Below are 57671 nucleotides of genomic sequence, written 5' to 3' on the forward strand. Positions count from 1 at the left end.
AACATGTTTGCGAAGAAAAATAGCCTTTTTTTTGTTGAAATCAGGAATGATCAGTTTTTTTGTGGCTGACTAATTAATCAGTCAAATAAATCAGCGAAATGACCATTACTATATATCAAGTATGGAAAGACGAAGTACTAGATTAAGAACATTAAGTCATCAGATAAGTGGATCTGTTGTGACTGTGGATAATAACGGGTATGAGCAGGCTCGCGAAATCTGGAATAAGGCTGTTCCCGCTAAACCAGGCCTGATTGTGGAGTGCCGTACTGAAGAAGATGTCCTCCGTTCAATTGAGTTTGCCGATCGACATGATTTGGCTTTTTCACTGCGCAGTGGTGGACATAATATTGCTGGCCGAGGCCTGCTTCACAATGGCATGACACTTAATCTCAGGCACCTGAACAAAATGGAAGTTGACCATAATTTTTGCAGGTTGCATGTGGGTCCTGGTGCAATACTGGGCGATATCGATCGTCTAACTTCGGCTCATGACCTTGCTGTTCCATTGGGTGTTGAACCCACGACCGGTGCTGTTGGATTGACGCTGGGGGGAGGGATGGGGAGACTGTCCTGTCAATATGGCCTGAGTTGCGACAGTCTTGTCTCTGCCCGTATGGTTCTGGCAAATGGTCAGGTGATTGATGTATCAGAAAATCATTATCCTGAGATTTTCTGGGCGATCAGGGGTGGTGGTGGCAACTTTGGTGTCGTTACTGAAATGACCTTTACCCTTCATCCGATACCCAGAACGTTTATTCATGGCGGTATCGTTTATGGTAAAGAGAAGGTTATCCCCGCATTACAGATTTATCGGGAGATATTAAAGCAGGGCGATCGAAAATTGGGGCTGGATGCCGCGTTGATCGTCGATCACCAGGGACAGAAGTCTATTTTATTCAACGTCTGCTTCAATGGAACCCGGGCTGAAGCAGAAGACAGTCTAAGGGTTCTGGATTCGCTGGGGAAACCGTTGAGCCGCCGACTGATTGATAAAACTTATCCCGAGGTTCAGTCCAGTGAGCATATGCCATTTGGCTTTTATAATTATTATCAAAGTAGTATGACGAATGCCTTGCAGGATGAGCTGATTGAGATATTGGCAGAGGCGTTGAATGTTGTTCCGGTTCCTGACAGTGAGAAAAGTGAGTTTTTTATCGCTTTTCAACAAATGGGCACTGCAATCAGCGATCAACTTCCAGAGGCCACTGCATTTGCTCACCGTGATGCGCTTTGTAATATTATCCCGATCAGTCATACCCGCTCTATGACCTGGCACCAGAAGACAAAGCAGTGCATTGACCTCATTCAGGAACAAATAGCGCCTTATTGCTCAGGCTTTTATACCAATGACTGCAATGATACCAACTGTCAAAATGGAGAAGCATTTTTTCACACCAATTTGCCCCGTCTTAAATTGATTAAACAGCAGTATGACCCTGACAATTTGTTTAATCGAAGTGTCGATATCAGTGGATGTCACCAGGGCCTTGCTGCTGGAAGATAATCATTCTCAGTTGCAGGGGTTTCACGCCCTCCAGTCTGCTCGATAAGTTCCTATTCCCTTCAGTAATTGCCTCAAACCTGATAAAAAATTGATCTGGATCAATCGGTTATCTATTGATCAGATCTTATCATCTATGCCGTTTCACCAGTTCATTATTTATTCAGAGATGCATTTTGTAAGGCTCTTTTGTAAGGCTCTTTTGTAAGGCTATTTTGTAAGGAGTGCATCTCAACGCTACCTGGTTAAGGAACTGGTCCCGGTTTTATTGATAACGGTAAAATAAATGAAGAAACTCCTCGATAGTGCGCTGTCGTCTGTCATCAAGCGAAGAACATTTATGAAGTGGGGGACTGCTGGCGGTGCAGCTGCTGTGGTTGCAGCGAATAGTTTGCCGGTTCAGGCCTCAGCAGTATTAAAGCAGGTTGCAGGTGCTACAGGACAGGATGAGATTAAATCCGTCTGGTCTTCCTGTACAGTGAACTGCGGTTCCCGGTGTGTCCTGCGTCATCAGGTGAAAGATGGCGTTATTATTCATACCGAAACAGACAATACGGGTGAAGACGTCTACGGTGACCATCAGGTTCGTGCTTGCCTGCGTGGTCGTTCTTTCCGTAAGCGGGTATACAATCCTGATCGTTTGAAATACCCAATGAAACGGGTAGGGAAACGAGGTGAAGGCCGGTTTGAGCGAATCAGCTGGGAAGAAGCATTTGATACCATCGGGGATAACCTGAAGCGCATTAAAAAGGACTACGGTAATGAGGCTATCTATCTCAATTACTGTACCGGTACATTGGGAGGAACCGTTTCAAAGTCCTGGCCTCCTTCGGCTACCCCTATTGCTCGATTAATGAATTGCTGGGGCGGTTATCTGAATCATTATGGTGATTACAGTACTGCACAAATAACGGTTAGTCTGCCCTATCTGTTTGGTGGTAGTTGGGTTGGTAATAACTGTACGTCAGATCTTGTTAATACACGACTGGTGGTCAATTTCGGTAACAATCCTGCAGAAACCCGCATGAGTGGTGGCGGTGTTATTTATCATCTGACAGAAGCTCGTGAGCGCAGTAATGCCCGCATGATCACCTTTGATCCGCGCATGACAGACACTACGCTGGGTGCCAATGATGAATGGATTCCACTGCGTCCGGGAACTGACGCTGCTCTCGTTGCGGGCATGGCCTGGGTCATGATCACTGAGAACCTTGTGGATAACGATTTCCTGAGTCGTTACACCACTGGGTATGATGAAAACTCTTTACCCGGCAGTGCTCCTGAAGGTTCATCCTGGACGTCTTATATTCTCGGAAAAGGCGCTGACGGGGTGGCTAAAACGCCTGAGTGGGCGGCAAAAATCACGGCAGTCCCTGCAGTAACTATCATTCGCCTGGCTCGTGAAATTGCCATGACCAAGCCGTGTAATATCATGCAGGGATGGGGACTTCAGCGTACGGCCAATGGTGAGCAGGCCAGCCGGGCTATCTGTATGCTGGCGGTAATGACCGGTAATGTCGGGATTCCCGGTGGTGGTACCGGTGCCCGGGAAGGCAGTTATTCTATGCCATTCGCATCTTTCCCAACATTAACAAATCCAGTAAAAACCTCTATCCCCATGTTTCTCTGGACCGATGCCATTCATCGTCATAGCGAAATGACGGATAAAACCGATGGTATCCGGGGTGCTGAACAGTTAAGCCAACCCATTAAATTCATCTGGAACTATGCGGGTAACTGCATAATTAACCAGCATGCGGATACCAATCGTACCCATGAGATTCTGCAGGATGACAGTCAGTGCGAAATGATTGTTGTCATCGATAACCATATGACGGCCAGTGCCCGATATGCGGATATTCTACTGCCTGACCTGACCGCAGCAGAGCAACCTGATTTTGCACCCAACGGTTCCTGCGGAAATATGGGGTACACAATTTTTTGTGATACCGCAGTAGAACCATTGTACGAGTGTCGTTCGGTTTACGATATGTGCACCGGTATTGCCAAGCGTCTGGGCGTTGAGCAACAGTTCACTGAAGGCCGTGATCAGGAAGCCTGGTTGCGTCATATCTATGCCAAATCCCAAGAGCTTAACCCGGGGTTGAGTGATCTGGATTTTGATACTTTCCGTCAGTTGGGTATTGTCAAACAGAAGAATCCCGGTGAGCCGCATGTTGAGTTCCGGGCCTTCCGCGAAAATCCTGAAGCTAACCCGTTAGCAACGCCTTCCGGGAAAATTGAGATTTATTCCCAACGACTGGCTGATATCGCTGCAACCTGGGTTCTGGGTGAAGGCGACACTGTTCGTCCATTGCCAGAATATGCCTCTTCCTGGGAAGGGCATGAGGCATCTCATACCAAACAGTATCCACTGCAAATGTTTGGCTTTCACTATAAAGCCAGAACGCATTCTACCTACGGTAATGTTGACGTACTTCGTGACAGTAATCGGCAGGAAGTCTGGATTAACCCGATGGATGCTGCTCAGAGAGCGATCAAAGACGGCGATATGTTGAAGGTTTGGAATGACCGTGGTGAGATTCGGATTGCCGCCAAGGTGACTGAACGGATTGTTCCGGGTGTGGTCGCTATGGGCCAGGGTAGCTGGTATGCCCCGGATAAAAAGGGGATAGATCGTGGTGCCTGTATGAATACGTTGACGACTCAACGCCCATCACCGCTGGCTAAAGGCAATCCTCAGCACAGTAATCTGGTCGAAATCGCTAAGGTCTGAAGGAATAAAGTTTGATGATTCAACTTGGATTTTATGTAGACACGGCCAAGTGTACGGGCTGCAAAACCTGTCAACTGTCGTGCAAAGATGAAAATGACCTGAAAGTGGGCATAAACTGGCGCCGGGTCTATGAATACGGCGGCGGTAACTGGATTCAGAATGAAGACGGTACTTACGCTCAGGATGTGTTTGCTTATTACACCTCCATCAGTTGTAACCATTGTGCCAAACCAGCCTGTACCAAAGCCTGTCCAACGGGTGCGATGCACAAGCGGGAAAAAGACGGTCTGGTGATGGTGAATGCGGATGTATGCGTTGGCTGCCGCTATTGTGAAATGGCCTGCCCATACGGTGCACCTCAGTTTGATGCTGAAAAGAAGGTGATGACCAAGTGTGATGGTTGTTACGACCGCGTTGATCAGGGCAAGAAGCCAATCTGTATCGAATCCTGCCCGCTGCGGGCGCTGGACTTTGGTCCGATCGAAGAGCTGCGTGCTAAATACGGCACTGAGGCGGATATCGCGCCACTGCCGGATTCTTCACTGACTGAACCATCGCTGGTGATGAAGGCAAGCCGTCATGCCAGGCCTTCCGGTGACAAGACCGGGCGCATTATGAACACACGGGAGGTGTAACCATGCAACAGTTGTCACTGGTTATCTTTACGGTTCTGGCACAGGGAACCGTGGGTCTGTTTCTGGTACTGGCTACGTTACTGATGTTCAATCAGGATGCCAAACGCAAACAGCTGCTGACCCGGATGATGGGCGTGGTGCTGGTCATGCTGGGTATCGCCGGTGGTGCGGCCCTGGCTCACCTGGGGCAGCCGCTGCGGGCCTTTAACGTGATCTTTGGTCTTGAGCATCTCTCAGCCCTGAGTGTTGAAATCATGACCACCAGTCTGTTTGGTGGGGCGGTGTTCACCTATGGTGCAATGGCTCACTTCGGGATTCTGGAGAAGCTGCAGAAGCTGGTGCTGACGGGTGCCATGGGGCTGGGCATCCTGTTGCTGCTGGCTATTGCTAATGTTTACACGCTGACTACCGTACCGGCATGGAACAGCGGCTGGACTATCTTCCAGTTTGTGATGACGGCGTTTGTGATAGGTCTTCCTGCTGCTGCGCTGCTGCTGAGAAGTCAGTCTGCCAAATTGGGTACATTCCAGAAGAACACCGATCGTGCGCTGGCAACCCTGGGTTTTGTCACCCTGGGTCTGGTGCTGGTTGGTTATTCGTTGTACCTGTTCTGGCTGGGTCAGGTAGAACTGCCGGTTAACCCGCTGGGCTTGATGGACTACCACGGTAGTCTGATTCTGGCCCGCCTTGGCCTGCTATTTGCTGGCTTGGGTGTCTGGGTCATTGCGGCAACCCGAGGCAGTAACTCTGGGGTAGGTCTGGCAGCAGTGAGCACCGTTCTGGTACTGACTGCTGAACTGTGTGGCCGTATTTTCTTTTACGACCTGCATATGTTTGCCAGCGGAATGTAAGAGAGGTTAGGGTTTTTCCCTTTTTGCAGCTGCGAGAGGGGAAGGTTTATCGAAGCCAAACTTTCTTGAATTTTCAAGGAACTCTGAAAGGTTAGCTTGCGGGCCCACACTTCTAGTACGCAGGTATTTAGCATTGTCGATTTGCTTAACGAGAATAGACGTTGCTTTCTTGAGTATATCTCGCGTACTTTCTGATAAAGCCTCTTTTGATTGTTTCTCTATATATCCTTTAACACTGTTCTTAAGCTTCAAAAAATCTTGCTCACGTCGTTTACCTGCGTAACACTTTTGACTTTTTCTGGCTTGATTCGCGCTCTTCTGGTCAAGATGAAGCTTATTTTTTTTAGGTGGTGGGGTAAGTTTTGCAATTATTTGATGATGTTCATCGTTGCTGATAAGGCTGGCCGCGGCCTCCATAATTTGGTAGGAAGGAAGACGCGCTATTGTTGTTATATTAAGGCTGGTAGCTACTGAGTTTGCCAGTTTAATTATTTCAGGTGTTTTTTTATTAATATCTTTGGGATCTAAATCTGAGTTTGTGTGCTTTCCTTCTGTGTTACTCTTTGGATCAGTCTTGGTTTTACTATCTTGAAAGTTCTTTTTAGCACTTTTGCGTGCTGGCTCACTATTGGTGCCTGAATTTTCCTCTTCACTATCTTCATTGGATTTTCGATCCCTTTTGCGTGATTGCTCACTGATAGTGTCTGTATTTGCCTCGGTTGTATTTGACGTAACTACAAAATCTGCGGTAGTTGAGTCTGAGGCTTTACTTAATGATTCCAGCGCTAACTCTGTCTGAGTTGCTTTTGTAATTTTTGGAGTGGAACGCATTTGGTTAACTTCCTGTAAATTCGCAGTTAGTTTTTCCTGTAGCTGATTTAACATTTCCAGAGTAGTATTGAACTTGGCTTCAAGAGCTTCAGTATTAGATTCGAAGCTTGTTATTGATTTCTGAATTTTTTCGTTACCTTTTTCTGTTGTCCGCTCAAAATTATCTGAAGCGGATTGGTATGATGCTTTTATGTCTTGATAAATGGCATTTTTTACACCATTAAGTGCACTCGCTAGATTCTCTAAACCTTCAGTTTCTTTTCTTACCGCGCAACTCATTTCCGTTATTTTTTTTTGACAAGACGAAGTGGTTTCTTCCAGTTTTTTTGTGGTCTCTGATAAGCATTTGTTTACGGATTCTTGGATAGTGGTTTCTATTCTCAATTCATTTTGAGTAGTTGTAGTGATTGGTTGGGATATGTCTTTGGTTGGTGGCTGACTCAGAAGTACGTGGTCGGGTTGCGTCTGAAGCACAGCTTGATTTTGGTGTGAATTTAAGAATGCTGCGTTAATTGAAGGAAGGGGGGTGGTGGACTTATTGCCCGGTGCCGCGTCAAATAAATAATGAATGTCTACTTGAGGATCGGTGTGGGAATGAAGTCGAAAATCTGTGTCATATGTGTCTTGCGCTAAAAATGATGGCTGCTGGGCAGGGGCAGGTTGCCATAATACAGGGAGTTGCATAGAGGCGTTTTGAATATCCCAATAGTTGATCTGGTTTGAAGAGGGCTGCGTTGTTCTACTATCCTGATGGTTGTTTCTCCTCAATCCCTGTGTGTAATAATTTTGCATATTTGCATAAGTCTTCTTGCCGCCAGATTGATCAAAAGTAGTGCTTATCTCAGTATTCTGGTGAGGATAGCAGCCCATTCTTGGATTGAGATGCGAATTAATATGCTCGTTCATACTGTACCAAACCTCTAGAAACAAGTTATGTAATAATCTTAGAAGACCGTTTCATTAATGATAAGTTCAATATTTCACCCTTTGGCTGTTCAGACTACGGACTATCAGAAAGTCCGTGGGGACGAAGTTTTCGGAGGGGCTCTTTAGGGGATGGGAATGTCAAAGGTTTGTTTCAGTTTATGGAACTTTTAGGAACTGTCTCGAAATAACTTACACATTGCTGAGCCTCTAAACTCCGTTCGTCCTGAGCTTGTCGAAGGACCCATAGGGCCTAAAGGCGTGAACTCCGGACCCAAGTATTGTGCCAAGCATCCTTCGACTCCGCTCAGGATGAACGGAGTCCGAGTTCAAAATGTCTGAATTATTTAAGGACAATTCCTAAGTTGGTAACCCGCTACGGTAATTCAGGTATAAATACCGGTTTAATGATTATCTAAACAAGGTATTTTTAACGGAAATTCTCAAGTCTACAGGCCTCTGATTTCGCAGTGTCCGATTTACAGAAAATAGAAAATGAACAGCTGGTATCTCCCTCCAGACGGGCTTTTTTCAGGCGTTTCAGTCCTGAGCATGAGCCTGTGGTACCGGGTAGTCGTTATCCACGCCCACCCTGGGCGGTGGAGAACAAGCTATTTCTGGCACTATGCACCCAATGTGATCAATGTATCGATCAATGCCCTATGCGGGTACTGGGTCGCTCCGACGAAAAAGATGAAATACTTGCTGGTCGACCGGTATTAGATCTCTCTTATGGAAGCTGTGACTTCTGTGGCCAGTGTGTGGATAACTGCCCTTCAGGAGCCCTGGATCGAGAGGAGGGTAAAAAACGACAGGTGGTTCCTAAGTTGTCAGGCAGTTGTCAGGCAGAGCTTGGGTTGTATTGTAATCTCTGTGAAGAAGCCTGTCCTGAACAGGCTATCCAGTTCGGAGCCGATAAAAAACCGGTTATTGACCTTGATCTCTGTACCGGTTGTGGCGAGTGCGCCATGGATTGCTATAGCCGGGTTTTGATGATGACTGGGGTTTGATTCAGTCAGGGCACTGGAGCCATGCTACTTTTTTCAGATCGTAGTAATAACAGGCCTGGCCACCGCTGGGGCTGATATTAGCGTCTGTTTGTCGGTAAATGGGAAAGCGGCGATAGAGCTGTCCAGCCATTACCTGAAACTGGTCGTGCCCCATATAGCCCAGTCGTTGCTGTTCTGACAATCCAGCCAGTTTAAAGGGCTGATATTCGTCGTTTACCCGCTGCAAACCCTGCAGGTCAGGGTAGCTGCCACTACCGACAGAACGTGTCAGCAGAATCACTACCGGATAACCTGATGGCTCTGGCAATAGCCAGAGTCGTTCCAGAGATCCATCACGTTCCAGTTCCAGATTCTGTTGTTTACTCTTGTTATGGAGAGGGTAATGGAGAGCGCTGTGCAGGGTGATTTGCAGGGTACCAATGGATTCTGGTTCATGCCCGGGGACGGTGACGCAGACTTCCACCTGACGGTCACGGGCTGACAGGCCCGGGCAGTCAGGTACTGTATCCTGCTGATTTTTCAGTGTGCCACAGGCAATAAGGGTGCCTGAAACGAACAGTGTCAGCAGTGGTTTCAGGCTTTTTTTCAAAAAAAGAGTCAAGAGAGTCAGGAGAGCAGGGTTTTCTTTCTGGGGATACCCAGTCTTTGACGTCTTTCCCATAGTGTTTTCCTGCTGATACCCAGTTTCTGGGCCAGCTCGGTTTCTGTCATCTGGTTCTGGTGTTCGAGGACAAAGCGCTGGAAATAGTCTTCCAGGGTCAGGCCATCGTGAAGTTCTTCAGCATCCGGTCGGAACAGTGTCTGTTTAACCCTAACCTCTATATCCATATTTTCCAGTGTAATGATATTGTCTTCTGAAAGAATGACCGCCCGTTCGAGGGCATGTTCCATTTCCCGTACGTTGCCCGGCCACTGATACTGAGCAATCGCGGCCATGGTTTCTGGCGCCAGGGAGAAAAGTTCCAATCCCATTTTTTTACAGGTTTTGGCCAGCAGTTTTTCTGCCAGCATCAAAATATCATTGCCTCTTTCCCTGAGCGGAGGGATACGTAACTCAATCACTTTCAGTCGGTAATAAAGGTCCTCACGAAATTCATTCTGCGAAGCAAGCTGTTTGAGGTTTCTGTGGGTGGCGGCAATCAGGCGAACATCAACTGACAGGGACTGTACGGAGCCAACACGACGAATTTCACCTTCTTGCAGGACACGAAGAAGCCGGGCCTGTGCTTCCAGGGGCAGCTCACCAATTTCATCCAGAAACAGGGTTCCGCCATTGGCCGCCTCAATCAGGCCGGTACGGGCTGAAGTGGCTCCGGTAAATGAGCCTTTTTCGTGACCAAACAGCTCAGACTCTATCAGTGATTCCGGAATCGCTGCGCAGTTGACACAAATCATCGGGCCATTGATGCGTCGACTGTTCTCGTGCAGGGCTTGGGCCACCAGTTCCTTACCGGTTCCGGATTCTCCCTGAATCAATACAGTGGCATCCGTAGGCGCTACTTTTGTGATTTGTCGGAACAGTAGTTGCATACCATCACACTGCCCTAAAATACCATTGAATCCCTTGCCAGGCCGTTTCTCTTTATCGGTACTGGCAGCAACTTCCGATTCAGCGGTAACCTTTGATGACGATTGTTTTTTTATCGCTTCAGCAACTCTCTGCAGCATTTCTGCATGGTCGAATGGTTTGGCAATATAATCCACAGCCCCTTGCTTCATGGAGGACACCGCCGAATTCAGGCTGGCGTAGCTGGTCATGATCAGTACGGGAATACCGTTCGCCAGATTAATCATTTCAGTACCCGGCTTGCCGGGAAGCCTCAGGTCACTGATGATCAGTGAATATTTATTCTGTGACGCAGCCTGTTGTTGAAGTTGTACTTCTGCCTCATGAACGGAGCCTGCCTCGGTAACCACATACCCTTGTCGTTCCAGTAAACGCCGCAATGATGCCCTGATAATCTCTTCATCTTCGACGATTAGTATCTGACCCTGACTCATGTCATATCCCTCTGAAATTCCAAAGGCTGCTCCGCTATGCTGGAATCCGTAACCTTCGAGTCCGTGACGGATTCCGACTCATGGCGTGGCAGCGAGATGATGAAACAGGATCCTCGTCCTGTCACCGGGTCCAGCGGACTAACCACCTGAATACTGCCAAAGTGTTCTTCGATAATATTCCAGGTCAGTGCCAGACCCAGGCCTGTGCCTTTACCGGCCTCTTTTGTGGTGAAAAATGGCTCAAACAGTTTTTCCTGTATTGTTTTGGGAATGCCGTGTCCCTGATCTTCTACACAGATGGTCACTGTGTGCTGGTTGGCGGTGGTACTGACTGAAACAATGCTTTCAGAATCACTGGCAACCTCTGAGGCATCGGCTGCATTTTTCAGCAGATTGATAAACACCTGTTGTAATTTTTGACGATTACCGCTGATACAAAGGCCGTCAGAAGATAAATTACGGAATAGGATGTTGCTGTTCTTATGGTTCAATTGCAACAGGCTAATGGCTTCCTGAATCGTACTGTAAATTTCTACCGGCTCTGTGGACAGTGACCCGTTATCATCCCGCCGTTGCTGTCCGCCATTTTGTCCACTATGGGCATAGGATACGAGGGTTTGCACAATACGACTCACCCTTTTGGTCTGCTCCAGTATCTGACGGGAACTGTGCTGGATATCCGGGTCCGATGAAAGGGCGCTCATTTCCTGGGCAAGGCAGTCAATACCGGTAATCGGGTTGCCAATTTCATGGGCCACTCCTGCTGCCAGCTGACCAATAGACGCCAGTCGTTCACTATGGAACAGCTGCTCTTCCAGCATTTGGGTTTCAGTCTGGTCTTCAAGTAGCATCACCTGGTTACCACCAGTACCGGAAACTGGTGCCTGTATTGATGCTTTGTGGAGGCTGAAATAGTGGATGGCACCCGCCATTTCGATACGGTGTTTGGTCAGGTGGTTTTCTGGAAGATGAATAAAATCACTCAGGATCTGGTTCCAGGGCGCAGGGATGGTTTTCAGGGGCATACCCAGGACATCTTCGGCAGCAATACCGGTCAATTCCGTCATTGCCTGATTCCACAGCATAACCTCACTAAGGCTGTTTAATGGATCAGTTGCGGCGCTCTCAATAGAAGAATCAATTGAACAGACAGCCATTGGCAGGCTGTTCAGGGTATCTCTGTGATACCGTCTGAGGCTATCAAGCTCACCAGCAAGCCCCGTTAGTTTTGAATGATAGGCTTCCAATCGTGATTCCATAAAATGGATGTCTTTAGGTACATAATCATTTTCAACATCCAGCGGTAGAAAAGAATCAACAATTTCGTGGGCAACGGTCGGTCCCATGAGCCCGGACAGGTTTTTTTCAATGCGATCCCTGAGCCGTCTCAGTGAATGCGGCCGGTTATCGTCCGGTCGCATGTTCAAATCGGTCAGTGCTTTATTGATCTCTGTTTGAGCGGCAACCGGACCAAGTGGCGCACTGAGCATTTCCTGAAATTCATAAGAGGAGCGGGCTTTGGGGATTTTGTACGGCTGTTGACTTACTTCCCGAACAAGACAGGCGGCAGCAGCATTGCTCTCTTCGTCAGACATTCTGGTAAAGCTGGAGATCAGATAAAACACCAGAACATTCACGAGCAAAGATGAGGTCGCAGCAATGTACCAGCCATCGTTGGTAATGGTGCCAAAGTTGACGCTACGAATAGGGAAAATCTCAAGCCCCATGGTCAAAGGCAGCATCAGGGTAAAGAACCAGACAGTGGTTCCTGACAGAATACCCAGAATTAGCCCTTTATGATTTGCCTTACCAATATACAGGGTAGCCAGGGTTCCCGGCAGCAGTTGCAGAGCGCCTACATAGGCGACAATGCTGAGGCTGTACATATCCACTTCATTATGGAGTAGCCGGTAAAAACCATAAGAGGCGAGAATGAGTGAGGTAATGAGCAGCCGTTTAACATTGGTCAGCCAGCGGTAAATATTCTTCTGGACCTGTACGGGTTCTTTGCTCTGGTGCAGGGGCAGAATAACGTGGTTAAGCAGCATAGAAGAGAGTGACAGTGAGGTTACGATAAACAGGCCGCTGGCGGCCGACAGGCCGCCGATATAGGCGATAATGGTCAACCATCGACTGTCTAATGCCTGACCGATGGCCAGGGGAAAGTATTCCGGTGGGTATTGGTTGTCGATTTTTAAGCCAGCCCAGAGAATTAATGGCGTTGAGATGCTCAGCAGTAAAAGAAAGAATGGCAGTCCCCAGCTGGCGGTCAACAGGGCTTTCATATTGCGGTTTTCAGCGAACGTCATATGGAACATATGGGGCATCACCACGGCAGAAGCAAAGAACATCAGCAGGGTGGTACGCCAGGGGCCATCGTCCAGGTGGGAGTTCATGCCGATGATCACTTCGGAATTATCTTCCAGCCAGCTATTCAGGCCCGGTAATCCGTCAAAGATCTGGAAGATGACCACGATACCCAGCAGAGCCATGATGAGCAGTTTGAGCAAAGACTCAAAGGCGATGGCGACTACCAGCCCGTCATGCTGATGGCGACTGGCCAGGTGACGGGTGCCAAACATAATGGAGAGCAGTGTGACCATGATGCAAAAACCAAAAGCCAGTGTTTCCGGAGACGACTCCTCACTTAATAGATGGACACTGTCGGCCACTGCCTGAATTTGCAAAGCCAGCAGGGGAAAGCTGATAAACAGCAAGAGCAGTGTACTGAGCGTCCCGGCAACGGGACTGCGAAAGCGAAATGCCAGGACATCGGCCAGAGAACTGAGCTGGTAGGTTGAGGTGATTTTTAAAATCGGTATCAATAATACCGGTGCTAATAAAAAAGCGCCGCTGAGGCCAAAGTAGAATCCAAGAAATACATAGCCATCGTCGTTGGCTACGCCAATGCTGCCGTAGTAGGCCCAGCTACTGGCATAAATACCAAGCGACAGAACGTAGGTAACAGGGTGATGAACGATCTTTTTCGGAATAATTCCGCGATCCGTAGCCCAGGCACAGAGAAACAGTACGCTGAGATAGACGACACTGACCAGAATAAGCTCTTCCAGTTCAAAGTTCATCAGCGTTACCCCGAATCTGGAGGACAAAGCCCGCAACGATCAGAATGAACCAGAGAATCCAGGGTTGGTACCACTGCTCACCAAACGTAATCCACCACCCCATGATGGCGGGAGAAAAAAGGTAAATACCTATCACCAGAAGCAGAACGAGACGGTAGATATACATATTACGTCGGTACAGTTTCGCGGTTGGGCAGTCATGGTAATGGTTATATGGATAAACCGCAAAAATGTTGTGGTTTTTTCTTTATCGTTAAAGAGTTAGCGTCTGTCGGAAGGTCAGATTGATTCTGGGTTCTACTGGTCTTGCTGTTTTTGTCAGGCAGTGTTGCCAGTATTTTTGGGTGCTCCCCGCCATTACCAGTAAAGACCCTGAAATCAGGTCACAAGTGTAAGGTGTCAGGTCTTTTCTGTATTTATGACGAAGTCGAAATCGTCGTGTTGCCCCCAGACTGAATGATGCGATAACCGGGTTCTCTCCCAGTTCAGGTTCATCGTCACTGTGCCAGCCATTACTGTCCTGACCGTCTCGATAGAGGTTGATCAGAACGGAGTTAAAACGATGGCCACATATAGCTTCAATCTGTTGTTTAATAGAAATTATCGTCGGGTTCCACGGATGTGGGGATAGTGTCAGTCCGGAATATTGGTAGTTTGCATCAGAGTCTCCCATCCATACCTGAAGCCTGGGAATAGCAAGGGTTTTACCATAAAGTGTTATATGGTCCTGCTGCCAGGGTAATGTAGAGCGTAGTTCTGAGTAGAGCTGATGGCAGGTGGCTTCGGGTGCTATCTCAGGCCAGAAAAGCAGGCGGGCATCAGGAAGGTTGTGTGTCTGTGGAGGCGTCGAAATGGCAATAAACGTATTCAATGTTGTGGGCTCCTGACTACTTATTTGAGCACCTGTGACAGTCTTGGGGAACGGTTTTTAAATAACGGCTACATGGCAACGAACGCTACCCGAAAAAGCCGGACCCGCTTGCGCTTATGCGGGTAGCGGGCAACGGTCTTAACAAGTTATAACCCGGGCGAATCGTACGTTACCCAGTAGATCATTTCTCCCGGACAGTCGCTGCCCAGAACATCTTCCATAATGTTATTGAGTTTTAGTTTGCCTATTTTTTCCAGCCACTGGTCGTCATCTATTTTTTCTTCCAGCAACCAGCTGGGTACAGACTGACTGTCAGAGTTATACCAGGCCACAGGAAAACGCATATCTCTGGGCAGGCGATTGCGCTTCACGCTCAGTGATGCATCACATCGTACTACCATACTATCAGCTACCTGCTGACGTTTACGCAGGTATTTGGTGGACTCTTTGGCGTATTTTTCCTCGTATGGGCTCATCAACTCTTCATAGCGGCTTTCCAGGCAATGGTCGTAGGCACGGCTGATGTCGCCGTTTTCATAACCCATAATGCCACAGGCTTCGGTAACCCGATTTTTAATATCCCGGCTGAGTTCTTCATACCAGGAGGCATTAGGTCCAAGCACTCTTTGCGCTTCAAGGGTCGCAACAAAGATCAGGTTTTCATCCGGTGTAAAACAGGATGAAATGTTTTCTGTATGGACTGGTGCTTTAGTGCTTATAGAAGGCTCCTGACGGATAATTTGTTCCCGGGTTCGTCTGGCTGCATTGCAGAAATCAGAACTTTCTGCAGCAGGGCTGTCAGAAACTATGCCCGGAGAGGCAAAAGCCAACGTATTGGCCATCAGGTTGAAAGAGAAAAAGGAAAGAGCAGCTACAAGAGCTGCTTTGAGGACTATCGACATATTCGCTCCTTGAACACATCTTTTTCGGACCCATCTCCAGATACCACGAGGTACTGGATGCATTTTATTCACACTTTATTCAATCATGTATAACATGTTCAGCGGGTCAGGGGTAGGCTCTTGATTCAAACCGCAACGAGCGCAACATTCGTTGTTATGATCCAAGGCTCAAGCTGCCTTTATGCAAGTCCCAAACACAATGCATTACTTTGAAAGCAGAGAAATGATTGCATTATTGCGACCTAAAGACCCGCACACAGCGAGTATGGCAAGGCTTGCTGTGTTCGTTGTGTTTTTTTTCAACTGTCCTGTAATATCTCCTGCTTGCCTCGAATGTTCGTAAAAGACCAGTTCTGAATACCCCAGTTCAGGATCTCCTCAACTGAACTCATCATAAGGTCAGACTTCGGTTGAAGGCCCAGTGCAGCGAATGCCCTGATGAGTATTGGGCGAGGGTTGTCCAGGGGGATGGCAGGCGCATGATTCTGTTTACTGAGTTTGTTGCCGCTACTTTGGGTAATGACTGGAATATGGGCATGGTCCGGATGTGGATAGTCCAGCTGACTCTGCAGATAAAGCTGTCGGGGAGTTGAGTCCAGAAGGTCTACACCTCTGACGATATGAGTGATCCCCTGAAAGTGATCGTCAACGCAGACGGCCAGCTGATAGGCATACAGGCCATCCTTCCGTTTGAGAATAAAGTCGCCAAGAGCGCTTAAATCAAACGACTGCTCACCTTGAATACGATCCCGGAACTGAATGATTTTATCGTTACACAGAAGTCTCAGTCCATGGGGTTGGTTGGGGATGTCGTGGCGCTTTCGACAATAACCCGGATAGACGCCATTCAGTCCGGCAAGTCGTTTGCGGGTGCAGGTACAGGGGTAAAGTTTCTTTTCACGCAGCAGTTTATTCAGTGTTTCATCGTAGGCTTCGCTGCGGTTACTTTGAAAAAGTACACTGCCATCCCATTGCAGGCCATAGGCTTCCAGTGTATTAAGGATGAGGTCTGCAGCACCTGGCTGCTCTCTTGGGGGGTCAATATCCTCCATACGTACCAGCCATTTTCCTTGATGGACACGGGCATCCAGATAGCTTGCCAGAGCGGCAACCAGTGAGCCAAAGTGCAGGGGGCCGGATGGGGAGGGAGCAAAACGTCCGATGTAGGGTTTGTTGTAGATAGGGGTGCTCAGTGTGTCGCCCATGGGGAATGATATGAACGTTGTCCGCTATCCGTTGTTCGACGCCCGCTCCCCGAAAAGGCCGGGTAGGCTTACGCTTTTACGGACAACGGGAAGCGGACAACGGGCTGGATCATTTACCCAGCTGTCTTTCCTTGATCTCAGCCAGTGTTTTGCAGTCAATGCAAAGTGTGGCTGTTGGCCTGGCTTCCAGACGACGAATGCCGATTTCTACACCACAACTATCGCAGAAACCATAATCATCTTCTTCGATTCGGGTCAGAGTACTGTCGATTTTCCTGATTAGTTTACGCTCGCGGTCACGGGTTCTCAGTTCAAGACTGAACTCTTCTTCCTGACTGGCGCGATCAGCAGGGTCCGGGAAGTTCGCGGCATCATCCTGCATATGGTTCACTGTACGATCCACTTCTTCCATCAATTCCCGCTTCCAGTTCAGCAGGATCTTGGTGAAGTGAGCAACCTGTGGCTCATTCATATACTCTTCCCCTGCCTTTTCCAGGTAGGGAGTAAATGATTTGAGCAGATTGCCTGTATCCGCGTTTTTCTGTGCTGACATGATTACAGCCTCACCACCTTCTATTCATGAGCCAGGGGAACAACAATCCTGGATCTCTCCATTTAGAGATGTTCGCTTCAGCTTGTTGAAAGCCGCCTCTGCGATCCCTCTGTTTCTGCCGGTTAGCCGGCTCCCTGAAAGCCAAGGTCAACACCATGGGTGCCTAGCGAGAACAAAAGCTCCTGACACTTGTCTCTTGCCTTCCTTAAAGAAGCGGAGAAACTACCAAAACCCATGGCAAGACGCCATAAAAAAATATCATCCGCTTTCTGACATTGACTAAAACCGGTGCTCAGGTCAACTGATATTATGCTCTCTATCGGCTATCCACCCGATTCTGAGGGCTTATCAGCCCTGCTGATGCAGAAATTATCAACGGTTATCTTAAAATTCTAGTTTAGAATATAAACAAGTAAATTAATGAATTTAAGTAATTAGGCTAAGTAATGAAATACGATAGTCGCCTCTCAGAGGCTCGTTTTCTAAGAAGATACAAACGATTTATGGCGGATGTTGAGCTGGCAGATGGCTCACAAATTACCCTGCACTGCCCTAACACCGGCTCCATGAAAAACTGCCTCTACCCCGGTTACCGGGTATGGTATTCAGATTCCGGAAATCCCAAAAGAAAATATCCCTGTACCTGGGAGCAGGCCGAGATTCCGGTGGTGTTTAACGGCGAAGAGCGTATAACCCGGGCGGGACTGAATACCGGGCGAGCCAATGCTCTGGTGGAGGAACTGCTGATGTCAGGTAAGGTGCCTGAGCTTTCCGGTTATCAGAATATCCGGCGTGAAGTGCGTTATGGCGAAGAGAACAGTCGTATCGATCTGTTGCTTCAACAGGAAGGACTGTCAGACTGTTATGTGGAAGTAAAAAGCGTCACGCTGGCGATGGGGGATGGACTTGGCCTGTTTCCGGATGCGGTAACCAGCCGGGGCACAAAACACCTGCGTGAGCTGGCGCAGATGGTTGCTGGTGGTAGCAGAGCGGTATTGTTTTTCTGTGTTCAACATACCGGCATTGATCAGGTATCTGTCGCAAAAGAGATTGATCCGGTTTACGCAGAAGAGCTGCAAAAAGCTCTTGAAGCAGGGGTCGAGGTAATGGCATGGGGCGCGGAAATGTCGCCAGAGACTATTAAGCTTGTTAAGCCATTGCCAGTGATCCTGTAAGAAGACTGGCAGCCTGGTGCATGATTTCAATGGATATGACAGTTAGGTTGGGTCGGGTCGAGCGGAGCGAGCCCCAACAAATCTCGCCCCCCATAAACAACAGTTAAATATTTACAGTCTGAATTGCCGGGCCCGTTTTTTTGCGGGTTGTTTGTTTGCTGTTGAGGGTTTGTGTTGGGGCTCGCATTCACTCGACCCAACCTTGTCACCGGTCAATTTCAGTGAAACCATGCGTGACGTCCTCTGCTTCCAGTCGGGCAGGCAGAAGATTATCAGCCCGAATTAATTTGGAGCGAATACAGGTATATGACTATATCTGGCAGTGTTAGACGAATTTATAATAACAGCTTCCAATGACTTTTTTCCGTAGATTCATAGATGCTGCTCTATATACTTGACCTGTTTGGTACTGCGGTTTTTGCGATTAGTGGTGTTTGGATCGCTTGCCGTAAAGACATGGATTTGTTTGGCGCAATGGTGCTTGCTTTTGTCACCGCTGTTGGGGGTGGCACCATCAGGGATGTTTTGCTCTCATCGACCCCCGTGTTCTGGATAACCGATACGCTCTATTTGCAGGTGATCCTTGCGACCACCCTGTTTGCCATTATGGTTCGTCAGTGGCACGAGCGGAGTAAATGGATACTTCAGGTTTCTGATGCCCTGGGGCTGGCTGTTTTTGTGGTGATCGGTGTGACCAAATCACTGTCGTCTGGTTTCGATCCGATGGTCGCTATTATGATGGGCGTATTAACCGGCTGTGGTGGTGGCGCTATCCGGGATATACTGGCCGGTGAAGTGCCTATGGTGTTGAGAAAAGAAATCTATGCGTCTGCTGCGATGCTGGGTGGAGTGGTATTTGTACTTCTGGACCCGGTTATCAATAACAGCGATGTGACTACGGTTATTGCCATGATTACTGTATTGGTTTTAAGGCTGCTGGCACTTTATAAAGATTTGTCTTTGCCGCGCTTTGGTTTGCCGAGATAAACCGGTATCAATTTCTGATCGGCTCAATGTATGAGCTGGTCAGGCAACTGTAATGCTTGCGGGAATCCCTGTTTATCAAAAGAGCCATCAAAATGACTGTGCCGAGTCATAAGAGGCGCTAATCAAAATAGCTTGCATTGTTCTGGTTGAAGAGGGCTCTGATAGATCACATTTCAGGTTGAAAAGAAGGAGTTGTCCCGGTTTTAAAGGGTCTTGACTTGTTCTGTGCTCTTCAACGTCTTGGTAATTGAAGGCCACTTTATAGAGGTAGGAGCTCTTTTTTCTAACCCTCATCTCAATGAAACCAACTCCTTTTTTTGGACAGTATTCGGCGATTTTTCCAAAAAAACGGTGCTCTTCCTTTTGTTTGAATTGCCATTCTATGAGTTTGTCATCACTCGGTTTGCCGCCATTTTCCTTCTTAAACTTTTCCAGACTGGCAAGTCGTCTTTCTCTGCGGTTTTGCTTCTCCCTGATGATGGCTTCATCCTCCGGTAGTGGCTCAATGCTGGTTAAAGGGGGGTGACCTGAAACAAGATTGGTATGCTCAGGGATCAGAGTTTTTTGTGCTTCAGTTGTCGTGTCCACTTTGTTGCCTGGGAGCGTGACTTTTTGATGGAATTTAGATTGGTTTGGCTGCGGTGTTGAGCAGGGCTCTTCAATAGAATTGGTTTGCTCTGTGTCCTGTTGTGAAACGTGCCTGCCGGAGGTTGCTACATTTCGGCCATTCCAGGATGCTTGAATACATGCACAAAGTTCATCGGCAGTAAGCATTTTTATGGGTAAAGAAAGGTCAGTCTGTGTACTGATGTCCAGATAATCTTTGAGCATATATTCTTCCCATGCTGGTATCGCGTATACAGAATGGTTATTGAAAAATAATAAAAAATAAAATTTCGTGATTCTTTAGGCTACAGAGTTAGTTGATAGTTTCCCTCTTACTCTTCGTTTGAATAAATATGCTGCTTTAATGCCCAGGTGATATGCTCTCTTACCAGTTCTGATGGATAGTTCATGCGCCCCTGCAGGGCTGAAATAATAGCTTCGCTGGTGGGGGCATTCCCCAGTGCAACAGCAATATTCCGCAACCAGCTTTCATAACCGGCCCTGCGGATCGGGGAACCGGCTGTTCGCTCCAGAAACTGCTCTTCACTCCAGTTGAACAGATCAATCAGGTCGCTGGAGTCCAGATGATGACGTGGCTGGAAGTCGCTTTCCTGAGTGGGTTTGGCAAAACGGTTCCAGGGGCAGGCCAGCTGGCAGTCATCACAGCCATAGATACGATTCCCCATCAGCGGGCGCAGTTCTTCAGGAATGGAGCCTTTGTTTTCAATGGTCAGGTAAGAAATGCAGCGACGGGCATCCACCTGATAAGGGGCAACAATCGCCTGGGTAGGGCACTTGTCCATGCAGGAGGTGCAGCGGCCGCAATGGTTGTTTTCGTAGGGTTTATCCACAGGCAGTGGCAGGTTGGTGAACAGTTCACCAAGGAAGAAAAATGAACCTGCCTGACGGTTCAGTATCAGGGAGTGCTTTCCCATCCAGCCTAACCCGGCCTGTTGAGCCAATGGGCGTTCCATCACCGGTGCGCTGTCCACAAAGGCGCGATAGCCATGGTTGCCGACTTCTGCTTCGATCTGTTTGCCGAGCTGGGTGAGTCGTTTTCGAATCAGCTTGTGATAATCACGGCCCAGGGCATATCGGGAAATATAGGCTTTTTCAGGCTCGTTCAGTAATTTAACGGTTTGTGTATCAGCAGGCAGGTAATCCATACGAGCCGAGATAATCCGCAGTGACCCGGGGTGCAGTTGCTCCGGGTGAGCCCGCAGGTCCTTATGGTGCGTCATATAGGCCATATCACCCTGGTAACCATTTTCCAGCCAGTCTTCCAGGTGCTGAATATCGCTGTCCGGGATTTTTGCTTCAGTGATCCCGATGTCCTGAAAGCCAAGCTCTCTGGCCCAGATGCGTATTTTTTTGACCAGGCTTTCCATGTCCGGCACTGGCGATGAGTCCGTCAATGTGGTTAAAGTGGATTGTAAAGATGACTGTTCAGGCACTGAATTGGATTAACTCTTTTGGCATAGTTTGTTGAAGGCCGTTGTCCGTTACCCGCTGCCCGTTGTCCGCAAAAGCATAAGCGAACCCGGCTTTTTCGGACAATGTTCGTTGAAATGGGGAAGTTATTTAAGGATAGTCCCAAAACTTGTCGTCCCCGTCGCTGGGCGTTTAATTAGCGGTTGGTATTGTATCATCGCGAGCATGCTTATGAATAAGAGCTTACCAGAGTCTCTCTACACAGCCGATCAGGTTCGGCAGCTGGATCATGTGGCCATCCACCGGGAGGGCATCCCCGGTTTTGAACTGATGAACCGTGCGGCCCGGGCAGTGTTGGCGGCTATTATTCGTCGCTGGCCAGAGGCAAAGACCCTGCTGGTACTTTGTGGCGCCGGTAACAATGGCGGCGATGGTTACCTGGTGGCCAAACTGGCAAAAGAGCAAGGCCTGAGCGTTTCGGTGCTCGCCTTTAAGGATCCTGCCCGGCTGGCCGGGGATGCTCTGACCGCCTGGCAGACTTGTTCCGATGCTGGTGTTGTGGTTCGGACTTACGATGGCAGGGAGCCATTGTCTGCGGATGTGGTTGTGGATGCCATGTTGGGAACGGGTCTGTCCGGGAACGTTCGTGGACATTATGAAGAAGCCATAAAGCGGCTTAATCACACTGAAACCCCGGTGTGTGCAGTGGATCTCCCTTCCGGCCTCTGTGCCGATACGGGGGTGCCATTGGGCAGTGCGGTTAAAGCCACACTCACGGTTTCCTTTATTGGTTTGAAGCAGGGATTATTAACGGGGCAGGGCCCTGAGTATTGTGGTGAGCTGATATTTAACCATCTCAGGATGCCGGAAGCGGTTTATCAATCGGTTCCTTCCCATTGCCAGCGAATCACACCAGGGCAGTTTCAGGGCTGGCTTGCGCCAAGAAGCCGGGCGGCTCATAAAGGGGATTTTGGCCATGTGCTGCTGATCGGTGGTAACAAGGGGATGCCCGGAGCGATTATCATGGCGGCTGAATCTGCCATCCACTGTGGCGCAGGTCGTGTCACGGTAGTAACACGCAAGCAGCACCTTACCGCGCTGGCCGTTCGTTGCCCTGAGGTGATGGGGACTTCGGTGGAAAGCCAGTCGGGTCTTGGCTCTCTTGCTGAGGGAAAGAATGTTATTGTTATCGGACCCGGTCTGGGCAGGGATGATTGGGCATTAAAACTGTTAAAGGATGCGCTGGCTGCTGAGTGTTCGCTGGTGCTTGATGCTGATGCCCTGAATCTTTTATCGGATCATCCACAATTGCTAAATGGGCGAAAGTCTCCGATTATTTTCACGCCCCATTCTGGTGAACTGGCCCGCTTGTCCGGGCAGGATATACCGACGATTCAGCAGAATCGGTTTGCTGCACTGGCTGACGGTCATGGACAATTAACGACGATGACCGAAAGTCTGCCGGATATCACCCTGTTATTAAAAGGGGCGGGCACCCTGATTTTTGATGGCCAGAATACGGCATTATGCTCCGAGGGAAACCCCGGTATGGCAGTGGCAGGGATGGGGGATGTGCTCAGCGGTGTTATTGGTGCACTGCTCGCGCAGGGGCTGGAACCTTTCAAGGCAGCCCAAATGGCAGCCTGGCTGCATGCCTCGGCGGCGGATGAGGTGGTTGCCGGTCAGGGAGAAACGGGTTTACGGGCGACCGAACTGATTCCGGTCATCAGACAACGACTGAATTTTATCATTGGTTAATTAGCAGACGGTTTTCGGTTTTAGGTTTTATCCGAGAATGGCTGTTATGGAAAAAGCTTATGCAAGGCAGATATGAACTGCTGATAGAAAATGAAGAAGCCATGGTGGCGCTGGGGGGATATCTGGCAGAAGCCCTGGGAGGCAAGGGTATTGTCTTTCTGCATGGTGACCTGGGGGCGGGTAAAACCACATTCAGTCGAGGTGTACTTAGATATCTTGGGCACCAGGGCGCCGTGAAAAGCCCAACCTATACACTGGTCGAGCCTTATGAGGTGAATGGCCACAAGGTCTATCACTTTGATCTCTATCGTCTTGCCGATCCGGAAGAATTGGAATTTATCGGTGGCCGGGACTATTTCAATGAGGTGGCACTTTGTCTGGTTGAATGGCCGTCCCGTGGGCAGGGAGAGTTGCCGGAAGCCGATCTGGATATTACTTTTGACTACGACTTACCTGGAAGGAAAGCGACAATCATCGCTGGTACTGAAGCAGGGAAAAAAGCGCTGAATAAAATCAGATCGCTGCAGGAGGGTGGATGAGCCAGAGAACAGGGACTGTTCACCGAATTCTGACAGCATTATCAGCAAAAATGACTGGTAAGAAAACCTCCATACTCTCTCAGGAAGGGCGGGTAAAAAAAGGGGTTGTCGAACCGGCTTTTGCAGATGGCAGAAGGCGTCTGGTAAAACAGCTGGGTATTCTGATGGTGGGACTGTCGGTCCTCAAGGTTCAGGTCGCTGAAGCAGTCTATAAACTGATTAAAAATGTCAGGCTCTGGCGCTCGCCGGATAAAACACGACTGGTGTTTGATGTTTCCGACGCGGTTGAACATAACAAGTTCCATCTGAGTAATCCCAGCCGACTGGTTATTGATGTCGATGGCGCAAGGCTCAGCGGTTCGTTCAATGGCTTGCAGCTGAAAGGGACGCCGATTCAAAAAATCCGGCATGGTTCCCGCAATCAGAATGACCTGCGTATTGTACTGGACCTCAGCGAAAAAGTGGCCAGTGAAAGCTTTCTGTTAAAGCCTAATGCCACTTATGGTCACCGTCTGGTGGTTGACCTGTTTGATGATGAGGGCAGAAAACCAAAGCCGGTGGTAAAACAGAAACCCGTTGGTTTTCGGAATATTGTGGTGGCGATTGATGCCGGCCATGGTGGTGAAGACCCGGGAGCCATTGCTTATGGCGGTGGTTATGAGAAGCACGTAACGCTGGCGATTGCCAAAGAACTGGCGGCATTATTGAATCGTACAAAAGGGTTTAAACCAGTGCTGGTGCGGACTGGCGACTACTATGTTGACCTGCGTCGCCGTACCCAGATTGCCAGAGAGAATAACGCCGATCTGTTTATCTCTATTCATGCGGATGGTTTTAAGGATCGACGTGCCAGAGGAGCTTCCGTGTATGCCCTGTCACGTAGAGGTGCTACCTCGGAAACCGCCCGCTGGCTGGCGCAAAAGGAGAATGCAGCAGACCAGATTGGCGGGGAGGGCGGTATTTCCCTGAATGATAAAGATGATGTTCTGGCGGGAGTTTTGCTGGACCTGTCCATGACCTCAACACTCTCTTCCAGTCTTGAAGTGGGCAACAAGGTGCTTGGCAATATGGGGGGAGTCAACCGACTCCATAAAAAGAACGTCGAACAGGCGGGCTTTATGGTGCTGAAGTCGCCGGATATTCCCTCGATTCTGGTGGAAACCGGATTTATCACCAATCCGGAAGAGGCCAGAAAGTTGAAGAGCCGCAGTCATCAGAAAGCCATGGCGAAGGCGATCTTCAGCGGGGCAACAAGCTGGTTCTATCAAAAACCTCCGCCGGATACGCACATTGCCAAGTGGAAACATGAGGGTACACTTGTTACCCGGCCTTCACGGTATCAGATCAAGGCTGGGGATACGTTATCTGAGATCGCCAATCAGTTTGATATCAACATGAATGACCTTAAGCGTGTTAATCGGCTATCCAGCGCTAATAATATTCGTGTTGGCCAGATACTGGTGATTCCAAATTAATCCGGAACAGGCTGTTACCATAGCTCTGCGTTTACACTGCTGTCGTCATAAATAACTGGTCTGGATTATCGTCTGTGTCGAGCCCATCTGTGCTTTCAGTAAGGTGTTCGTATCGAGTATAAAAATAAAGGGGTGTCTTGCGTGTAATACCTATGGTGTTGACGAGGAACTGGCAGGGGGATGAATCAGGGTCCAGCTCTCTTAGTTTTCTGGCATTAAGGCAGCAGGGGATGCATGTCAATCCTGTCAATCCTGTCAATCCAGCCAGGGAGCATATTACAATTACTGTGTTGTCATCGTTTGGCATTGAATCCGGAGTTGTTGTCTCTGTCCGGATTGGTGAGGCTGGCTGAGTGGTAGAGGGGGCGGGAGTTGTGGTGATCTGGCAGGTTGCCCCGGTAACCGTGCTATTCATACGCTGATTTTCGCAAATAACCATGACGGCGCTAATATTCATACCATTATGTATCTGCGGCCCGATGAGTTCGCAATCCAAAAAGTGGGTTTCGTTACCGAGGCACTGAAGATACTGCCAGCCCAGGAAGTTAACGACTGGAAATGACAGGTTTTGTTGTAGCGCAATTGCTCCCTCCCCGGAAAGGCCCATTCCACGACAGACGGCACTGGCGGCGTTATTGTCAAAGCCGTTACCTTCAATATATAGCCATCTGTTGCCATACCACATTACCAGAAACTGATTATCGGGCCCTGCTCCGCATTCCTTTGAAACCTGAACGCCCGGGGGACAGTTGATTGCCTGAATATATCCGGGGTCAGAGAATCCATCATAGATTACAAGGTTACAGGCCGTAATGTCTTTTTCGCTACCATTACAGCCAGAAAGACTTGTTGTATAGGTGGTTGTGTTGAGATTGTCATGATATTGCGCGTTGACAAATCTGGCACCGTCTCTTGGGTATCCCAAAGCGTAGCAAAGTACGCTGGCTTCATTGTCATTGGGTGTACCAGTGAGGAGTGCTCCCCATTCGCGATAAATAATACGCGCTTCCGGACAGCCAGCCGTGCCATTTTTGACTGGAGTCGTTGTTTTGCATTTCTGGAGCCGAAGATCAACCTGGATGGGGCATTCCACCATCAGACAGTCTGACTGATCATGACGTTGATGGGGCGTCAGTTCAGTTTTAGGACAGTCCAGAATGCTTTCTTCGTCTCCGGTGCATTGAAAGGTTTCCTGAACACTCATATGCTCCCACGAGTGGTAGCAGTTGAGGCTTGAAACTTTGCCGCCTCTGATGAGCCCGAGTTCGTGGCAGAGTACGCTGACCCCTTTATTGTCAATGCTACCATGTGGGAAGGTTGCCCTTGTACCATTCAAAAGTAGATCGGGTACAAACGTAATCATACCCGTTTGTCTAACAGAGCCAAGGTTCATTCCAATAGGCTGGCAGCGTACAGCTACCGCTTTATTGTTATTCAGATTACCGTTTTGTTCGTCCGGCTCTTTATACTGACAATCCTGGATTTTCTTTTCACTTCCGCGACAGTGTACGTCGCCCATAATGATGTTGAGATTAGTGCCAGTGCTGTTCAGGGAATCATCATTAATTACCACCGCGTGATCTGCGGGATACTGCATTTGCCTGCAGATGATGCCAGCCTCAAGGTTACTGATACCACCGGAATCAATGTGACCCCATGTACCGTTGTGGAACACCTCAACCTTACCGCTAACAGTACTATTGCCAGGTGAAAAGCGAACAGTGGATGAGTTTGAAGCAGGTGAACCAATGGACTGCCGCTTCTGGCGAAGATTTCCTTTATCCAGTGTTGCAGACGCTTTTTTACCGGTATCATTCCGGGGAGCATTCATATTGGCTGTATCACGTATTCGCTCGGTCAATATATCCATGGGGTTCCCCTGATCATGGAGGGTAAATCCTTTTAAGCCGATATCAATCGCCATGTTTTTTGTTTCAGTGTCATAAGTAAACAGATAGACCTTTGAGTCCTTCTGCTGTTCACAGAATGTGATGGCCAGGATCCGGTTTGTCGGTGTCACAGGCATCGTCACGGCGTTAAGGGTGGGAGAAGTGACGGGCTCCCGGCAGGTGAAATTCGCAGGATTATTACTGGCCGTACCATTGAACGATTGTCCGGCCAGTTGTTCTATTGGGGAATGTTGAGTAGTGCTGTTACCGGTGCTATTGAGTGAACGTACACATTGCAAGACCCCCATGGCAGGTACAAAGTCTCCAGTCTCGCTGATGCTGATAAAGGGGCTATCGGATAACTTTCTTACATCAGGTGCACAGGACTGGTAGCGAAGGCACTCTGTTTGCTGTTTTTGCGTCCCCGGTTTGCCAGCAACCAGCCATCCAGCCGTCCGTGTTTCAGGAAAGGTGGTCACATTATGGCTATCCGGTTTGGGGCACCTGTCATTACTGCAGGTTGCCCCGGCATTTCCGGCCATAAAAGCACTGACTTCCCGCCAGAGATAATGACGTATTTCTGCTGCCGCTGCGGCTGTCGGTTGAAAAAAACTCCAGCCCCTGTTGGGGGCGATGCCGGCAGATTGATCACAATGGGAGCCGGGTTCTGTAGGTTCTGTAAAGCGGAGCCGGGTGGAGAAAGGAACTGCCTGTTCTGCTGTTTCAGTATTCATTGTCGGGCGTTGATCAGCCGCTTTGACCGGGTTGCCAGGCATGCTTGCAGTGACGCCAATTTGCCCAAAAGCCTGGAGCCAGGGTTCGAGGAATGGCTGATATTGCTGTGGCAGTTTTTTGCAGAGTTCATGTAAATGATGGTGTACCTGACTGTGAGCGCCATAGCTTGCTAAAAGCCCTGTCAGTACGCTGGTGGCGAAGTGAGGGTCACCACTGGTAATGGCGGGGTAAAGGGAATATAAGATAACGGCAATATTGCCCGCGAAGGCTATGTTTTTGGCAATGCTGGCATTGTTCGATGCTTCGCCACAGGCAGCGGAAACTATCCCGGGTGCCTGGTGTATGCTGGTTATGCCTATATTTTGCAAAGAACATGGATCTATGCCTCTTATCCGGGCAGAGCCCACGGCACCGGTTATTGTGGCAGCAGCATGGTTCACGGTTACCCCGTAATTGTGGACGCCAGTGGCCAGTGATTCTTCAAGAACCCTGTATACTGTTCTGCCGAAATTGCAGGGTGTCATTTTTCCCCATCCCATCAAGCCATGATCAATAATCCGGATGATTCTTTCTGAGAGGGGAGGGGGTTCCTTATGATTGTCCCGGAAAGTTGCATTTAGGTCCGGTCCGGGTATTTTGTTTTCAGGGTTCGGGATGTTGCTTTTTGAAAAATTTCTGCCTTTGTCGCCGGGATTATATGACGTTTGTTGTTTAGTTGATGGTTGATTGTCAGACGATATTGCTACCATTTTAAAGAAAACCTTTGTAGGCATATCATTTAAAAGCTGTTTATCGTTTTTTTTTTTGCTTAATAAATGGTTGGTGAATGCTGGTGAGTATTGTGGTGGAGATTGTGTATTTATCAAGTTAAAAGCAGTTAGCCCAATGGGGTCGGAGTTTATTTGCCGTTTCTCCTATACTGACGTTTCGTTTAAGCGGGCCTGAACATCACCATTATTATTGTCTGTATGAGGTAAGGAATAGTCCCTGAATAACTTCCACATTTCTGAGCCTCTAAACTCCGTTCGTCCAGAGCCTGTCGAAGGGCGTGCCTCCGGCCTTATGTATCGTGCCAGTCATCCTTCGACTCCGCTCAGGATGAACGGAGACCGAGTTCAAAATGTCGAAATTATTTAAGGACAATTCCTAAGCGGGCTTGTGTTCTATTGGATCCAGGCCCGGAAAGGAAATAAGTGGGATTCCTGACTGTAATACTTATGGCTCTGTCAAGCATCTGGTATTCTGGCAAGTTACTAACATGCTTTTGCTACCCGGCCATTACTTTTTCCGATAAATTCTGGTTATAAAAGACCTCAGCAACTGAGAATAAAGACGCTATGAAACCCATCCGCCTCCTCGATAATCGACTGGCTAACCAGATTGCTGCCGGTGAGGTGGTGGAACGTCCTGCTTCTGCCGTGAAGGAACTTCTGGAAAACAGCATTGATGCCGGTGCAAAGCGGCTGACGGTTGAAGTGGAAAATGGTGGCGTCAAACTGATTCGTATCCGTGATGATGGTCACGGAATCCCGAAAGATGAGCTGGCTATGGCCCTTTCCCGTCATGCAACCAGTAAAATTTCCGAACTTGAAGATCTGGAAGGGGTGGTCACACTGGGCTTTCGTGGTGAGGCACTGGCTTCCATCAGCTCTGTTTCAAGACTTACACTGACGTCTAATGTCGAAGGTCAGGATTCAGGCTGGCTGGCCAGAGTCGAAGGCCGGGATATGGACGTTCAGGTGATGCCGTCTCCCCATCCCATTGGCACCACCATTGAAGTTAAAGACCTGTTCTTTAATACCCCGGCCCGGCGTAAATTCCTGCGTACTGAAAAAACTGAGTTTTCCCATCTTGAGGAAGTCGTTAAACGGCTTGCGTTGTCCAGATTTGATGTGGGCTTTGTACTTCGCCACAACCAGCGCAGCATCCATCAGCTGCGCCCGGCATTAACCCAGGCAGAGAAAGATCGAAGAGTCGCTGCCCTGTGTGGCCCAAAGTTTATTGAAAATGCGGTGATTATTGATGTGGAAGCGTCTGGCCTGAAACTGTTTGGCTGGGTGGGATTACCGACCTTTTCCAGAAGCAGTGCCGACCTGCAGTATTTCTTTGTCAATGGCCGGGTGGTTCGAGACAAACTGGTGGGCCATGCGGTTCGTCAGGCTTACCGTGATGTGCTGTTTAGTGGACGGCATCCGACGTTTGTTCTCTATTTGGAACTTGATCCTGCCCTGGTGGATGTGAATGTTCATCCAACCAAGCATGAAGTCCGTTTTCGAGATGGCAGAACAGTTCATAACTTTCTATACAGTACGCTGAATCGTGCGCTTGGAGCAGTTCGCCCGGAAGATCAGCTTCCTCCTGCGACGCTGACCAGTCCGGCACAACCTCTGGCTTCCGGCATTGATGCCGGTGAGTTTCAGGGGCAGGAAAACATCCGGCTCTCCGCTGCACCGACAAACTCTGGAAGTTATTCTGGTGGTAGCTCGGGTTCCGGCTACAGTGATCGCCGACCTTCTTTGCCGGAAACGCCATCACCGGGACAGGTTAAACGACAGATAGAAGCCTATAGCCAGCTCTACGCAACATCAGCAGAACCGGTCAGTGAAAGTATGGCGATGGCCGTGGGTGGCGAAACCGTTCAGGAGACTGCTGTGCCATTTTCTGCACAGGTGCTTCCTGAGAATCTCCCGGAGAATGAATCACTGACACCACCACTGGGTTATGCCATTGCTCAACTGAAGGGGGTTTATATTCTTTCGGAAAATGATCGGGGCATGATTCTGGTGGATATGCATGCAGCCCATGAGCGGATTACCTATGAGCGCATGAAACTGTCTTATCAGGAGCAGGGGGTTCGAGCCCAACCTCTGCTGGTGCCTAAATCCGTATCGGTCAGTGAGCGAGAGGCAGATTGTGCGGAAGAACACAGTGACTATTTTTCGCGCCTTGGCTTAACACTGGAACGAATGGGGCCGGAAACCCTGTTGGTGCGCCAGATACCGGTTATGCTGCAGAATGCTGATGTAGAAAAGCTGTTGAGAGATGTGCTTTCAGATCTGATGCAGCATGGAACCAGTGATCGAATTGAAGCCCATATCAATGAAATACTGGGCACCATGGCCTGTCATGGCTCTGTTCGGGCTAATCGCAAGTTGTCCATCGAAGAGATGAATGCCCTGTTGCGGGATATGGAGCAGACTGAGCGCAGTGGGCAATGTAACCACGGCCGTCCCACCTGGACCATGCTCACCATGGATCAACTGGATAAGCTTTTCTTGAGGGGACGATGAAATAGCACGCAGTTGTCAGTATTTTTTAACCAGCCTGTTCAGCATCTACTACCTTTACCCTTTCCCATTTGACGGTTGAACCGGTTGATCGTGATTTAACCGGCCTGACCCGAAAATATAAAAAATAACCGGAAGGAGTTATATTTTGGAGGGTACTGGTCGTTCATTATCTGGAATACCTGACACAATTGATCAGTTATCGACGCCCGGCAAGGCACCGGTTGTGGGACAGACTGTAGATGGCTTAATAGTTAACCGTAAAGAGCCGAAAAGGTCACCTGACAAGCAGGCAGATAATTATAAGATTGAAAAAGTCGATACAGGAGAGCGGACAACTGGCCTCGAAAGCCCCGGGAACGGCTCTGTTTACATTAATACCGGGAACCTCATTGTTGACGCATCTGATGAAGCAGCCAGCGATCGAACTGAAGCAGCTAAGCAGAGACAATGTTCGAGAGATGATGTTAACTCCAGCGGAACCTCGGGGAATGATTGGCAGAAAATTTTTAATAATTGTCCGACATACTCAAAAAAAGATCTTCGCAAAATGGAATTTCAGCTGTGTAAAAAACTTTTATCTTTAGAGATAATAAATCAGGCTGAACACTGGGAATCAGTTTCTACTAATGATACTTCTTGCGACCGTGAAAAAATGCTTCTGGATGTTACCAGAGAATGTCAGGAACTGTTTGAAGCGTTAGAAGGTACAGATTGCCCAGCGAATATTAAACGTTACGTAAAATTATTATGGGTGCAGTTTGGCTTATATCACTTGGATGAGTGTCTGAAGTCTGGTTCGCCGAATTATCAATTGTCATTTATGACAACGATTAAGGATATTACTGAATACTTGGGATTTCTGCATGCGGTGGCAAAAAATGCAGGCCGTGTTGGTAAGGTTATTCCGGAGTCTCGTCATCTTCAGCTTTTTTGTTACTATAAAGCGGCAGATGCGGGGTGCGAGAATGCCAAAAGGCTGCTGATTAAAGAGATGCTATTTTGTCGGATAATTGGAGATAAGAAAGATGTACTGGAATACCAGCTCTTTTCTCTTCGTGAAGCACTAACGCTCATGTCCACGCTTCCCCGGAGAAAAGTATCGGCAGAAAATAAGGCACTGCCTGATTATGAACAGATAATATACTGGTTAATGGAAGTGATTGATAAGGAGGATGTAAATACTCGTGATAAGCTGGCCAATAAGTTGATAATGGATGAACGTCCTGAAGTGAAGGCACTGGTGCCAATGCTTTTTTTTGAGAAAAGTATTGGTGTGGTTGATCCAGAAAGGGCATTGGAATTCATTAATGAGCTGTCAAAAATACCGGTTCTGAAAGCTATTCACGACTATTGGTTGTGTCGTTATCATTTTTCCGATGGCAAGGAAAATGTGGAAGGGTTTTCTAAAAAGTTAGGAGGCCTGATGGTTGACATGATGCCATCGGCATTTGATATTTGTTTAGACTACTTCTTAGACCCTGAATGCAAAGAAAAATATTCCAAAGGTCAGTTCAATATAGTATATCGACTGATAAATAGTTCTTGCTTCTTACTACCACGGGATCTGGCACATAGAATGGTTATGTGTTCATATGTACTGGATGAGATGGATGGCTTTAGAAAGGATAGAGATGTTTCTAAGGCAAAAAAAAAGGCGAAAATTGTCTCAATTATTTACGGTCATCCTGATGTGGTCGCCGATAAATTATATGATGAATCCAAGTATTTCTTTACTATAGACAACTGGAGGAAGTCAGGTTCAGAGGAAATGATGAGTCCTTCCAAGGCTTTTCTTAACACAATGAATGAGTTTGTTTTTTCCAGAGATCCTGTCATCGGTATATTCAGAGATGCTTTTCAGGTGATAATGAATAGACCTTTTTCTCTCATCCAGATAGATGATGCTTTTAAACAGGATAGTATTAAAACAGTATACTGGTCGATAGTATTAAGCTTTTTGCCAACAGAAAATCAAGGGTTTTCAGATCTCGTTAATTTGTTTTTGCGGAAATCTGATGGGGGGATTGGATTTCTGCCTTTTGTTCACGGGTTAAGTCTTGCTGAATTTATCCGGAAATCATATCGGTATCACGCTTTTTCTGATGAATCAAAAGATCACCCATTATTTATTCCTGCAACTCTCGAGTTGTTTGATTTGAGCAAAAAAGATTGTAAGGAATTCCTTCAGAGTTTGTCAGTCATAAAAATGCTTCGCGGTTATTCTCGGCAGGAAATTTGGGGTGAGCAAAAAATAAAGGATGTTTCTGAATATGAGCTTCCGGCTGATTATATGGTAGTTAAAAAAGTGCTTAGTGAAGATAGCAGGCTTTTGTTAAAGCTGGCTGTTCAGGAAAGTTACCCATTAGGAGATAGTTATAAATATAAACAGCTGGTGTTACTTTTGGAAAGAATAAATGTCAACAATGATTTGGCTTTTCATGTTGACCTGTTCGAGTTTTTAATTGGTTTTATTAATGAGTCTAAATTCTGCTTAGGCCAGGAACGTATAGTTACTTTGTTTGATGGTTGTTTGAAAATCGCATACAGAATTAAAATGATAATGGCTGGTGTTCTTGAAAAACAGTGCCAGGAATTGTCTAGCTGGCATGAAGGCCTGGCGGTTACTATGAAACACAGTATTGAAATGGGTCGGTTAAGTAATGTTCTTGAGTCTCTTGAAAGATTAAAAGCAGACCTGTATGAATCAGATCAGGTTAATGAATACAATATCGATTCTGAAAAGTGTCTTCTTGATTATCCTGATCATGTAACTGTTCAAAGTTTGTATGGGGAATCCATGCAGACTCCTCAGCAGGCAGGTAAAGCATTTGGAGAAAGTTCAAAGGTCACAGGTTTGCCAACGGAAAGTGAGCTGCTATTTGACCATTTTAAAAGTTTTACAGAACACCATCTTTTAAGTCAGCTAAGACGTATTGATAGTGATGAAAAGTTTATGGAGCAGGTTGAAAAAATTGCAGGCTCATTACCGGATGATTCAATTGATAACTTGGCGTTAGCGGAAATTTCTCTTGCGCGATTTAAACATCCGAAACCTGAGTATTGTAATTCCATCTCAATCATTGCTTCCGGGCTTCAACGTTACTTTAGGGGAAATATAAACCTTGAATTTAATATGATATTAAATCTGCTTGAGTCAATGAGAAATAATCTCAACCGGCCTCCGAGGAACACATACACAGGCATCATCAGGACTGAATTACAATATTACCGCCTGCTGGCGGATATGGCCCTGAGAGGCGGAAAGGTACTTGCCAGATTTTTTGAGGAGTCAAAAGTTGGTTTTTTATCACAGGTTTCTATTGCCATAAGTGGTAATAGCTTTCAGATGACAAAAGAGTTAGTGAAAAGAACAACTGATAATTGTGATATTTCCCGCCTTTTTCGTGCCAGCCTTCCGATTTTCAAAAATACCGGATTTGCTAAGGATGCAATGGTGGGGGCAGTGTTTAACCAAATGGCTGAGGACGATGAAGCCACTTCAGATGTCGCGGATTTGGCTGAGTGCATGAGGCTGTCGGTTGAGGGGGGTTGCACTGAACAGGTATTCAAATCAATATCTGAACATAGACAGATGCCTGAGATTCAATCTGAACTATTATGGATGGGGTATGAGAGCGGTGTGTTATTAGCGGATGAATATTTGAATCAGGTAGTCAAGTTTGATAAAGAATCCAAAGAATATTATTTTCATTCATTGCTAATAGCAGAGCGGGCTGATCAGCAAGTATTTATGGACCTGCAAAATAATAAAAAATTAAATTTATTTAAGAGGCCTCAACTGGAAATAATAGGTTTAAAGCTGGTGGAAGTCGGGCGTATCAAAGATGCTTGCTGGCTGTCTGAAAAATATAAATTGGATTATTTGGGTATGATGCTGGCATGGTGTGATGATGAAAATATTATTATAACCCCGGGGGTTCTGATTCCGGAGGCGGAAACAGGTAGAAATCAGGCTCAATGTCGATTGGTGGATTGGGTGCTTCATCAAAAACAAGATGTCCTGAAAGATAAGGCTCTGGCAAATAAGAATGAGCAAACAGTCGCTAAAAAATCTTCAGGCGCAGCTTCCGTTCAGAGCTGTCGTGTTCTGTCTGCTGAGTATTTAGCCATCAGGGATTCTCTTATTGACGTTCAGTGTTGCTTTTATATTCATCTCCCCTGTATCTGGTCGGATAGTCAGAGAATACTGTACCAGGGCGTTGCACTTTGTACTGGAATCGGTGGGCATCAGGATGAAGTGGAAGGAATTGAAAAAATTAAGGAAGCATTAACGTCCGATGATCCTGAGGTTCCCTTTATTCTCTACTGGCTGCAAACCGCTTCCCTGGTGGAAAAAGAGTATTTTCCGAATAAAGATTTATTAATGGAATTTGCCAGACGGATGCCTGATTCTCCTGGAAGGTTATTGACGGGATTGATCGTAAATATCGGAGAGTTGGCAGTTCGTCAGGTGGTCAGTAAAATGAATGAAATGGCAGGGCAAAAGGAGGAAGAGTGGGAGATGCTGAAAGCACAATCCAGGTCCATTCAGCAATGGCTTTATCACTGGTGCGAGCAGATCAAATTAGAGGGAATGTCACCGGCTGAGAAATTAATTTATCATTTTAAGTTAGAAGCCGAAAATGAGTGGCCGGTTCAGAATCTTAATAGACTTCAGGATATGTTTACAAGATTGAGTGAAAGTCATCTGAAGTCCGATTTCTTTCAAACTGAATTAATTCTTTATGTGAAGAGATTGATCTGGCTTTCGGAAACGCATAAAAATTTTGCGATGTTTCTTAGTAATTCTATCGAATCCAGGAGTCGGCATAGATTGTTGATCAACGAGGGGGAAGGTAAAGGACTCGTTTGGAATTCTCAAGTTTTTGAGCGGGATAAAATGCTAACTCTTTTCAGGGCTATTTCCAAAAAACAACGACGAAAAATGTTGGAAAGTCTTGTGGCAGAAATAAGCTGCAGGGAAAAACGGCCAGATAAGTATGGAAGTATGAAGGTAGATCAGAATCGCATGCCTGGCAAACTTGTAAAAGAATTGGTGAAGGAAGTTAAAGATAAGAATCACGGTTTTACGGAGGCTAAGTTGGCTCATCATATTCGAAATGTTTCACAAGAGACAGGCAAGAAAAAATACAAATACTCTGAGTTATTACAGTATTTTTGTTTTGTTGACAGTTCTGGTCTGAATATGGAGAGCATACAGGCGTTTCGGAAGGTTATTAGAGATATGGCAAGTGATTCATTAAAAGGTAAAATTGATTTTGGCAATGAAACAGAAGTATTAAGTACAATTGCAATATGCATTTTGGCGTAGACTTCTGAAAATATTTTTTGGAAAAGGCGCTTCTGACTCGTAACAATCCAAGTATTTGATTTAGAATATGTGATTTTTTAATGGTCTGGTGCTTATGACTATCCATAAGGAAAAGCTGTTTCCTCCAGCTGTGTTTTTGATGGGGCCAACCGCTTCCGGAAAAACTGACCTGGCGGTTGCGCTCAGCAAAGTGCTTCCTTTCGAGATTATCAGTGTGGACTCGGCCCTGATCTACCGGGGGATGGATATTGGAACGGCCAAGCCAGAATCAGAGGTGCTGGCGGAAGCGCCCCATCACCTGATTGATATCCTCGATCCTGCGGAATCTTATTCAGCTGCAGATTTTCGACAGGATGCATTGTCGTTGATGGCTGATATTACTTCTCGTGGGCGTATTCCCCTGCTGGTGGGTGGTACGATGATGTACTTCAAGGTGCTCAGGGACGGTATGGCGGCGATGCCTGCAGCGGATGCCGGGGTTCGGCAGCGATTGTTGGACAGTGCCCATGAAAATGGCTGGGCATTTTTACATCAGCAGCTTGCGGAAGTTGATCCAGAGGCCGCGCTGCGAATAAAACCATCGGACACCCAACGGTTACAGCGAGCCCTGGAAGTCTATGAGCTGACAGGTAAAGCACTGTCTCAATGGCACCGGGAGCAGGAAGAGCAGAGTTTGCCCTATCGTGTGACCAGTCTGGCAGTGGCTCCGGAAGATCGGGGGGTACTTCATGAACGTATTGCACTGCGTTTCAGGATGATGCTGGAGAATGGTTTCCTGGAAGAGGCAAGAAGCCTTTATCAACGGGGAGACCTGAATGTTGCCATGCCATCCATGCGGTCTGTGGGTTATCGTCAGGCCTGGTCCTGGCTGGATGGGGAACTAAGCTACGATGAGATGGTCGAACGAGGTATTATTGCAACCCGACAGCTTGCTAAAAGACAGCTGACCTGGCTCAGAAGCTGGCCTGACATTCACTGGCTTGATACGTTATCCGATAACTTGCCTGGTGATGCCTTGAAAGTCTTGGGGAGCGCCCTCAAATAGATTGATGTCTATTGTGGTACTTTAGAACCTGTAATTGTTCCTGCAGGACTGACGGGAGTAGCTAGTATTACTTATTGAGTGCGGTGTGGGGTTAGCTTAATGTGAACCGGCATTTCATAGGCTGTACATATATTGAACAATTAGTACTAGCACAGCCGGTCTAGCGGATAGTCCTCCCCAAAGTGAAACAAGGCTATTCAATAACTCGAGAATTAAAAGGAGTACAGAAATGTCAAAAGGGCATTCTCTACAAGACCCTTACCTGAATGTGCTGCGTAAAGAACGCGTGCCAGTTTCTATTTATCTGGTAAATGGTATTAAGCTTCAGGGGCAGATTGAGTCTTTCGATCAGTTCGTTATTCTGCTCAAGAATACCGTGAGCCAAATGGTTTATAAGCACGCTGTATCTACTGTTGTCCCAAGCCGTCCGGTTCGTCTGCCAATGCAGGGTACTGATCAGCCTGAACATGAACATGAACATGAGCATGAGCATGAGTAAATCTGTCTGATGCAACTTGAAGGCGCTTAAGGCGCCTTTAGGTGTTTATTTTATTTAATTTTAAAAATGAGCCATGTGGCGCTGTTTTAATTTCAGGTTTCTGTGAGCTGGTTCTCAGCTTTTTTTGAGCGCGGTTCGTGGCTTTGCTTATGGGCTCAGGGCTGTTTATGGCTCAGGGCTGATTAGGAGATCTATTTGTTTTTTGACCGCCATGAGGGTGGTGAAACCGCAGTGCTGGTTCATCTGGAATTGAATGATGAACGAGAGCGGGAAGACCCCCAGGAATTCATGGAGCTGGTACGCTCCGCTGGCGTTGAGTCTGCCGCCTTTATTACTGCAGGCTGTAAGCGTCCCAATTCTCGTTTCTTTGTCGGTTCCGGCAAAGTAGAAGAAATTCGCCAACTGGTTGTATTGCATGATGTGGATGTTGTGCTGTTTAACCACGCCCTTTCTCCAAGTCAGGAACGTAACCTTGAAAGAGAACTGCAATGCAGGGTCATTGATCGAACCGGGTTGATTCTGGATATCTTTGCTCAGCGTGCACGAACCTTTGAAGGCAAGCTTCAGGTTGAGCTGGCTCAGTTGGAGCATATGAGTACCCGACTGGTGCGGGGCTGGACTCATCTGGAACGTCAAAAAGGGGGGATCGGCCTCCGGGGGCCGGGTGAAACGCAGCTGGAAACAGATCGTCGTCTTTTAAGAGTGCGCATTAAAAGTATTCTCAGGCGACTTGAAAAAGTACGAAAGCAGCGGGAACAGGGGAGGCGTGCCAGACAGCGAGCAGAGGTGTCTCAGGTTTCTCTGGTGGGTTATACCAATGCAGGCAAATCAACGCTCTTTAATCGCGTGACCGAGTCCGTTGTTTATGTGGCTGACCAGTTGTTTGCCACCCTTGATCCAACGTTACGGCGAATCGAGCTGCCTGATATCGGGCCTGTCGTGCTGGCTGATACCGTGGGGTTTATCCGGCATCTTCCGCACAAACTGGTTGAAGCGTTCAGGGCAACGCTGGAGGAGACTCGTCAGTCAGATCTTCTTCTGCATGTGATCGACAGTTATGACCCGGAACGTCTTGAGAATATTAATCAGGTTCATTCGGTGTTGAAAGAGATTAATGCGGATGAAGTGCCGAAGCTGGAGGTTTATAACAAAATTGACCTTCTGCAGGGGGTAGAACCAAAGATTCAGCGTAATGATGAAGGTCGCCCTGTACGGGTCTGGGTTTCAGCCGTTACGGGTGCTGGTATTGACTTGCTGCAGGAAGCCATCAAAGAGCTGCTTTCTGATGATATGCTACAAGGGCAGTTAACCCTTAAGCCCGCTCAAGGGCATATCCGGGCTCGTCTATTCAGGCTTGGGGCTATTCAATCGGAAGCCTACTCTGACAGTGGTGAAATCGTTCTTGATATCCGGTTGCCAAAACCCGACTTTGATCGGATTTCCAAGCAGGAAGATCTGGCTGGTAGTTGCTTTAGTGTCTCGGTCTGACTCGTCTTTTCCCGTATCAGAAACGTTCATGGCTGAGCCGGATATTTCATCATGAATGATGGACGAATTTTGGGTAAAAGGACTCTGATTCAGGATTTGTAAAGAAAATCCGTTGCGGTCTTTACTAATTTGGCTTGCGCTATTCGCTATCAAAACCCTACAATCGGGCTCAGGAATTACCTTTATCTACGGAGACTTATATGGCCTGGAACGAGCCGGGTGGAAAAAACCAGGATCCATGGGGCGGTGGTAAGAAAGGCGATAAGCAAGGACCACCAGACCTGGACGATGCGTTTCGAAAATTTCAGGAAAAACTGAATTCAATGTTTGGCGGTGGCCGCAAAGGTGGCTCCAGTGGTGTTGGGCAATCAGGCTCTTCATCCGGGATGTTTATCGGTATTCTGATTCTGGCCGCTGCTGCCTATATCTGGAATGCGGTCTATACCGTTGATGAAAAAGAACAGGTGGTCATTCTCCGGTTCGGTGAGTATTCAGAGACGGTAAGCGCAGGTCTGCATATGTACTTCCCTCCCATCGATGCCAAGTTTCAGGAACGTGTTACCGAGCTGCGCACCTATAACCTTAACCAGCAGATGCTGACTGAAGATGAAAACATTGTCGAAGTCGCCATGTCGGTTCAGTACAACATTGAGGATATCAAAGACTATGTCCTTAATGTGGCCAAGCCGCTGGTAAGTCTTGAGGAAGCCACGCAAAGTGCATTGCGTCACGTTGTCGGTGGTTCCGAGATGTACCAGGTGCTGACAGAAGGACGTGAAAATATGGGTATTGAGGTGCGTGACCGTCTTCAGGCTTACCTCGATAGCTATGGTACGGGTCTTAATATCGCTAAGGTAAACATTGAAAGTGCTCAGCCTCCAAAAGAGGTGCAAGTGGCTTTTGATGACGTTATCCGGGCTCGTGAGGACGAAGAGAGAGCCAAAAACAAGGCTCAGGTCTATGCCAACAAGGTCGTTCCTGAATCCCGTGGTCAGGCTCAGCGTACTATTGAGAATGCCAATGGTTACCGTGAAGAAGTGGTGGCCAGAGCGGAAGGTGAGGCGGATCGTTTCGTGAAATTACTGAATGAATACAAGCAGGCGCCAGGGGTAACCCGTGAACGTCTGTATATTGAAGCCATTGAAGAGGTGTTCAGTAATTCCAGTAAGGTGCTTGTGGATGTTGAGGGTGGCAATAACATGATGTATCTGCCTCTCGATAAACTGACACAGTCCAGTGGCAGCAGTAGCTTGCCATCAAGACAGCTGTCTGCACAGGACTTGAACGAGATCACCACCCGGGTGACAGAAGAATTGAATAAGCGTGTTAATAGCTCGCGGGCCAGTGGGGGGAGGGTAAGTCGATGAGTCAGAAAGCCTTTACCGGACTGATTATATCTCTGGTTGTTGTGATACTGGCATGGGGTAGCCTCTTTGTTATCTCCGAGCGGGAGAGAGCGGTGCAGCTTCGCTTTGGCCAGGTGGTTCGTGACAGTATTCCGCCGGGTCTTCATGTGAAAATACCGCTTATTGACAAGGTCAAGGTATTTGATGGTCGTCTGCAGACGCTGGATGTACCTTCCGAGCGTTTCCTGACCCTTGAGCAGAAGGCGGTTATTGTGGATTCCTACATCAAGTGGCGAATTCACAATGTATACGACTTCTATCGTGCGACAGCCGGTGATGTATTCCGTGCCAGTAACCTGCTTGCCCAGCGAGCTGAGTCCAGCATGCGGAACCAGTTTGGTAGTCTCACCCTGAATGAAGTGGTTTCCGGTCAGCGTGATGAGATGATTGAAGAACTGACCAAATCCCTGAATGAAGTTGCTCAGAAAGAGCTGGGTGTCAGCATCATGGATGTGCGTATCAAGCGGATTGATCTGCCACCTCAGGTTAGCGACTCGGTATTTGAACGTATGTCGTCTGAGCGTGAGAAAGAGGCTCAGGATTACCGTTCCCGTGGTCAGGAAATGGCTGAGGGTATCATGGCCAATGCGGATCGTGAAAAGCGTGTCCTTCTGGCCGATGCTTACCGGCAGGCTGAAATGATTCGTGGTGATGGTGATGCTAAAGCCGCTGAGATTTATGCCTCGGCTTACCAGCAGGACCCTGAGTTCTACGCATTTCATCGAAGCCTTCAAGCCTACAAAGAGAGCTTTGGAGAGTCCGGTGATATCATGCTGATTGAGCCCAAGGGTGACTTTTTCCGCTACTTTAACCAGGATAAGCAAGGCAAATAATGAACTCTTGCCAATAGAGTGGTAGTATCACGAAAACCGGGCTCGCCCGGTTTTTTCGTGTGTGGGTTACTTAGGATTTGACCCTAAATAATTTTCCTGTTTTCGCCGCCCGCTGTCCGCCACCCGCCGCCCGAAAAAGATAAGACACATGCTTTTACGGGCAGCGGGCAGCGGGGATTGGGAGGCGGAAAGCGCCTCGCTCAGAGTGAACGGAAACTGAGTTCAAAATGGGTAAGTTATTTCAGGACAAATCCTTAGACGGTAACTCGTGACTGTTATTAGCTCACGGCTGTTTTGGGAGAGTGGCAATGGACTTTGGACAGCAATTACTGGTTGCCCTCAGCCTGATGCTGGTGCTTGAGGGCATTGTGCCATTTCTTTACCCTCAGCGGTGGCGAAAACTGGTAAGCCGGCTGGCTGAAATTGATGACCGGCAATTGAGAATAGCTGGTCTGGTCAGCATGCTGGTGGGTGTGGCTTTGCTTTATTTAATCAATGGATAGGAGTCTTTCCAAGAGTAGACTGCCCTGCGCGGCAGCAGTAAAGTGGTCTGAAAATCTGGTTTTGTTCGTCAAATAGCCTTGCTATTCTCCTCACAAAATCAGACTTTTATCCTCAATATTTTACTGTCCTCATTACGGAGCAATTCTCGGAAAGACTCCCGGCCACTTCGCCCTGGTGATTTATTTGATGGATGAAGAGCGAAGGGCGAAGACAAAACTTCCACAGTAACAATAAGAGAGGCTGTTATGACCGTCGCTGATCGCTGGCTTCTGCCTGATGGAATTGAGGAAATTCTGCCTGACAGAGCCCGTTGTGCTGAAAAGTTAAGGCGCGACATACTCGACCTGTTTGACCGCTGGGGTTACCAGCTGGTGATTCCTCCTCATCTGGAGTTTATGGAGTCATTGACGGCAGGTGTCGGTCATGACCTTGACCTTCAAACCTTCAAGGTAACCGATCAGCTGACCGGTAGAACTATGGGGTTGAGGGCAGATACCACACCCGCAGTGGCAAGAATTGATGCCCATACCCTGAAAATGGATGGACCAGTAAGACTCTGCTATGCCGGTAGTGTCTTTCATGCCCGCCCGGCATCACTGGGAGCCTCAAGGTCACCGATTCAGATCGGTGCAGAGCTCTATGGTCACTCTGGCATTGAAAGTGATCTGGAAGTGATTTCCCTGATGCTGGAAACGCTGACCCGGGTGGATGCAGATTCTGTCAGCCTTGATCTTGGGCATGTGCAGATATATCGGTTGCTGGCGACTCAGGCCGGGTTGTCAGACAGTCAGGAAATGGAGCTGTTTGATGCGCTGCAGCGAAAGGCCATCTCTGAAGTTGAACAGCTGCTGACTCAGTGGGAGATAGACGGTGTATCTGGCAGAATGTTGAGAGCTCTGCCTCAGCTGGCAGGTGGTCCCGAAATACTCGAACGGGCAAGAGATAATTTGGTGGATGCACCGGAGGGTGTTGCTCTTGCACTGGATGAGTTGGAAGTCATTGCCAGAGAAATTACCAGGCTCTATCCCGGTACCGGATTTTATTTCGATCTGGGTGAGTTGAGAGGCTATAACTATCATACCGGTGTCGTTTTTGCCGCGTACCTCCCAGACCAGGGGCAGGCCGTAGCAAAAGGGGGGCGGTATGATGGGGTTGGTGAAGCTTTTGGCCGATCCCGGCCAGCAACAGGGTTCAGTACGGATCTTAAAGCTCTGCTGGAACTCAAAGCTGAAAGTGCAAAAGACTGCATAGAAGGTACGACCATTTTTGCACCTGTTGATGTGGATGCTGCCGTTGTGCAGACTCTGCGTCGACAGGGGGAACGGGTAGTTCGACAACTGCCCGGGGAAGAGACAGACGCAGCGGGCATGGGTTGCAACCATCAGCTGATCTGCCGTGACGGCGAATGGCTGGTTGAACCGGTTGCCGCTTTTTTACTATGAAAATGCCGCATTATTGCGGACTGTTGTTATTTTCATAATTCGGAGTGAGCGGCATTCTCTTCATAGAGCGCCGCTCACAGCTGGTCCGTAGATGATCTGCGGATTTTAAGTTAAATATGCAGTCTGTGGGCTGTATCGCATTGAAACTAAGAGACCGATTCCATGGGTAAGACTGTTGTCGTACTTGGCACCCAGTGGGGTGATGAAGGTAAAGGCAAGATTGTTGATCTGCTGACAGAGCAGGCTGAAGCGGTAGTTCGCTTTCAGGGCGGCCATAATGCCGGACACACCCTCGTTATTAATGGTGAGAAAACCGTTCTGCACCTGATTCCTTCAGGCATTCTGCGTGAAGGTGTTATTTGCTACATTGGTAATGGTGTTGTGCTCTCTCCTGAAGCGCTGCTGAAAGAGATGAAGCAACTGGAAGAGACTGGGGTGCCTGTTCGTGAGCGATTGAAACTCAGTCCTTCCTGTCCGTTGATTCTTCCTTATCATGTGGCTCTGGATCAGGCTCGCGAGCTGGCCCGTGGTGAAGCAAAAATCGGTACCACTGGCCGTGGGATTGGTCCTGCCTATGAAGATAAAGTGGCTCGCAGAGGCCTGCGTGTTGCTGATTTGCTGCACCCTGAGCGTTTTGCCAGAAAACTGAAAGAGGTGATGGATTATCACAACTTTTCTCTGCAAAACTATTACAAAGTAGAGGCTGTGGATTATCAGAAGGTGCTGGATGAGACTCTGGCAATGGCTGAAGAACTGCTTCCGATGATTGATCGTATTTCTGACCGCATGCATGAGCACCGTGAGCGCGGTGACAATATTCTGTTTGAGGGAGCACAAGGCTCTCTGCTGGATATCGATCATGGCACTTATCCCTTTGTAACGTCGTCTAATACCACTGCCGGTGGCGCTTCAACCGGTACTGGTTTTGGTCCTCTGTATCTGGATTATATTCTGGGTATCACCAAGGCTTATACGACACGTGTTGGCTCTGGACCTTTTCCGACAGAGCTGGATGATGAAAATGGACGTCATCTTGCCAGGGTAGGTAATGAGTTCGGTGCAACTACCGGCCGTCCACGTCGTTGTGGCTGGTTTGATGCTGTTGCCCTGAGACAGGCTATTCAGATCAACTCTGTGAGCGGCCTGTGCCTGACTAAGCTGGATGTGCTTGATGGCCTTGAGACTATCCGCATCTGTGTGGATTATAAAAATGCCGACGGCGAATCCATCACTACGCCAGTGGATGTGGAAGAGTACGAAGCGATTCAGCCGGTTTATGAAGAGATGCCCGGCTGGACTGAGTCTACCTTTGGTGCGAAGAGCATTGATGAGCTGCCTGCCAATGCGCTGGCCTACATCAAGCGTCTTGAGGAAGTGACGGGTGCGCCCATTGATATTATTTCTACGGGTCCTGACCGTGTAGAGACTATGATCCTGCGCCAGCCGTTTGCCTGAGCAGGTAACCTTCTACTCCGTTCCCACGCTTTTAGGCCCTGGGGGGACCTGCGTGTGTCGCAATAATCAGCACCCAACCATCATCCCCGCGAAGGCGGGGACCCACTGCTCGTGGTAGATTCCCGCCTTCGCAGTTGTCGCAAAACTCCAGGCAGACTCGTTCCCACGCTCTGCGTGGGAACGAGGTTTAATTACCTCAATGATTCTTGTTTGTTTTAGGTTGTGTAACAACGGGAGCTGTTTTCCCCGTAGAGTTTTTATTGTAGATGGAGGGGCTGCCATCCATAAGCACTGCAAACCTATCTAGTAGATGATCAAGACTAGTAATATAGTCATCAGGGCAATTATGTTCATTACTGGAAAAGGAGTTCATAGCTATGCCAAAACATAAACCGGTACAAAAGTAAGCACAGCAACTGTGTCCGAGAAAGCATCCGGTAGCACAGCCCACAGCACCTCCTACGTGGAGATAATTAACTTCTCTGATAGACCATGAAGGATTTTCATTATGGGTATTGGCAGGTGTCATCTGTATGTTACCTATTTGCTTTGTGCTGCACTAACTACAGGACGGTAATGGAATAACTCTAATCTCTTTGTTCTCTGTAGGTAGACAATAAATAATCAGAATAGTTCATTCAGACCTCGTCTCTCTGCAGGAGGGAAGAGAGCGAAAAGTAGGACAGTTGTTCTGGGTCGGCTATTCTGTTATGGCGATGCGTCTTCAATTTTCATCTGAGTCCTTTGCATTGACAGTCTGATACATGTACTAATACGGAATGGATTCAATTTTTACCTCCACCACCGGTCTGAACCTGTACTTTTATTCTGGTCAGACAGCCATAAGCCGGAGTTCCGGACCATCGAAAATAATGCCTCGCCCGAACTGTAAAGCTGGGAAGAAATCATGTAGGCGGCATTTTCATGGTAAGCAGCCATGAGCGGTATAGGCAGCCATGAGCTGAATACGAATAAAGAGGTGCGATAACCACATGTCAAAAGGGTGGAAAAGCCAGGACAGTCAGGCTTCCCTGGAAGCAGAGCGATATGAGAACCCCATTCCCAGTCGTTTATACATCATAGAATTTCTTGAGCAGCGGGGCGCGCCGGTCAGCCATCGGGCGCTATGCCATGAAATGGGCATCAATGATGAGGAACAGAAAGAAGCGTTAATGTTTCGCCTCAAAGCGATGATTCGTGATGGCCAGTTGCTGCAAAACCGTAAGAATGCTTTTGCCCTGATCAGTAAAATGAATCTGATCAAGGGTGTAATTCAGGGACATAAAGACGGCTTTGGTTTTCTGATTCCCGAAGGTGGCGGTGATGATCTCTACCTCTCTCCACGGGAAATGCGACAGCTTTTTGATCGTGACCGGGCCGTTGTGCGTGAATCGGGGGTTGATCATCGGGGTCGCAAGGAAGGTCAGCTGGTCGAGGTTCTTGAACGAAATACGACGCAAGTCGTTGGACGCTATTACACCGAGTCTGGTGCGGCATTTATGGTGCCAGAGAACCCACGCATCAGTCGGGAGATTATTATCCAGCCCGGTCCCCTGATGCCCACGGAAGGTCAGTATATTCTGCTGGAGATAACCGAGCAGCCCGGGCGCCGTAATATGCCCATGGGGATTGTTAAGGAGATTCTTGGGGGCAGGGCCGATGCGGGCATGGAAGTTGAGGTGGCGTTACGCACCCACAACATTCCTCATGCCTGGCCAGAAGACGTAGAGGCTCAGTGTAAAGGATTTACTGCCGAGGTCGCCGAATCTGATAAAGCCCTTCGGGTTGATTTGCGTAAAACGCCCTTTGTCACCATTGATGGTGAGGATGCTCGTGACTTTGATGATGCCGTCTATTGTGAGCCCAAAAAGGCTGGCGGCTGGCGATTGTTCGTTGCCATTGCGGATGTCTCTAACTATGTGAAGCCTGGCTCCGCTTTAGATAAGGAAGCAGTCAATCGGGGAACGTCCGTCTATTTCCCCGGTCATGTCATTCCCATGCTGCCTGAAGTGCTTTCTAATGGGCTCTGCTCATTGAATCCGGAAGTGGACCGGCTGGCCATGGTCTGTGAAATGACCATCAGTGCCAGCGGCAAGCTGTCAGGCTACAAATTTTATGAGAGTGTTATCCGATCCCATGCCCGGCTGACTTACAACAAAGTCTGGGCAATGCTGTCGGAGCCTCTGAGTGACGAAGGCAAGGCATTACGCAGCGAGTATCGGTTGCTGACTCTGCACATCGATCAGCTGTACTCTCTGTACAAAACATTGATTTCTGTTCGGGGTGAACGGGGAACCATTGATTTTGATACGGTTGAGACGCAGATTGTTTTTGGGCAGCATCGGAAAATTGAGCAGATTGTACCTACGGTGAGAAATGACGCTCATAAGCTGATTGAAGAGTGTATGTTGTCTGCCAACGTCTGTGCTGCAAAGTTTCTGGAGAAGCATAATCTGCCGGGGCTCTATCGTGTACACGAAGGCCCGTCACTGGAGAAGAAACTCAACCTGAACAGTTTCCTTGGCAGTCTTTCACTGTCAGTACCTTCCGGGAAGGTGACGCCAAAAGATATTCAGGCTCTGCTACAGAAAGTAAAAGACCGTCCTGATTTCCATGTAATCCAGACGGTGATTCTGCGCTCAATGAGTCAGGCGGTTTATACCGGGGATAATCAGGGGCATTTTGGCCTGGCTTTTAAAGCCTACGCTCATTTTACTTCACCTATTCGTCGTTATCCTGATCTGCTGGTTCACCGGGCGATTCGCCGTATTGTCCGTTCTGAAATGCCATCCAGGCATGTGGTCCGTGCAGGTGCCAAACCGATTCCTGAGAAACGGATTTACCCCTACAGCGCAGCCGATATTCAGTCATTGGGTGAGCACTGCTCTACTACCGAGCGACGGGCCGACCTGGCGAGCCGTGATGCCATGGACTGGCTGAAGTGTGACTATATGCAACAGCATATTGGTCAAACGTTCACTGGCGTTGTTGCTGCGGTCACTGGCTTTGGTCTGTTTGTTGAACTCAAGGATGTATTTGTTGAAGGCCTGTTACACGTAACCAGTCTTCCAGATGACTACTATGTTTACGACAATGTTCATCACTGTATGAAAGGTGAGCGAACCGGGCGTCGGTTCGGTCTTGGCGATGAGCTGGAAGTGATGGTCAGCAAAGTTAATCTGGATGATAAGAAGATCGACTTTGAACTGCTGTCAACACTGAGCAGCCCGGGCCGAAGAAAGGCTTCAGGAAAATCAGGGGCCTCTAAGTCAGGCGCTTCTAAAAGGTCTCGTTCATCCGATAGGTCTGCGGGCAGTGCCGCAGAGGGTAGTCGGTTTAAGTCTGCTGCGGCCAAGGCAAAATTGCTGAGGGAGGCCAAGGCGGCAGAAGAGGCTGCTAAAAAAGGGAAAGGGTCATCAGAAGGCCGTAAACCTTCAGGCAGAAAGCCCGCTAAAAAGAAACCGGCGAAAGCAGAGGACAAAAATCGTAAACCGGCCAGTTCAGAAAAAAAGAAAGTAGCGGCCAAAAAGAAAAAGGGCAGTGCTCAAAAGTCTGAGCCGGCGAAAGCGCCTAAGCCAGCGGGCAAGCAGCCCAGGAAGCGGAAGAGTAGTTGAGGATTGAACCACAGAGAACACAAAGAAAAGACTTTGTGTTCTCTGTGTACTTTACGGTTCCAAAAAACTAACACCTGCCGGATATTAACGTTCACCCTGCACTTCAAACTCATCAAACTCCAGTCGGGCCCTGCCATCGTTCTGTAGCTTCCAGTGCTCCTTATGGACAACACCATAGGCTTTGTTCATGGTCCAGCTGGCAGTAAGCATATAGCCATCGTCGCCTTCCGGTGTCCACTCAACATCGGTATAATCCACATCGGCAAACCCCTGGTCCATAATGTTCTGCCAGAACGCCTGAATCTGTTCCCGGCCAACAAAAGTACCAAATGGTCTGGCGACCATGGTCGTCCCCTCTGCGTACTGCTCTGCACACCCAGCTGCATCTTGTGAATTGAATGTTTGTTGCCACGCGTTAATACCAGCTTTACATGTTTCCAGAACTTGTTCAGTCATGGTTATGTTCCTAACCTTCGGGCAGTCGGTGGAGATGAATTAAATCATAGTATCAGACAGGTAAGCTGCGCCATTTAATAAGAATGCGGTGACGCCTGAATTACCAGATATCGCTGTAAGCCGGTGAATATTCAGCGTTGCTGAGATATCTGGGGTTATTTTCAAGTGACGGTGATCTGTTGGCTGGACCAGTTGGGCCGGGAGGGGCTGGGGCTGCACAGGCAATATCAGACTTGTGTTCTTCACTTTCTTCATTCACTGAAGGTTTGCTTTTAGACTCTTCCCGCGTCAAAACGGTAATTTCAACTGTAAATGGTTTTCCAGTGTTCAATGTTGCTTTGTCTTCTTCATTTAGCTTGGGGTAAGACAGTAAGAGTTTAAAAAAAACCGGATCATTTTTTTGATAATCTTCAAGCTTTCTGTTCTGGTCTTTGCCAGTGAAGTCAATACGAAATTGTAAAGTAGCCCCAGAACCCTGATAGAGTTGATAGAATTTAGCCATCTGTTGATCATCAGCAAAATACTCCAGCATTTTTTTCTTTAAATCATGGATATGAAGTGATTCTTTAACTTCTTTTCTGTATTTTTGCGCCAGTTTCTTTTCGTCAATTTTCTCCTCAGAAGAAAAGGAAAAAGTGTTTTTAAGCTGATTGAGTAAATGGGTCAATCGACCTTTCAGAGGCGTTACCCGAGACGAATCTTGCTGTAGAGACTCGTTATTATGATTTCCCATTGTCAGAAGGGTGCAGGCTTCCTTCTGACCACTCTCCTGACTATATTTTGCAACCAGGCGATGACCGTGACTGGTGTTACCCTCTGGTGCCGGACGGTTCTCCATATATGATATGTCAGTCTTTTGCCCAGCGGGGATTCTTGAACCGGATTCCATTGTTGATTCGCCTTTTGTATTGCTGTTACCTGCGGTTCCCCTTTGACCAGCTCCTGCAGAGAATGTTCAATATCTCAACAAAAAAACAAAAATCAGTTCCGGACTAATGTCCAAAAAGTCCGGAACAGTGCAGGGAATAGCGTTCAGCGAGCAATTGGAGCCAGTTTTTTACTGACCATCAAACCAGCCATCATCGCAGCAATGAATAGCCAGACGTCAGTGTTGCCAGCAAACAACGACGTTATCGCTGGCCCCGGGCATACGCCCAGCAAGCCCCAGCCAACACCGAACAGGCTGGCACCAATGATCAGTCGCCAGTCAATGGTCTTGTTATTGTTCAGGCTCCAGGTTTCAGTCAGTAACGGTTGTTGCCTTTGTTTAATAAGCAACAGGTATCCGGGAATAAAAACCATCAATGCACCACCCATCACAAAGATCAGGGTAGGATCCCAGTGTCCGGTAATATCAAGAAAGGCGATTACCAGATTTGGATCTATCATGCCGGACAGAGCCATACCCATGCCAAACAGCAAACCGGTAAGTAAAGCGATCACATAAAACATAAAGCCCCCTTAAAGCATATGCAGTCGGATAAACACGGTAATCCCTGCCACTGCCATAAACACACAGGTGGCAATAATCGAGCGAACGGAAAGACGTCCAATACCGCATATACCATGACCACTGGTACAGCCACTGCCGACGCCAGAACCAATACCGACCAGGAATCCTGCAATAACAATCAGTAATGGCGTTGAACTGGTTAAACTATATTGCGCAGGAAAAGAGACGTCGAGAAAGTGAATTGAAAGCCAGCCGCCGCCCATCATTCCGGCAATGAACAGGAGTCTCCACAGAAATTCTTTGCCACCGGGAGAAAGAAGGCCGCCAAGAATGCCGCTGATTCCGGCAATTTTTCCGTTAAAGAGCAGCAGAAGAATACCTGCAGTGCCCATCATCATGCCGCCGAAAAGTGACGACCATGGAATTGTAAACTCCATATAAATCTTCCTGTTTTTATTCTGAAAAAGTGACTGCTATGTGATTTCTGCTACTTATTAATGACAAAACACCCTGTGCAGAGTAGTGACAATCTCTTCAATCCGGGGGTCTGCCAGTGAGTAATAAACCTGTTGGGACTCTTTACGAAATGTCACCAGCTGATGTTTTCTCAAGAGCGTAAGGTGCTGAGAAAATGCCGATTGGCTAAGGGCGGAACTTTCCTGCAACTGACCGGCTCCCATCTCTCCCTGGACTAACTGGCAAAGTACCATCAGCCTTTCGGGGTGAGACATGACTTTCAGAATACCGGCCGCTTCCGATGCTTTGGATTTCATTTCTTCAAGCATCATAGGGTGAATTCCTTATAAGGGTTTCTGGCAGAAAGTGAGGGTTAATCGTATCAATTCAAGTGTTTTAGTCAATGCTTTATTAGCTAATACTAAATAATGGTTTTTATTTATTTCACAACAATGTGATTTATATAAAGATTATTGGGTTGTCAGTGCTTCTTACTCCACTGTTAGTGTGATTCTTCTCAAATATAAGCATCCTGTGTTGCAACGTAGACATTTGAAAAGGAGTTCAATATGTGTAAACCGCAACCAGCATCAAGTATTGGCGGAGTCGGTTATTCTTCACCTCATACAAAAACGGGCAGCTCCTCAGGGGGAATGTTTGGTTTAAAGAAAGTGGTTAAATCGTTTACCGAGACCGTGAAAGGTCTTCGTGACTGGGTTAGTAAAGCACCCAGTAAACCGATGAAAGCATTTCGAATCGTTGTACTTGCTGGTATGGCCGTTGGAGCTGTCCTTCTGGGAGTCGCTGCAGTAAAGGTAGTGCCCTGGGTTATTGCCGGAGGAGTACTGATTGGTGGGGGTTGTCTTATTTACCGCTATACGCGTTCGAATCCTGCGTAACAGACTGCTCATCTAGTGAGCTATTGTTGATAACTTTATCAACAATAGCTCCTTACCTTCTGATTTTGCTAATATTCCGTTTTAATTTCCCCTGGCCTGTTAAGGCTTTCAGATGAGAAATCAATGAATAATGATGTAGTGTTTGGCCTGCATGCGGTGCAGAGCCTGTTTGAAAAATCGCCTGAAAGAGTGCTTGAATTGCAGATTCAAAAAGGGCGAACGGATAAACGAATTAATGCGCTGGTTGATCAGGCCCGGGATCAGGGCGTTTCGGTAAAGTTTGTTGAACGAAGTCGCCTTGATGCCAAAGTGGAGGGGGTTCATCAGGGGATCCTGGCGAAAGTGTCTGCTGCCCGGGTCTACAGAGAAGAAGATCTGGAAGATATTCTGGATGGTATGGATGTGCCTCCCTTTCTGTTGATTCTTGATGGCATTACTGACCCTCATAACCTGGGCGCCTGTTTGCGAACCGCTGATGCTGCGGGTGTTCATGCCGTGATAATACCAAAAGACAATTCCGCTTCTCTGAATGCAACGGCCAGCAAGGTGGCCTGTGGGGCTGCCGACAATGTACCACTGATCCAGGTAACCAACCTGGCACGCACCATGGAATGGTTGAAGGAACGGGGTATCTGGATGTTTGGTACCGCAGGAGAAAGTTCCACCAATATCTATCAGTCTGATTTAAAGGGGCCGCTGGCTCTGGTGATGGGTGCTGAAGGAAAAGGCATGCGTCGTTTGACAAGAGATCTGTGTGACTCTTTGATCTTCATTCCAATGGCCGGTTCAGTCAGTAGTCTTAACGTTTCTGTGGCAACTGGCGTGTGTCTTTTTGAGGCGGTCAGACAACGGCGTCCTTAAACGTTGTCCGCAGTCTGCAGTCCGTTATCCGCACAAGCGCAAGCGTACCGACTTTTTCGGGCAACGGGCAACGGACAGCGGACAGCGGTCTTTACGTCTGAACCCCCTTTTCTGAAAATTGTCATAGAGCCTGCAACGGAAACCCCGTTATCCTGATATCCCGTATTTATACGCATTATTCATATTGAGAATATAAACAGAAATAAATTGACGTAAACATATAAACACACGAACATATAAACAATGGTTTATATGTTAAGTTTTATATTGATGAGGCAAATATGAACGGCTCTGAGTCACATCATGATCACGGTCATGCTGGTACCTGCAAACACAGTTCTGGTCAGGCCGCAGCCTCCGTTGCCATGGCTGCTGAAGGTGTCATTCGCGAAAAATGGTTTATCCACGGTATGGATTGTGCCAGTTGTGCCCGGAAAATTGAAAATGCCCTGTCGACGCTTGAGGGTGTCAGCCAGGCAAGGGTTGCCTTCGCCACCGAACGTCTGCTGGTTGACATGGACTCTGCTGAGGTTGCCAAAGCGGTTGAAGCTCGGGTAAAAAATCTGGGTTTTCGATTGGAAAGTTCCGACGCGCCCAGTGAAGAAGAGCCCCTGTGGAAGTCTCATTCAACCGTTGTTTTACTCACCACTCTGACCCTCATCGCCACTCTGGCTACGCTGATTGATCCGGAGATGGGTCGAATTGCATTTTATGCGGCAACGGCCATCGGGGTGGTGCCATTTGCCCGAAAGTCCTTTACTCAAGCCAGAAGTGGCACCTGGTTTGGTATTGAAAGCCTGATGACCGTCGCGGCGGTTGGCGCCCTGACACTGGGGGAAAATGTTGAGGCCATGCTGGTTCTTTTCCTATTTTCATTAGGGGAACTGCTGGAGGGGTTTGCCGCACGGCGAGCCCGGGCGGGTGTCAAGAGTCTGATGAACCTGACGCCGGATACCGCCACCCGGATTGAAAACCATCAGCGGGTTGAACATGTGCCTGCCGAGTTTCTCCTGCGCGGCGACATTATTGAAGTACGCCCGGGTGATCGTCTGCCCGTGGATGGCACTGTCATTTCAAACCTGGGGGTTTTTGATGAGAGCGCCCTGACCGGCGAATCGATGCCTGTTACCCGGGGAACGGGTGAAAAGATCATGGCCGGTTGCCTGGTGGTTAATCAGGTGGTTCGTCTGGAAGTGACCTCTGAGCCCGGTAAAAATGCCATTGACCGCATTATTCAACTGATTGAGGAAGCGGAAGAGCGTCGGGCACCCATTGCCCGTTTGATTGATACCTTCAGCGGCTGGTATACACCGCTGGTGATGGGTATTGCCGCACTGGTGGCGGTGGTTCCACCCCTGTTGCTGGGCGCTGCCTGGGAGCCCTGGCTTTATAAAGCCCTGACACTCCTGCTGATCGCCTGCCCCTGTGCGCTGGTGGTTTCTATTCCTGCGGCGGTGACCTCGGCCCTGGCAGCAGCCACACGTTTTGGCGCTCTGATAAAAGGGGGGGCGGCACTGGAACAGCTTCGTCTGGTTAAACTGCTGGCGTTTGATAAAACCGGCACCCTGACGGAAGGCAAGCCCCAGGTGACCGTGATTGAACCGGTCAGTGTGGATGACGATACGCTGATTTCTCTGGCAGCATCGGTGGAGCAGGGTTCCAGCCATCCGCTGGCCAAAGCGATTATTGATGCCGCCAGGGAGCGTGGACTGTGGATACCGGAGGCACAAGAGGTCAGGGTATTGGCAGGGAAGGGGGTTGAAGGTGAAGTCGACGGGCAGGTGGTCAGAATTCTTGCGCCACGGCATGTAACGCAAAAGATGCTGGCAACGCATGATCTGGGTAGCCTCATTGAACAACATGAATCGGCAGGCAATACCGTCGTCGTCGTTCTGGATGACGACAAAGTACTCGGTCTGATTGGTCTGGCGGATACCTTGCGGGAAGATGCGGCAGAGGCCATTGCCAGCCTGAAAGCCATTGGGGTCGACAGTGTTATGTTGACCGGTGATAACCAGCGTGCCGCGGCAGCCATTGCCGGTAAACTGGGCATTGAATTTAAGGCTGAGCTGTTACCGGAAGATAAGGTGCTGGCTATTCAGGCACTGCAGGCCAAAAACCAGGGTGCGGTGGCCATGGTGGGCGATGGTATCAATGATGCCCCGGCACTAAAGGCCGCTGAACTCGGGATTGCCATGGGCCGAGGCAGTGATGTGGCGCTGGAAACTGCGGATGCGGCACTGACCCACGAACGTCTGCCAGAGCTGGCCAGAATGATTCGGTTGTCACAGCGCACCGCAAGGATTACCCGTCAGAACATTATGCTGGCGCTGGGTATTAATACCTTCTTCCTGTTAACCACGTTGTTTGGCGTGACCGGTTTAATGGCAGCGGTGCTGTCGGATGCCGGTGGTACTGTTTTGGTGACGTTGAATGCATTGAGACTGATGCGCAGTAAATGATATTGCGTAATGAATCGTAGCCTGTCGGGTCAACCGGCAGGTTATACCATTTCACCTTCTAACTATGGGCTGCGCAGCCATTTTGATGAAGCTCCTCGCCATAGCTAATACCCATTTTGAGTTCTTCTTGAGCACTGGCCAGCCATTTCTATACGGGTTGGAGGTGGATACGAATTACTGACTCATTAATAGGAATTAAATATGTCTGATGAATCATTTTTATATTCAAAATAAGAATAATAAGTGGTTATTACTCCCTTTAAGTTTCATCACAAAGACCAAAGTCCAATACCCAGACTCTTCAGTCATGCTTATAGTGTTTGAGATATAGCGTAAAACATTTATTCGCTGCTGCTCAAGCAGTCTTGGAGTCTAGTCAAGTCCAATAATCATGCAAAAGGAATTCGTTACCGGGGAGGGTTTATGGCATCACCAATAAACATATTTTCAGGTAGTGGTGCCGGTATGCCTGGTACAGCCCCGTGTCGCGATAAACAGCTTCCGGTCACCAAAACTGTATCCCGACAAGGCTATCCCCTCCGGGTTGCTACCCATAAGCTAGCGACGCTGAGAGGCAGGTGCATAAAACCTCTCAAGAAATTACGGATTAAAAGGCGTGCTTATTCAATACGGAAGGTGATGGCCAAACGTACAGAAAAACTGACCATTAAACTTCAGATGAAGCTGCCACACAAAGCCTGCTCGAAACTGTTTGGAAAAATAGCAGATTGTACAAACAGACCCATTAAAAACTGGCTCATCCGCAAGTTTGTCTGGATGCATAAAATTAATTTACAGGAAGCGGTGAAGAAAAAAGCAGCGGATTATAAGTGCTTCAATGAGTTCTTCACCCGTAAGCTGGAAAAAGGTGCGAGGACTATTGCTTCAGAAGGCAAGGTTGCCTCACCGGTGGATGGTACAATCAGTGCGATAGGCGAGATTAAGGATGGCCAGCTTATCCAGGCTAAAGGACGTTCTTACACGGTACAGGAACTGCTGGGCGGGGATGAGCAGCTGGCCAGGGCCTTTATGGGGGGTAGCTATGCCAATATCTATTTATCCCCGGGGGATTATCACCGTTTTCATATGCCAGCGGTTGGAACATTGAAAAAAACCATCCACATACCGGGCAAGCTGTTTTCCGTCAGCCCCAAAGCCTCGAGAAACATTGATCGTTTGTTTGCCAGAAATGAGCGTCTCGTTTGTATTTTCGAAACAGCGCAGGGGCCAATGGCAATGATAATGGTCGGTGCGATTAACGTATCCAGCATTGAAACCGATTGGGCTGGTGGCGTTATCAAGCCTCGTAAAAAAGATGGGCCTTGTGTAACAAACTTCGACACAGAAAATAAAGAGTATAAAACCGGGGATGACCTTGGTGCATTCCGCATCGGCTCAACAGTGATCTGTCTTTTTGGTCAAGACAAAGTTGGTTGGCTGGAGAGTCTTGGCAGTGGTCAAAAAGTCAGGATGGGGCAAGAGATTGGTTCACTATTAACGCCTTAGGAATCGTCCTTAAATAACTTTCCCATTTCAACGAACGCTGCCCGAAAAAGCCAGAGCCGCTTTTGCGGGTAGCGGGCGGCGGGTAGCGGGCAACGGCCTTTATTTTCCGGTTTCAATTTTGAATTGATAGAAGAGATCAATAGCCTGAGAAATGCCGCTCACTGCCTGAAGATACAGCCGGGGCATTAATTCATAACGCACTTTGACTTCAGCGATGGAGTTAAAAACGCCCGCACCGTATTGAACCCGAAGGCCAGGGGCAATGGTGCCGCCAATGGTGACTTGAGTATCGTCACCACTTCCCTGGGTATCGAGAGTGACATCAGACAGACCTATCTTTTCACCGATCGTTGTTACTACGCCTCCGAATTGACTGACGCCAAAGCCAATCAACATGGATTGCACGGCGGAACTGTCGCCAGATTCTTCCAGACCCCGACCCCTTAGCAAGTAAGACCACTGCTCCTGTTGCGACATGGAAGGGTCGGAATAGATGGAGAATTCAGGCCGGGTTGGAGGCCCGCTTACCTGAATACCTACAGTGACATCGTCTTCTATACTTTCCGGGTTTCGAATGGCGTTCACCGCAAGATAAGGGCTGGAGAGTGGGCCGGAGAAAATGATGTTTCCCTCTTTAATCAGCAGGTCCTGACCCAACTGATGATAACGCCCGTTGATAAGCTGAATGGAACCATCAGCAACCAGTGGTTTGGCGGGTTGCTGAACCAGTAGTAAATGACCACCCAGGTCTGATTTCAGGCCATAGGCGTTAATTTTGATGTCTTTGCCTGATTCGACGCTGACATCCATAGAAAATGGCGGACCCGCCTGAATCAGGGGGGCTTTGGTTCCCGGGGTGATAATCACAACATCGGCAGAGGGGGTAACCGCCTGTTTTGGCAGTTGTTTGATTCTGACCCTTGCCCAGGGAATGGTGATTTTTCCGGTCAGGGTTTGAGTGTCTCCAA

Annotated in this window: 43 protein-coding genes (1 of these 43 running past the window's edge); 25 read left to right on the forward strand and 18 right to left on the reverse strand. The window is 48.2% G+C overall.

All coding sequences use genetic code 11. From position 1 onward, the window contains the following. Nucleotides 1-178: 178 nt before the first annotated feature. From RM811_RS00200 to RM811_RS00215, 4 genes are all read left to right on the forward strand, one after another. On the forward strand, nucleotides 179-1507 hold the full coding sequence (locus RM811_RS00200) for an FAD-binding oxidoreductase (RefSeq protein ID WP_402519478.1): 1329 nt from the start codon (nucleotides 179-181) through the stop codon (nucleotides 1505-1507). A gap of 283 nt (nucleotides 1508-1790) precedes the next feature. Next, a complete protein-coding gene (locus RM811_RS00205; protein ID WP_402519480.1) occupies nucleotides 1791-4241 on the forward strand; it encodes a DMSO/selenate family reductase complex A subunit in 2451 nt (816 codons plus the stop codon). A gap of 11 nt (nucleotides 4242-4252) precedes the next feature. After that, nucleotides 4253-4876, forward strand: coding sequence for a DMSO/selenate family reductase complex B subunit (locus RM811_RS00210; protein WP_408919948.1), 624 nt, complete (start codon nucleotides 4253-4255; stop codon nucleotides 4874-4876). Between the two features lie 2 nt (nucleotides 4877-4878). Continuing rightward, nucleotides 4879-5727 (forward strand): dimethyl sulfoxide reductase anchor subunit family protein, encoded by an 849-nt coding sequence (locus RM811_RS00215; RefSeq protein ID WP_402519486.1) that lies wholly within the window; start codon nucleotides 4879-4881, stop codon nucleotides 5725-5727. 6 nt (nucleotides 5728-5733) lie between these two features. On the opposite strand, the gene RM811_RS00220 is transcribed toward RM811_RS00215, so the two are convergent. Further along, nucleotides 5734-7464, reverse strand: a complete 1731-nt coding sequence (locus RM811_RS00220) for a hypothetical protein (RefSeq protein WP_402519489.1) — start codon at nucleotides 7462-7464, stop codon at nucleotides 5734-5736. 488 nt (nucleotides 7465-7952) lie between these two features. Here RM811_RS00220 and RM811_RS00225 point away from each other — a divergent pair, with 488 nt between their 5' ends. Then, nucleotides 7953-8492 carry a ferredoxin-type protein NapF gene (locus RM811_RS00225; protein ID WP_402519491.1) on the forward strand — a complete coding sequence of 180 codons (540 nt, stop codon included), beginning with the start codon at nucleotides 7953-7955 and terminating at the stop codon, nucleotides 8490-8492. A 1-nt stretch (nucleotide 8493) separates the two neighbouring features. Here the strand turns inward: RM811_RS00225 and RM811_RS00230 are convergent, their stop codons facing one another. The 8 genes from RM811_RS00230 to dksA form a co-directional block, all read right to left on the reverse strand. Further along, nucleotides 8494-9153, reverse strand: a complete 660-nt coding sequence (locus RM811_RS00230; protein WP_402519494.1) for a hypothetical protein — start codon at nucleotides 9151-9153, stop codon at nucleotides 8494-8496. Then, on the reverse strand, nucleotides 9099-10493 hold the full coding sequence (locus RM811_RS00235; protein WP_402519497.1) for a sigma-54-dependent transcriptional regulator: 1395 nt from the start codon (nucleotides 10491-10493) through the stop codon (nucleotides 9099-9101). Before RM811_RS00235 ends, RM811_RS00230 begins: the two co-directional genes overlap by 55 nt. Further along, a complete protein-coding gene (locus RM811_RS00240) occupies nucleotides 10490-13576 on the reverse strand; it encodes an ATP-binding protein (RefSeq protein ID WP_402519500.1) in 3087 nt (1028 codons plus the stop codon). The genes RM811_RS00235 and RM811_RS00240 overlap by 4 nt, the downstream gene beginning before the upstream one ends. Further along, nucleotides 13566-13742 carry a hypothetical protein gene (locus RM811_RS00245; RefSeq protein WP_402519504.1) on the reverse strand — a complete coding sequence of 59 codons (177 nt, stop codon included), beginning with the start codon at nucleotides 13740-13742 and terminating at the stop codon, nucleotides 13566-13568. The genes RM811_RS00240 and RM811_RS00245 overlap by 11 nt, the downstream gene beginning before the upstream one ends. Nucleotides 13743-13829: 87 nt before the next feature. After that, nucleotides 13830-14447 carry an alpha-ketoglutarate-dependent dioxygenase AlkB family protein gene (locus tag RM811_RS00250; RefSeq protein WP_402519507.1) on the reverse strand — a complete coding sequence of 206 codons (618 nt, stop codon included), beginning with the start codon at nucleotides 14445-14447 and terminating at the stop codon, nucleotides 13830-13832. A 146-nt stretch (nucleotides 14448-14593) separates the two neighbouring features. Continuing rightward, entirely contained in the window at nucleotides 14594-15349 is a 756-nt protein-coding gene (locus tag RM811_RS00255) for a hypothetical protein (protein WP_402519510.1), read from the reverse strand. Nucleotides 15350-15648: 299 nt separating this feature from the next. Beyond that, nucleotides 15649-16554, reverse strand: a complete 906-nt coding sequence (gluQRS, locus tag RM811_RS00260) for a tRNA glutamyl-Q(34) synthetase GluQRS (RefSeq protein ID WP_402519513.1) — start codon at nucleotides 16552-16554, stop codon at nucleotides 15649-15651. Nucleotides 16555-16663: 109 nt separating this feature from the next. Next, a complete protein-coding gene (gene dksA, locus RM811_RS00265; protein ID WP_402519516.1) occupies nucleotides 16664-17107 on the reverse strand; it encodes an RNA polymerase-binding protein DksA in 444 nt (147 codons plus the stop codon). 446 nt (nucleotides 17108-17553) lie between these two features. Here dksA and sfsA point away from each other — a divergent pair, with 446 nt between their 5' ends. Both sfsA and RM811_RS00275 read left to right on the forward strand, forming a co-directional pair. After that, nucleotides 17554-18282 (forward strand): DNA/RNA nuclease SfsA, encoded by a 729-nt coding sequence (sfsA, locus tag RM811_RS00270; protein ID WP_402519519.1) that lies wholly within the window; start codon nucleotides 17554-17556, stop codon nucleotides 18280-18282. A gap of 378 nt (nucleotides 18283-18660) precedes the next feature. Beyond that, entirely contained in the window at nucleotides 18661-19269 is a 609-nt protein-coding gene (locus tag RM811_RS00275) for a trimeric intracellular cation channel family protein (protein WP_402519521.1), read from the forward strand. An 87-nt stretch (nucleotides 19270-19356) separates the two neighbouring features. On the opposite strand, the gene RM811_RS00280 is transcribed toward RM811_RS00275, so the two are convergent. Both RM811_RS00280 and queG read right to left on the reverse strand, forming a co-directional pair. After that, on the reverse strand, nucleotides 19357-20100 hold the full coding sequence (locus tag RM811_RS00280; protein WP_402519524.1) for a hypothetical protein: 744 nt from the start codon (nucleotides 20098-20100) through the stop codon (nucleotides 19357-19359). Nucleotides 20101-20207: 107 nt separating this feature from the next. Next, the gene (gene queG, locus RM811_RS00285; protein WP_402519623.1) at nucleotides 20208-21263 is read right to left on the reverse strand and encodes a tRNA epoxyqueuosine(34) reductase QueG; all 1056 of its coding nucleotides are present in this window, start codon (nucleotides 21261-21263) and stop codon (nucleotides 20208-20210) included. Between the two features lie 274 nt (nucleotides 21264-21537). Here queG and RM811_RS00290 point away from each other — a divergent pair, with 274 nt between their 5' ends. The 3 genes from RM811_RS00290 to RM811_RS00300 are packed head-to-tail and all read left to right on the forward strand — an operon-like array spanning nucleotide 21538 to nucleotide 25078. After that, entirely contained in the window at nucleotides 21538-23064 is a 1527-nt protein-coding gene (locus tag RM811_RS00290) for an NAD(P)H-hydrate dehydratase (protein ID WP_402519527.1), read from the forward strand. A gap of 59 nt (nucleotides 23065-23123) precedes the next feature. Further along, the gene (gene tsaE, locus RM811_RS00295; protein WP_402519530.1) at nucleotides 23124-23603 is read left to right on the forward strand and encodes a tRNA (adenosine(37)-N6)-threonylcarbamoyltransferase complex ATPase subunit type 1 TsaE; all 480 of its coding nucleotides are present in this window, start codon (nucleotides 23124-23126) and stop codon (nucleotides 23601-23603) included. After that, the gene (locus tag RM811_RS00300) at nucleotides 23600-25078 is read left to right on the forward strand and encodes an N-acetylmuramoyl-L-alanine amidase (protein ID WP_402519533.1); all 1479 of its coding nucleotides are present in this window, start codon (nucleotides 23600-23602) and stop codon (nucleotides 25076-25078) included. The genes tsaE and RM811_RS00300 overlap by 4 nt, the downstream gene beginning before the upstream one ends. A gap of 31 nt (nucleotides 25079-25109) precedes the next feature. Here RM811_RS00300 and RM811_RS00305 read toward each other — a convergent pair whose 3' ends face one another. Beyond that, nucleotides 25110-28451, reverse strand: a complete 3342-nt coding sequence (locus RM811_RS00305; RefSeq protein ID WP_402519534.1) for a hypothetical protein — start codon at nucleotides 28449-28451, stop codon at nucleotides 25110-25112. 588 nt (nucleotides 28452-29039) lie between these two features. On the opposite strand from RM811_RS00305, the gene mutL reads away from it, so the two are divergent. From mutL to rnr, 11 genes are all read left to right on the forward strand, one after another. Further along, complete coding sequence (gene mutL / locus RM811_RS00310) at nucleotides 29040-30992, forward strand: DNA mismatch repair endonuclease MutL (RefSeq protein ID WP_402519537.1); 1953 nt, start codon at nucleotides 29040-29042, stop codon at nucleotides 30990-30992. A gap of 145 nt (nucleotides 30993-31137) precedes the next feature. Further along, a complete protein-coding gene (locus RM811_RS00315) occupies nucleotides 31138-36324 on the forward strand; it encodes a hypothetical protein (RefSeq protein WP_402519540.1) in 5187 nt (1728 codons plus the stop codon). A gap of 94 nt (nucleotides 36325-36418) precedes the next feature. Next, entirely contained in the window at nucleotides 36419-37369 is a 951-nt protein-coding gene (gene miaA / locus RM811_RS00320; RefSeq protein WP_402519543.1) for a tRNA (adenosine(37)-N6)-dimethylallyltransferase MiaA, read from the forward strand. A 229-nt stretch (nucleotides 37370-37598) separates the two neighbouring features. Then, complete coding sequence (hfq, locus tag RM811_RS00325) at nucleotides 37599-37868, forward strand: RNA chaperone Hfq (protein WP_402519546.1); 270 nt, start codon at nucleotides 37599-37601, stop codon at nucleotides 37866-37868. Nucleotides 37869-38063: 195 nt separating this feature from the next. Beyond that, on the forward strand, nucleotides 38064-39356 hold the full coding sequence (gene hflX, locus RM811_RS00330; protein ID WP_402519549.1) for a ribosome rescue GTPase HflX: 1293 nt from the start codon (nucleotides 38064-38066) through the stop codon (nucleotides 39354-39356). A 200-nt stretch (nucleotides 39357-39556) separates the two neighbouring features. Then, nucleotides 39557-40723 carry an FtsH protease activity modulator HflK gene (gene hflK, locus RM811_RS00335; protein WP_402519552.1) on the forward strand — a complete coding sequence of 389 codons (1167 nt, stop codon included), beginning with the start codon at nucleotides 39557-39559 and terminating at the stop codon, nucleotides 40721-40723. After that, on the forward strand, nucleotides 40720-41595 hold the full coding sequence (gene hflC / locus RM811_RS00340) for a protease modulator HflC (RefSeq protein ID WP_402519555.1): 876 nt from the start codon (nucleotides 40720-40722) through the stop codon (nucleotides 41593-41595). Before hflK ends, hflC begins: the two co-directional genes overlap by 4 nt. 308 nt (nucleotides 41596-41903) lie before the next feature. After that, entirely contained in the window at nucleotides 41904-42098 is a 195-nt protein-coding gene (locus tag RM811_RS00345) for a DUF2065 domain-containing protein (RefSeq protein WP_402519558.1), read from the forward strand. Between the two features lie 246 nt (nucleotides 42099-42344). Beyond that, nucleotides 42345-43541 (forward strand): ATP phosphoribosyltransferase regulatory subunit, encoded by a 1197-nt coding sequence (locus RM811_RS00350; RefSeq protein WP_402519561.1) that lies wholly within the window; start codon nucleotides 42345-42347, stop codon nucleotides 43539-43541. A 162-nt stretch (nucleotides 43542-43703) separates the two neighbouring features. After that, nucleotides 43704-44996 (forward strand): adenylosuccinate synthase, encoded by a 1293-nt coding sequence (locus tag RM811_RS00355; RefSeq protein WP_402519564.1) that lies wholly within the window; start codon nucleotides 43704-43706, stop codon nucleotides 44994-44996. A 992-nt stretch (nucleotides 44997-45988) separates the two neighbouring features. After that, nucleotides 45989-48610 (forward strand): ribonuclease R, encoded by a 2622-nt coding sequence (gene rnr, locus RM811_RS00360; RefSeq protein ID WP_402519566.1) that lies wholly within the window; start codon nucleotides 45989-45991, stop codon nucleotides 48608-48610. 84 nt (nucleotides 48611-48694) lie between these two features. Here rnr and RM811_RS00365 read toward each other — a convergent pair whose 3' ends face one another. From RM811_RS00365 to RM811_RS00385, 5 genes are all read right to left on the reverse strand, one after another. Next, nucleotides 48695-49066, reverse strand: a complete 372-nt coding sequence (locus tag RM811_RS00365) for a YybH family protein (RefSeq protein WP_402519569.1) — start codon at nucleotides 49064-49066, stop codon at nucleotides 48695-48697. Between the two features lie 100 nt (nucleotides 49067-49166). After that, on the reverse strand, nucleotides 49167-49733 hold the full coding sequence (locus tag RM811_RS00370) for a hypothetical protein (RefSeq protein WP_402519571.1): 567 nt from the start codon (nucleotides 49731-49733) through the stop codon (nucleotides 49167-49169). Nucleotides 49734-50098: 365 nt separating this feature from the next. Beyond that, nucleotides 50099-50518, reverse strand: a complete 420-nt coding sequence (locus tag RM811_RS00375) for a DUF6691 family protein (RefSeq protein WP_402519573.1) — start codon at nucleotides 50516-50518, stop codon at nucleotides 50099-50101. A 9-nt stretch (nucleotides 50519-50527) separates the two neighbouring features. Continuing rightward, nucleotides 50528-50956: a YeeE/YedE family protein gene (locus tag RM811_RS00380; RefSeq protein WP_402519575.1), complete on the reverse strand. Its 429-nt coding sequence runs from the start codon at nucleotides 50954-50956 to the stop codon at nucleotides 50528-50530. A 57-nt stretch (nucleotides 50957-51013) separates the two neighbouring features. Next, nucleotides 51014-51307 (reverse strand): ArsR/SmtB family transcription factor, encoded by a 294-nt coding sequence (locus RM811_RS00385; RefSeq protein ID WP_402519577.1) that lies wholly within the window; start codon nucleotides 51305-51307, stop codon nucleotides 51014-51016. 237 nt (nucleotides 51308-51544) lie between these two features. Between RM811_RS00385 and RM811_RS00390 the strand changes: the two genes are divergently transcribed. From RM811_RS00390 to asd, 4 genes are all read left to right on the forward strand, one after another. Continuing rightward, complete coding sequence (locus RM811_RS00390; protein WP_402519579.1) at nucleotides 51545-51874, forward strand: hypothetical protein; 330 nt, start codon at nucleotides 51545-51547, stop codon at nucleotides 51872-51874. Nucleotides 51875-51997: 123 nt separating this feature from the next. Then, nucleotides 51998-52735 carry a 23S rRNA (guanosine(2251)-2'-O)-methyltransferase RlmB gene (gene rlmB, locus RM811_RS00395; protein WP_402519582.1) on the forward strand — a complete coding sequence of 246 codons (738 nt, stop codon included), beginning with the start codon at nucleotides 51998-52000 and terminating at the stop codon, nucleotides 52733-52735. Nucleotides 52736-53016: 281 nt separating this feature from the next. Beyond that, nucleotides 53017-55197 (forward strand): heavy metal translocating P-type ATPase, encoded by a 2181-nt coding sequence (locus RM811_RS00400; RefSeq protein ID WP_402519585.1) that lies wholly within the window; start codon nucleotides 53017-53019, stop codon nucleotides 55195-55197. A gap of 423 nt (nucleotides 55198-55620) precedes the next feature. Next, entirely contained in the window at nucleotides 55621-56703 is a 1083-nt protein-coding gene (asd, locus tag RM811_RS00405; RefSeq protein WP_402519588.1) for an archaetidylserine decarboxylase, read from the forward strand. 99 nt (nucleotides 56704-56802) lie between these two features. Here the strand turns inward: asd and RM811_RS00410 are convergent, their stop codons facing one another. Then, nucleotides 56803-57671: the final stretch of a translocation/assembly module TamB domain-containing protein gene (locus tag RM811_RS00410; RefSeq protein WP_402519591.1), read on the reverse strand. 3025 nt of this gene lie beyond the right edge of the window; 869 of the gene's 3894 nt are visible here — the last part of the coding sequence; the start codon falls outside the window, past its right edge; its stop codon occupies nucleotides 56803-56805.

Source organism: Endozoicomonas sp., assembly GCF_031844845.1.
Lineage (GTDB): Bacteria > Pseudomonadota > Gammaproteobacteria > Pseudomonadales > Endozoicomonadaceae > Endozoicomonas.

What these genes read in the sequence shown, in the direction of transcription:
- asd (WP_402519588.1), top strand. Translation starts at nt 55,621, where the DNA reads ATGGCATCACCAATAAACATATTTTCAGGTAGTGGTGCCGGTATGCCT.
- hflC (WP_402519555.1), top strand. Translation starts at nt 40,720, where the DNA reads ATGAGTCAGAAAGCCTTTACCGGACTGATTATATCTCTGGTTGTTGTG.
- RM811_RS00220 (WP_402519489.1), bottom strand. Translation starts at nt 7,464, where the DNA reads ATGAACGAGCATATTAATTCGCATCTCAATCCAAGAATGGGCTGCTAT.
- tsaE (WP_402519530.1), top strand. Translation starts at nt 23,124, where the DNA reads ATGCAAGGCAGATATGAACTGCTGATAGAAAATGAAGAAGCCATGGTG.
- queG (WP_402519623.1), bottom strand. Translation starts at nt 21,263, where the DNA reads ATGGAAAGCCTGGTCAAAAAAATACGCATCTGGGCCAGAGAGCTTGGC.
- RM811_RS00365 (WP_402519569.1), bottom strand. Translation starts at nt 49,066, where the DNA reads ATGACTGAACAAGTTCTGGAAACATGTAAAGCTGGTATTAACGCGTGG.
- RM811_RS00300 (WP_402519533.1), top strand. Translation starts at nt 23,600, where the DNA reads ATGAGCCAGAGAACAGGGACTGTTCACCGAATTCTGACAGCATTATCA.
- RM811_RS00240 (WP_402519500.1), bottom strand. Translation starts at nt 13,576, where the DNA reads ATGAACTTTGAACTGGAAGAGCTTATTCTGGTCAGTGTCGTCTATCTC.
- mutL (WP_402519537.1), top strand. Translation starts at nt 29,040, where the DNA reads ATGAAACCCATCCGCCTCCTCGATAATCGACTGGCTAACCAGATTGCT.
- dksA (WP_402519516.1), bottom strand. Translation starts at nt 17,107, where the DNA reads ATGTCAGCACAGAAAAACGCGGATACAGGCAATCTGCTCAAATCATTT.
- RM811_RS00355 (WP_402519564.1), top strand. Translation starts at nt 43,704, where the DNA reads ATGGGTAAGACTGTTGTCGTACTTGGCACCCAGTGGGGTGATGAAGGT.
- RM811_RS00305 (WP_402519534.1), bottom strand. Translation starts at nt 28,451, where the DNA reads ATGGTAGCAATATCGTCTGACAATCAACCATCAACTAAACAACAAACG.
- RM811_RS00275 (WP_402519521.1), top strand. Translation starts at nt 18,661, where the DNA reads ATGCTGCTCTATATACTTGACCTGTTTGGTACTGCGGTTTTTGCGATT.
- sfsA (WP_402519519.1), top strand. Translation starts at nt 17,554, where the DNA reads ATGAAATACGATAGTCGCCTCTCAGAGGCTCGTTTTCTAAGAAGATAC.
- RM811_RS00390 (WP_402519579.1), top strand. Translation starts at nt 51,545, where the DNA reads ATGTGTAAACCGCAACCAGCATCAAGTATTGGCGGAGTCGGTTATTCT.
- RM811_RS00400 (WP_402519585.1), top strand. Translation starts at nt 53,017, where the DNA reads ATGAACGGCTCTGAGTCACATCATGATCACGGTCATGCTGGTACCTGC.
- miaA (WP_402519543.1), top strand. Translation starts at nt 36,419, where the DNA reads ATGACTATCCATAAGGAAAAGCTGTTTCCTCCAGCTGTGTTTTTGATG.
- RM811_RS00375 (WP_402519573.1), bottom strand. Translation starts at nt 50,518, where the DNA reads ATGTTTTATGTGATCGCTTTACTTACCGGTTTGCTGTTTGGCATGGGT.
- RM811_RS00230 (WP_402519494.1), bottom strand. Translation starts at nt 9,153, where the DNA reads ATGGGAAAGACGTCAAAGACTGGGTATCCCCAGAAAGAAAACCCTGCT.
- RM811_RS00380 (WP_402519575.1), bottom strand. Translation starts at nt 50,956, where the DNA reads ATGGAGTTTACAATTCCATGGTCGTCACTTTTCGGCGGCATGATGATG.
- RM811_RS00255 (WP_402519510.1), bottom strand. Translation starts at nt 15,349, where the DNA reads ATGTCGATAGTCCTCAAAGCAGCTCTTGTAGCTGCTCTTTCCTTTTTC.
- RM811_RS00235 (WP_402519497.1), bottom strand. Translation starts at nt 10,493, where the DNA reads ATGAGTCAGGGTCAGATACTAATCGTCGAAGATGAAGAGATTATCAGG.
- RM811_RS00280 (WP_402519524.1), bottom strand. Translation starts at nt 20,100, where the DNA reads ATGCTCAAAGATTATCTGGACATCAGTACACAGACTGACCTTTCTTTA.
- RM811_RS00385 (WP_402519577.1), bottom strand. Translation starts at nt 51,307, where the DNA reads ATGATGCTTGAAGAAATGAAATCCAAAGCATCGGAAGCGGCCGGTATT.
- RM811_RS00345 (WP_402519558.1), top strand. Translation starts at nt 41,904, where the DNA reads ATGGACTTTGGACAGCAATTACTGGTTGCCCTCAGCCTGATGCTGGTG.
- hflK (WP_402519552.1), top strand. Translation starts at nt 39,557, where the DNA reads ATGGCCTGGAACGAGCCGGGTGGAAAAAACCAGGATCCATGGGGCGGT.
- RM811_RS00290 (WP_402519527.1), top strand. Translation starts at nt 21,538, where the DNA reads ATGAATAAGAGCTTACCAGAGTCTCTCTACACAGCCGATCAGGTTCGG.
- rnr (WP_402519566.1), top strand. Translation starts at nt 45,989, where the DNA reads ATGTCAAAAGGGTGGAAAAGCCAGGACAGTCAGGCTTCCCTGGAAGCA.
- RM811_RS00205 (WP_402519480.1), top strand. Translation starts at nt 1,791, where the DNA reads ATGAAGAAACTCCTCGATAGTGCGCTGTCGTCTGTCATCAAGCGAAGA.
- RM811_RS00215 (WP_402519486.1), top strand. Translation starts at nt 4,879, where the DNA reads ATGCAACAGTTGTCACTGGTTATCTTTACGGTTCTGGCACAGGGAACC.
- gluQRS (WP_402519513.1), bottom strand. Translation starts at nt 16,554, where the DNA reads ATGGGCGACACACTGAGCACCCCTATCTACAACAAACCCTACATCGGA.
- rlmB (WP_402519582.1), top strand. Translation starts at nt 51,998, where the DNA reads ATGAATAATGATGTAGTGTTTGGCCTGCATGCGGTGCAGAGCCTGTTT.
- RM811_RS00350 (WP_402519561.1), top strand. Translation starts at nt 42,345, where the DNA reads ATGACCGTCGCTGATCGCTGGCTTCTGCCTGATGGAATTGAGGAAATT.
- hfq (WP_402519546.1), top strand. Translation starts at nt 37,599, where the DNA reads ATGTCAAAAGGGCATTCTCTACAAGACCCTTACCTGAATGTGCTGCGT.
- RM811_RS00245 (WP_402519504.1), bottom strand. Translation starts at nt 13,742, where the DNA reads ATGTATATCTACCGTCTCGTTCTGCTTCTGGTGATAGGTATTTACCTT.